Origin of the sequence: Faecalispora sporosphaeroides DSM 1294 (assembly GCA_000383295.1) — a bacterium.
Lineage (GTDB): Bacteria > Bacillota > Clostridia > Oscillospirales > Acutalibacteraceae > Faecalispora > Faecalispora sporosphaeroides.
The window spans coordinates 1-57,671 of record KB911068.1 but is presented as its reverse complement, the minus strand read 5'-3'; the positions used below and the strand labels follow the sequence as shown (position 1 = coordinate 57,671).

Here is a 57,671-nt window from a genome sequence, read left to right as displayed (position 1 = left end):
AGGTGGGCGCGGCGATTAAGGGCGGTTCCACCGGCTACCAAAAGGGCATTAAAACGGCAAACAATATTTACCTGACGCTTGACGATATTACGCGCGTGATTCCGGAAACGGACTCTCCCGTGACCGTTTGCTACCTGTATGACGCAAAGGGCAAGGCGGCCACCGGGGACATGCTCGCCGGCAAGCTGATTGAAAGCGCCGGCCTGGTCAACGCGTTTGCGGGCAGCAACGGCGGACAGGCCTCCACCGAGGCGCTGACCATCTCGAACCCGCAGTACATCTTCTGCGCCGAGGGTGTGAAAAAACAGCTGCAGGAGTCCGACAAGTACAAAAAGCTGGAAGCGGTTCAGAAAAACCGCGTATATGAAATGAACCCGACGTACATGGAGCGTCAGGGTCGCGGGATGATTCAGGCCGTCAGCTTTATGGCAGGCACCGTTTACCCGGAACTGCTCGAAGGGACTCTCCCCTCCTCGAAGCCGTCCGAACCCGCCTCGTCGGCTCCCGCTTCTTCCGGCGGCAGTTCCTCCTCTTCCAGCAGTTCCGCCACGTCGGGCAAGACTCCGGCTTCGTCCGGACAATCGGCAGGCGCTGTTCCTTCCGGTACCTACAAGCGCGGAGATAAGAGCGACGCGGTTAAGGCCCTGCAAACCCGTTTGGATCAGCTGGGGTACATGTTTACCGCCATCAGCGGCGAATACACCGCCGGCACGGAGCAGGCCGTTAAGGACTTTCAGTACCTGAACGGAATGGAAGTTACCGGCATTGCCGACCCGAACACGGTCGCCAAGCTGAATTCTTCGGAGGCGAAGAAAAGAGAAAGCTAAGCCGGCAAACAAGAACAGCGTTTTCCAAGTAAAGCGATACAAAAAGCCGGACAACATTTTACGAACAACCAAAAAGGCTTGCTGCCTGTGTGATTCACAGACTGCAAGCCTTTTTATTTTGCCGCGACAGCTTTTTTGTATCCCGCCTGACCATTGAGGCGCAATCCATTCCCACCGTCATCCCTGCTTTTATTGCCTTCATGCTAATTCTGCAAACAGATGCCTCATTCGCCAGCTAATTCAACATGGCTCGGAGCTGGGACGGCGTTTTCGCATTGCGATTACTTTGCAACAAAATCCATTACGTCCCGCCGCATACTCAGCGGCACTCCCTTCGTCGGGTATCCCATACGAAACAGCATCTGCACTGTGCCGCCGCTCGGCGCGTAGATCTGCTTGAACTCTGTGTAGGGGCCGTTCATTTCGGGGTATTCCTCCAGAACCTGACTGAGCGGCTGCATAACAAGGCCCAGCGTATGCCCTGTCAGCACCAGCCTGCTGTATAGCATTCCGCTTTCCACCTGAGTCGCTCTGCTGTTGTTCCGCGTGACGATCATTGCGTAAGCCGGTGTGCTTTGAACCGACGCGCGGGCATAGCTGATCACATTGCGGGCGGCAGCTTCACCGGAATTCAAAGACGGAAAAACGGTGAGCATTCCCTGCAAAATATGCATCCTGAGCCCGGACGCGCCCTGACCTTCTACGGAAAAGCCGTAACGGTATTGATTTTTCCGGTACTCGTTGGCGCGGAAAATCGCACCGGATTCCTCCATGACACGGGAAACGCCAGCCTCTGTTTCCGCGCTTTTCAGAGCATACCGACCGATTTTGGAAAGCTCGGCCTGCTCCTGATATACCCGAACAGAGATTCCGGCAGCACCCGAAAGCGATTCCAGGGCGGAGACCTGCGAAGCAGAAAGCCCCTCGGCCCGGTACGGCTCCCGGTTGGTGTCGGGCAGGTACATGGCGCCGTAGAGCGGAATCTCCTGCGGCTGTGCTTTTGCCAATGTGATCTTTGCCACCGGCAGAGTGTCCATGCTGTGGGCAAGGTCATTCTCGTCGTACTCCCCCTCCGGGAAAAGCTCGATTTTGGTATTCCATCCTTCTTTTTCACCGGTCACGGCGACATATTCCAGAAACGTGCCCTGCGAAATCATCATCTGGCGCGCATCGGGGTCCACTTCCTTCGTCATGCGCCTGCTGTCGGCATAAAGATGAAATACCATAGGATCGGAAGGGTCGAGCCGAAGGATCCACGGCTGCATGTTGTGTCCGCTGGCGGCAAGGATTCCGCCGGCCGCAAGGCGTATTCTCGCGTCGCCGTATTGCGCAGCGTACTCCTTTGACCAGGGTTCCAGATAATGCTGTTTCATAAAACCTCCGCTAATGATAAAAAGAGTGGTTAATAAAAAGAGAAACACCCCGGCGATGCCGACCAGCCCTCCGACGAGGTGCTTACGAGTTTTTTTCCTTACCATTTTCGGCTTCTCCCTTGTCTGCAATCAAATGCATCATCATGTCGAAGGCCTCCGTTACAAACTCCTCGGGATCAATGCCGTGGCAGCTTTTTAAATACTCTTTTTTCTTCTCTCTGGTATTAAAAACGCCAACGGTATACGCCCACAAGATCAGCGCGACCTTTTCGCTGTCGAGCCCTTTGCGCAGGCTACCCTCCTGAATGCCCTTTTGTAGCGCCCGCGAAAGAGAACCGAAAATCTGCTCGCCCAACTGGTAGCATTCCTCTACAAGCGCGTCCTTCAGACCGGCGCATTGGGAAAAGTCCCTGGTCTCATATTCCATGATTGCCCTAAAATACGGGGCATGCTCCTGGCTGAACCGGAAGAAGGAAAAGAAGATGCAGCGCAGCTCTTCGACCGCATTTTGAGGATTTTTCTCCCGGAAGCCCGCTTCCAGCATATCGATCAGCAGCCGGTAGCCCCGAATCATGATTTCGTAATAAATCTGCTCCTTGCTGCTGAAATACATATAAACGGTTCGCTTGCTGAATTCCGCCTCCTTTGCAACCTGATCCATCGAGGCATTCTCATAGCCCCTGGAAAAGATAACCCGTTCGGCCGCGTCGATGATATCGCCGCGCCTGAGCTCTTTTTCCTTTTGGCTGCGCTCCTTTCGTCCCATGTTTGCTTTCCCCATTTCACTATAATGCATTTAAATAAACTGTCAGTTTACTTAAATTATAAATCCTCCCCGCCGGTTTGTCAATCGCCTGCATCTAATCATTCGCGATTGCCATGCAGGACTCTGAAAATCCGTCTGAATCAACTGTAGGTATCTGTTTACCGCAATCAGCGGCGAATTCAGCGCAGACATAGAGCGGGCCATAAGGACTTCCAGTATTAGAACACAATAAAGTCACTGGCAGTACTAACCCGAACAGGATTACCAAGCCGGACGTTTCGGGTGCGCAAAAAAGAGAAACAAATTTGGAGCGAATTTTCCATTTTTCTTATTCTTAAACAAACCGGTACGAAAAGGAGCGCTTTGTAGGCGCAGCTATTTTATATAAAAAATATTTACTATTGACTTTAATAAAATTAAAGTATATGCTAAATATAGTTAAAGAAAGGTAGGCGCTTTATGGCAATAGACATTGTTCCTGAATGGATGGTCGGTCTTGATCAAGAGGATGTGTCTTTTATGAAGAACTTTTTGCTGGCTTCGGGATCACTGAAAGAAATCGCCAATCAATACGGTGTCACTTATCCAACCGTAAGACTCCGGCTGGACAAATTAATCCAGAAGATTCAAATAAACGAAGATATTTCTAATGACCCATACATTTCTCTGATCAAGCGGCTGGCCGTTAATGATAAGATCGATTTTGACACAGCTAAGGTTTTGATTTCGGAATATAAAAAACGGAAGGGAGGCGAATAACGTGATCCTTACAACAGTCACATTTTTTCTGGTATTGGTTGTATTGGTGGGAGGCATTTTTCTTCAGATATTCTTATCAAAGAAGAACAGCAAGTGGTTTGGGCTGATCCTGCCGGCAATTGCGTTTCTGAATTCTTTACTGATCATTTTAGGATTGGCTGTATATGATGGAATGAAGGCCGGGGAAATATTTATTCTGGTTGCATCTGCCTTCCTGCTCAGCAATATTCCGACGATTGTTTTGCTTGGCATTTATTTTGGCTGCCGTGAAAAAATGAAGCTTCGTGCGGAGCTTGAAAAAATGAGTATACAGGATCTGAAGTAGCTTGGTGTGAAAGGCAGAATAAAAAATTCGGACATTCACAGAATCCCATGGATTCACCTTCTGAGAAGCTGTACCATATTGAAGCAGTTTGCCATGAAACTGCGGATCCAAGCAGCAGAAAAAAGGACACACCGATCGACTCGATGTGTCCCTCGGATTGTCGAAAGACCCATCCAACGCGTTAAGCGAAGGATGGGTTTTTTGTGTATAAAAAAATAGCGGTGCCACACATGCCGCGTCACCGTTTTCGTAAAGTTCTGTCTTTCGGTGTACTGAGAACGAGAGAGGCATTTCTCACAGATGTAACTTCGGCTTTTGTATTCTCGGTATCCCTCCTATCGTAGTTTCGATTCTACGACAGGAGGTCCTTTTTGTCATTGTCCGTATTAGGCGGTTCGCTTCACCATGCCCTTTGTCGTCTGCCTTTAATAAAATGTTTTTTGACAGTTTTCCGTGCAAAACCGATATTGGCGCACCGGCCTGCCCCGTCCTTCCTTTTTGGCGGAATCGATCTCCTCAATCAGGCCGGAATCCAAAAGCTGTGAAAGAATCCGGTTGCAGCTGCGGACCGTAATATTCAGCCAGCTGGACAGATTGGAGGATGTGATAACGGAATCGGGATCCATCTCAAAAATCCCCATAATGCGCAGCAGGTTCCGTTCGTCGATTCCACTTTGCTGGGAATAACTCTGCACCCTGTAATTGGAATAGCTGTAGCTCAGAGTTGTGGGAGAAGAAAGAGGGCCCGTCAAAATCGGATCCTCGCCATCCTCCACCAGAAAGCCGTCGTTTTTCCCGAACTTGACCGCTTCGTGCAGCGCGACTTCCGCCGAATATCTGGCGGAATCCATCGAATCCCCAATCCCGACCCCCAACCGAAAATGAAATGTGCTGTTGTGAATCAGATAAGTGACCAGGTCTTTCGACAAATGCAGCTTATCCCTCTCCAGCGTTCTCTGTGTGTGAAGCTTAAACCGCTCCTGGCTCGACTCAATGGAAAAATCGAATTCATTGCAGCGCCGAAAATCCACGAGCTGCTTGTACAGGGTGACATTATAATACTCTTTGTCGTGCTCCGTAGCCCCTTCCGGCAAAATCACCTTAATCAAAATGATGATCTGGTAAGTCTCCTCCCCCAAAGACAGCTTCTGCTGATTGATCGCGTCTCGGATCGCATCCGAGATCATCTCCTCCGTAGGGAGAAAATGCTGGTACGGGATCCCGAGCGCCCGGATGGCGTCCAGATTATTCGTGCATCGGGTCAGAATGTAATCGATCTTTCCCTGCTCATAAAGCTCCTTTGGCTGCTGGAGCATTCTGGCGTAGTTATACTCGATCTGATCGTAGCAATAAGGCATTTGCTCCGCCGGAAGATGCTTTCTGAGATTCATGTATTGATTGCCGGGAGTCAAAAAATCAATATAGACCCGATTGAGCGGAATGTTCGGATGCTGTATTAAGAAATTCAGCAAAAGAGAAAGAATATGCGTTTCATTATAAAAAACAAACGTGCAGGGAATCGTCAGATCACTGATGTGATTAATGGCATAATGGTACCCGATTTCACCGCTGAAACAGATGGCGTCGCACTTATCCTTGCAATGAAGATAGATCTCCTGAATATCCTCCTGCCGGTCATAAACATATTTGAGAAAGATACACCCAAAATCCTGTTTTTCAATAACGTCATCAATCGCCGCCATCGATACCCGTGGGCTGATAATGCTGACCGTAATCAATGAAAGCACCCCTTTCCTTGCCTCAAAATTATGCTGCAACCCGAAATTTAAGTCTTTATTTCAAACCACAAATCAATTACAGTGATTATATTATCAAAACGCATTGACTAAGTCAATCAAAAATAGTAATATTTACATTAATTAAAAGACATAATTATTTAAATCTTTAATTAAAAGACACAAATGTCGTAAAAACGATCAAAGGCCGTTCATCCGTTCCTGTCTTATGAGAAGATCTTAAGGCCGAAGGTTAGAAATAATCATACATTCTTGTCTGCTTGACCGTATTCCAAACAAATTTCTTGCTGGCGGCGGCAAAGTTAAATCTACGGTGGAGACAAACAGGATTCAGAGACGGCGCACAAGCATTTTCATTTTTTCAAAGGGAATGGTGGCTGCCGGCTGCGGATTGTACAGGATTCAGATTGCCGTTATGATGGCAATTGCAATCAATCATCTATTTTTTATGAGGAGGAACCACTATGACAAATGCACTTTTTACCGATCTGCTGCAATGTTTGGGGCCTTTAGGAATCTTCTTACTGATTGGAGTATTTCTGCGAGCCAAAATAAAAATATTCCAGCAAACTTTTATTCCCGCTTCCGTTATCGGCGGCTTTCTGTTGATACCCTTGCTTTCCACGCGGCACTGATCTTTATGGCCTGTCTTCTCTCTTACCTGTTTCTGTCTTGGGCAAAGGCCCTCAAAATTCCCGTGCTAGGGAGCATTTCCGTCTGGGCCTACGGTATGATCATCATGTTTGCAATCTGGGGCCTGATGTGTAAATTGAAGATAGATTACATGGTAGACAGTAAAATTAAAAGTAAAATCTCCGGGGCCTTCACAGATTTTGCCGTGATTGCCGCGATCGCCAGCCTGCCGCTGAAAGCAGTTGCCGCTTATATTGTTCCGATTCTGGTAATGGTCGTGCTCGGCTTTATTGTGACAACCGGAATCCTGTTTTTCTTCTGCAAGCGCTTTTTAAAGGGATACTGGTTCGAGCAGATGATCGGTACCTTAGGTATGGCTACAGGTGTTTTCCTTACCGGAGTGCTGTTGCTCCGCATCTGCGATCCCGAACTGGAAAGCCCGGCCCTGGCAAACTATTCACTCTCTTACACAGTTACCAGTATTATTTATTTCGCGATGCTAAATCTGTTTATCGTACTCCCAATTGCCCACGGCGCGTTGGTTACCATGATGGTAGCTTTGGGAATCACAATAGCCGCCCTGCTGTTTGCAACCATTACCAGCCGCATATCCTTCGGGAAGGAATTTAAGGGTAACTAAGGTAGTTTTTAGATCATTACATAAAAAGGGGATTCATTGAATGAATAAAACGCAAATGTACGAATACCTGGAAGAAAAGAAACCGGTTTTAACGAATCTTTCCGATCGGATTTGGGAATACGCCGAAACCGCATTTGAGGAATTCCAATCTGCCGCTCTGATTCAGGATGTTCTGAGAAATCACGATTTTACTGTGGAAGCACCGATTGGAAAAATCAAAACCGCGTTCTGCGGCACTTACGGCAGCGGCCGCCCGGTCATTGGAATACTGGCGGAATTCGACGCGCTGAACGGCCTGAGCCAGAAAGCGCACAGCGCCGTTCAGCAGCCGCTGGTGCACAGCGGGAACGGCCACGGCTGCGGGCACAACCTGTTTGCGGGCGGCTCGGTGGGTGCGGCTCTGGCGGTAAAGGAATATCTGGAGACGAACCATCTGCCCGGAACCATCAAACTATTCGGCTGCCCCGGCGAGGAAGGCGGCTCCGGAAAAGCCTTTATGGCCCGGGAAGGAGTGTTTCAGGGCCTTGACGCCGCCCTTGCCTGGCACCCAATGGAGGTCAACGCCATCTTCGACATCGAATTCCTGGCCAACTACCAGGTGCTGTACACCTTTAAAGGCAAGGCTGCCCATGCGGCGGCGGCTCCGCATTTGGGGCGCAGTGCTCTGGATGCCGTGGAACTGATGGACGTGGGCGCGAACTACCTGCGGGAGCACATTATTTCGGACGCCCGCATCCATTATGCCATCACCAATTCCGGCGGGTACTCCCCCAATGTGGTTCAGTCCTCCGCATCCGTTCTGTATTTGATTCGGGCGCCGAAAACCTTTCAGGTAGAAGAAATCTACCAAAGGATTAATCAGATTGCACAGGGCGCGGCAATGATGACGGGAACCGACGTGCAGATTGATTTTATCAAGGCCTGCGCCGAAGTGGTGCCCAACCGCTTTTTGTCCAATATATTGTACGAGAACCTCAAGCAGCAAAAGCTGCCGGAATACACACCGGAGGAACTGAGCTTTGCGCAGGAAATTGCCAAAACCACGCCGTCTTCGGAGGATCGCGCGCTGGACTCCCTGAACCGATTCAGAGGTTCGCTTTCAGACGAGGAAATCCATCGGTGCGCCGGGCAGCTGCACGGGAAAGATTTGTGCGACATCATCCTGCCGTTCCACAAGGAAGGCCAATGCGCGCGCCTCACCATGTCGTCCGATGTGGGCGACGTCAGCTGGAATGTACCCACCGCGCAAATCGTGACCGCCTGCTACGCGCTGGGTACGCCGGAGCATTCCTGGCAGCTGGTGTCTCAGGATAAGACCTCGATCGGGCATAAAGGGATGCTTCTCGCGGCAAAGACGCTCGCCGGGGCCGCTGTGGATCTGCTGGAAAAACCGGAGCTGGTGGAAAAAGCCCGGCAGGAATTTGAAAAACGCCTGGATGGCCAAACCTACCGCTGCGCGATCCCCAATGACGTCGTTCCAAAGCCAATTCGCCTGCTGGTATGACGCGCTCCCTTTTGATCGTTTCCGCCTGTTTTTCTATCGATTGTACCGAATGCCCAACATAAACTATTCTCTAAACAAAATGCGCCGCGCTCTCCCAAACGGAGGCGCGGCGCATTTTGTTATGGGGGACGCGGCTTTTCTTTTCTTAAAAGCTCTGCATGAATTTGCGCAGAAAGCAACGAAACGCCTTGCACCTGCCTTTCCTCCCATTACAGTTATCATCATAACCCGCCGTTTTAAAACTGCTGTTTTCAAAAAGGTTTCCAACGGGGCAAGCTAAAATGCGGCCCCCTCGAACAGATTGCCGTGAGGAAAAGCGAGTTTATTCCCCTCTCTGTTTCCAAGTTCACATTGATCCAATACAATAACACCAAAGATTTCTCTATGGGAAACCGCCCCGCTCCCTGATTCACCTGCGAAACAGAAAACAACCATGTCCGCAAGGGTGTGCTTGCCCCTGGCCTGTAAAAAGACAAGCACCCGCCCGCCGGCGCAATTTAAGATTGCGTGCCGGTGTTTTATCGAACCTGACGCAACCCTGACACATCCAACCGATGCGCAAAATAAAAGCAGGGCCGCGGCGTTTTTATGACGCTGCGGCCCTGCTTTTATCCGAACGAAACCCCGTGCTGATCCAGAAACTTTTCAAATTTTGCGGCGCTGAAAATTTCATTGGTCACGAATTCACCGTCATAAAAAAAGCCATAGGTGGTAAACGGCGTGGGCGCGGACTGCGCCTGCCCGGTCGTCTCCAGTTTGTGAACACTGATTTCTGCGCCGCGCTCCCTGGCAAGATTCACGATAACCGGAACATACTTGTCAGTGTGAGGGCACTGGTTGGTGTAATACAGCACCATGCCCTTTTCCCCGATTTTCCCCTGCCTTGCGCAGTCCTTGAACCGTGGGAGCGGCGCATCCCCGCTAAACGGCAGATAGTAGAGCACAAAAAAGGGCGCTGCGGTATCTGCCGCCAAAAAGCCTTTGTATTTCAGATAATTCGGGTCGGACAGAAACGGGCGCTTTTTCTCCGAAGCGATCACCGTAATCCCGCGGCAGCCCTTGGACTCGGCGTCCCGAATGCACTCCCGCAGCAATTGATCGGCGTAGCCCTTTCCCTTATACTGCCCCGAAACCCAAAAGCAGTTGACGTGCATATACCCCGGGGCCTCGATGGGGCACCACGCCCGCTCTGCGGGAATGTACTCAATGAACACCTTGCCTCGCGCGTCCAGCTTGCGGAACACAAGGCCATCCGCAAAGCGGTCCTTCATCCACGCTTTTTTGGAGGACACGCAGGTTTCGCCCTTTTTATCGGAGATAGCGCAGCAGATATGCTCGCGCTCGATATTGTCTGCCGTTACCTCAATGATGCGTTCCATCCCTACACCTTCTTTTTGATATTTCTTCGGATATGGATCAGGCGCTTAACGTCCTCCAAAACCGCCGCGTTGGTCACGCCGATCATCAGCCATCTGCCGCCCGCGCTGAAAGCCGTGTTTGAAAACAGCTCCCGCGTATCCCTGCCGCGCAGCGGTATGGTGAGCGCGGCTTCCTCCTTCTTTGCGCGATCACGACCAGCGCGATGAAGAACCCCTGCATCGGGAAGAGGGGGCAAAGGGAGTGCCCGGCTTTTTTGACATTTCACGTTCCAGCCCGGCTGCCTGCCCGGCCCATAAAGCATTTCCCATTCCACAGTAAAACGCCACCCTTATGTCAGCCTGTCGCAGACACGAGGATCCAGACGGGTTCAACCCACTGAGCCGCCTTGCAATCTTTTTCAGGCTCCGCCGATCCATTCCTCGATATGGTTCGCGGCATACTGCTGGGCCTGCCGATGATAAAAATTCTGCCTGTAAGTATTTCCGGCGGAATTGGTTTTTTCCACAGTGACGATGCCATGCTCTTTTCCGAGTGCCGTCGCAACCCGGTTGTTTCTTCCCTCCGCCGTTTCCATTTGCAACAAGCCCTTTTCCATAAAGAAGTTTGCCAGCTTAATTGCAGTGATCTTGTAATCTCCCTTTTGCAGCAGCAAAGAATTGAGCATATCGGCCAGAATCGAAACCGGAACAGCTTTTTCAGACGGAACAAACGACCGCCTGACAGATTCGCATATCTCCTCAACGGACGGCGCGGAATCCGCTGAAGCAGGCAGCGCCGCACCGGCTGCCGCGGCACCATGCTCCGATATGATTTTCAAAAACCGTTCGCCGTAGCGCTGGAACTTTACTTCACCCACGCCGGAAACCGCCAACAGCCCGTCTTTCTCCGTCGGCTTTTTTCTGCACATGTCGAGCAGTGTCGCATCCGAAAAAACAACGAACGACGGCACCCTGCTTTCTTCCGCAATCTGGAACCGCAGCGCTTTCAGCTTTGTGAACAGCTGCTGGTCGATCTCCCCGTAGTACTGCTTGGCTTTCAAATTCCCGGATTTTGCTTCCTTCTGTTCGCGCTCCAATTTGGTCATCACTTTCATCAGGATCGGCTGGTCGGAATTGAGAAGCTCCTTGTATTTCGCTCCCAGCTTTGCGACCGGGAATTCGGTATTCGTAAGGAGAATGTATTCGTTGAGAACCAGATATTGGATGATTTCCCGAATCCGGCTCTGCGGAACCTCTTTCATAATGCCGTAGGTCGACAATTGATCCAAATGAAGCGTTTGTATCCTCTCGCTGCGGCTGCCCCGCAAGGTGTCGATCAGCATCTGGATGCCGTATCTTTCACGCATCCGGCAGATGCACGAGAGGATCTTTTTGCTGTCATCCAATATGTCCACCGTTTCAAAATTCTGCCTGCAGTTACTGCAATTCCCGCAGTAATTGCTCGATTGATCGCCGAAATACCGCAAAATATACGACCGCAGACAATCCATGGTATGGCAATAATAGGTCATTTGCTTGAGCCGCTCCCGCTCTTTTTCTTTAATGAGCTCCAGGGTTTCGGAATCCAGATCATTTTGTTCGCTGGTGTGATCGATTAAAAATTGATTCGTGATCACATCCTGCCCACCATAGAGCAAAACGCAGTCCGCATTTGTGCCGTCGCGCCCCGCTCTGCCCGCCTCCTGGTAGTAACTCTCAATATTTTTCGGCATGTTATAATGGATCACAAAATTCACGTTGCTCTTATCAATCCCCATGCCGAACGCGTTTGTCGCCACCATAATGGTTTTTCTGTCGTACAAAAAATCATCCTGATTGGCCGCGCGTTCGGACTCCGATAACCCGGCGTGGTAGCGTGTGGCGTTATAACGATCGTTCTGCAAATCCTCGCATACCTGCTCCACTGCTTTTCTGGTAGCGCAGTAGATGATGCCGCTTTTATCCGGGTTCCTTTTCAGATAATCGATCACGGCCCGGTATTTGTCCTTTGGCTTCTGCACTTCAAAATACAGGTTTTCTCTGTCAAACCCGGTTGCCGCAATAAAAGGCCGGTTCAGCCTTAATATTTTGACGATATCCTCTTTTACCTCGCGGGTGGCCGTCGCCGTGAATGCGGATATCACCGGCCTTTTCGGCAGCTTATCAATGAACTCGGTAATCTTTAAGTAGCTGGGCCGGAAATCCTGTCCCCATTGAGACACACAGTGCGCCTCATCCACCGTAACCATCGTGATGCCCGCCGATCTTGCAAATGAGACAAAGTCGTCCACATCCAACCGTTCGGGCGCGACATAGATGATTTTATATCTCCCGTTCCGTGCATTCTCAATGGCCTTATGCGTCTGATTCACGCTTAGGGAGGAGTTGATGTAGGCGGCCGGAATTCCATTCGCGACCAGAGACTGCACCTGGTCTTTCATCAGTGAGATCAAAGGGGAAACCACAATCGTAATGCCGTCAGAAAGCATGGCCGGGACTTGAAAGCAGAGGGACTTGCCGGCGCCGGTCGGCATAATCCCTAAAACGTCATCCCCGTGAACGATGTGGTCAATTAAGGCCTCCTGCCCCTCCCGAAAGCCAGTGTACCCAAAATACTGCTTTAATATTTGTTCCTTGGAAAACATAGTTTAAGATCCTTTTTGATTATTTTTGCGTACAATCGAGCTGAAAGAAAAGCGGGCCGCTGTTTCTATCCTCCGCCATTCCCGTCCGAAACTGAAGGGGCAGGCGGAGGAAGGAGCCGAATCCGCCATCACACGGCGGCCAGAAAGCTAGGCTTTGACGGCCCACCTCAATTTTGCTGAGCGGGCGCGGCTGTTTCTATTGCATTCCTCTGCCGACGGCCGGATTACCTCAGTTGAAATCTCACGGTAGACGCCTTCCCGCAGAAAGGCTTTAAAGGATTTTTTGACAAGCCTGTCCTCTCCCGAATGGAATGACAATATGGCGACACGCCCGCCTTTCGCGAGAACGTTCGGGAGCTTTTCCAAAAACTCATACAACACTTCAAATTCGCTGTTCACATCAATGCGCAGAGCCTGAAAGGTTCTTTGGCAGGATTTTTGAACCGCTTCTTTGCGCTGATCCTTTGGAAGAAACCGAAGAGCGTCTTCCACCACCTGCCGGAGCTGAGTCGTTGTGGAGATATCGACTCCTCGCTTCTGTTGGGAGGCGATCGCGCCCGAGATCTGCGCGGCGTAGGGTTCATCCGCATTCTCGACGAGCATCCCCTCTATTTCTTCCCGCGTCATCTCTTTTAAGCGCTGCGCGCCGGATATCCCCTTTTCGGGATTCAGCCGCAAATCCAACGGCCCCTCTTTTTTATAGGTGAACCCTCTGTCGGGATTATCGATCTGCATGGAAGACAAACCCAAATCCGCCAATACAAAATCAAACGGGCCCGCCTCGGCAGCAACCTGATCCACATCGGCAAAATTCATCAGCTTTACCGTTAGCAGGTCCGGGCCGTACCCCAAACGCTGTAAGCGCTCTTTGGTCTTCTCCGATTCAATCGGATCCGCATCCAGGGCGTACAGGTGGCCCTTTGATTCCAGGCGCTTGAGCATTTCCAGTGTGTGGCCCCCATACCCCAGGGTTGCGTCCAAACCGGTTTGCCCCGGTTTGATTTGCAGGAATTCCAGTATTTCTTTCACACAAATAGAAATATGCATTCCCGCGGGGGTATGGCCTTTTTGAATGATCTTCTCTACGGTATCCGCATATTTTTCCGGTTGAAGTTCCTTGTATTTTTCGTTAAAGTTTCTCGGGTGGGTTCCTTTGTACCGAACACGCCGTTGGTGCTTCTGCTCTGGCTGCTCCATTGGATGCTTCTCTGCCTTTCTGTTATTCTTAGCTTCATTCCTACACTGCGTCGAATTTTCATGGGATAACCTTCTGAAAAGCCGCGCAGGGGTGTTCCTGCACGGCTTACAAGCGACAGCTGAATCATTTTTGTGGGAAAGGCACTTGGCCGACCGCTGTCTTATTATACTAAATATCATCCTTTTATTCAACCGAGCGCCCCGAAGAATCCCTCTGATCTTTGTTTTTGTTTCACACATGCGCCAATTTTCACAATGGATAAAAGTGGGGTTTGTGTGCTTGTTCGGGAATCCATATTCTGTATTGCGCCGTACCTGGATCTCATGGACTTTTCTGTATTTGCGCAGTCCTTTTTTAAAAATCAGGCTATTTGTGTGAAACCATTGTTCTTTCCAAAGAATGTACGATTGGTGAAAATTTCTTTGGGCATCTTTTATTTTTTAATTTCACCGTCTGGATGATATCGTTATAAGTTAAGAACAAAAGTAAAAACTTGTAGGAATCATTTTACATTGCCTGATATTTTATTGTAAAAGGGCACAGCCGTTTATTTGACACCCCCTACGCGTTTTGCTATCATTCTAAAGGTCTGGATTGACATGATCAGCTTAAGAAAGAGGGAGTCAATTGGTTCACTTGGTAACGGATTACGCGGCAGATTTAAAAAGAGAGTTTAACGGATATGGGCCCACAGCGCTGCGCAAGGATTTCCTTTCGGGGATTACCGTTGCGGCTGTTGCTTTGCCGCTGGCATTGGCCTTCGGTGTGGGCAGTGGCGCAGATGCCGCGGCCGGCCTGATTACGGCTATTATTTCTGCCTTTCTTATTTCCGCTCTTTCCGGAGCATCCTTTCAAATCTCTGGCCCCACCGGCGCCATGACAGCCATTTTGGTTCCTTTGGCGTCCCGCTACGGATTAGACACCTTATTTGCTGCGTCTTTATTGGCAGGCATTATGCTGATACTGGCAGGGCTTTTCCATTTGGGGAACCTGGTGTATTTTTTACCCTCCCCTGTTATTTCGGGCTTTACCTCCGGTATTGCCATCATCATTGCGCTGGGACAGGTGGGCAATTTATTGGGAGTCACCCTGACAGGGAACAACGCGCTGGAGCGTGTGGCCTCTATGGTGCACAGGGGAGTAACCCCCAACTGGTACTCACTGGCAATTGGACTGTTTGTAATTGTTCTGATGATCCTCTGGCCTGCCAAACTGGGTGCCAAAGTACCGGGCTCTTTGGCGGCGGTGATTACCGCCACGGTGCTTTCTGCGGTATTTGAACTGCCCGTGCAGGCCGTAGGCGCGATTCCCCAAACACTGATACACGCCAGCCGCCTGACCCTTACCTCCTTGTCGCGGATGGAACCCGAGGTTATTTTACTGCCCGCCGTCAGCATTGCGGTACTTTGTATGATTGAAAGCCTGTTATGCGGCGCGGCAGCAGGGCGTATGAAGGGAGAGCGGATGAATGCCGACCGGGAGCTGGTGGCCCAGGGCGTGGGCAATCTGTTCCTTCCCTTCTTTGGCGGTGTTCCTTCCACGGCAGCCATTGCCCGAACCAGCGTGGCCATTAAATCGGGCTGTCAGAGCAGATTAACCGGCATTATACAGGGTGCGGTTCTGTTGTTGTCCATGTTTTTACTCAGTCCCCTCATGTCCCGAATCCCCATGGCGGCGCTTGCGGGTGTGTTAATGGTCACTGCGTGGCGCATGAATGAATGGGAAAGCATACGGTATTTATGTATTCACAAATTCAAAGGCGGCATTTCAAAATTTGTGATTACCATGCTAACCACTGTGCTGTTCGACCTGACCATTGCCATTGTGGTGGGAGTGCTGTTCTCCATTGCCATCTTTGTGATTCATATTTCCAATCTGCAAATTTCTGTCAGTGAGCTGGATTCCAAACGGTTAGAGCTGCCCACAGAGGCCAGCCGCCATATTCAGGTAGTATATATTACCGGCGCCGTCTTTTTCGGCTCACTGGAGCAGTTGGAAACCGGGCTGGCTCAGGCAGATGCAGATGTGCTGATTTTGTCTATGCGCGGCGTACCTTTTATTGACACCTCCGCCGTTGCGTTTCTGCTGGATTATTGCCGGGAACAGCAAAACAAGGGGGTTACCGTCTTGTTTTCCAGTATTCAGCCAACAGTAAAAGAGATGCTGGACCGTGCCGGGATTACAGATGTGGTGGGCTCTGATTCCTATTACTTCAACGCAAAGGACGCTATTTTATCTCATTTTCAAGAATAAAAGAATGCCGCGCAGCAGAGCTTTTTCTATGGTAGCCGATGGCGAAAGCCAAGCGGGATTTGTTGGCGGAAACGGCAAACAAAGGATCGCTTTTTACGGCCATCCCTCGTTTCATTTTAGCTCAATAAAAACATAAACCCGAACGCTTCACCGATAAAGTGAATGTTCGGGTTTTGTGCGTTTGGTGCGAGTGTTCATAACGACAAACTCGGGAACCCACATAAAATAAGGCTTTCGGCATCATGCAAACGAATATTAGAAAAATTTATTACCGAAATCTTTGAAAGCTTGACAACGGGAAAAAAGCAGCTATAATAATGACAACAAGTTGTCTTTTTGGGAGTCTAATATGAAACAATACTATTTGCAGCAAATTTTTTCCACAATATTTTATCTGTCCAATAAAATCCAGACTGAAGGGGATAAGCTAGACGACAACATTACGGTTCGGCAGTGGATGACGTTATTGGCTATCCTACATTTACCGGAGGGCAGAGCAAATTATAACCAACTTGCCGACATGATGGGGTACTCGAAACAAAACGCCAAAAAGCTTGTTACAGTCCTTGAAAGAAAAGGATTTGTCAAAATCGGAAAAAGCGACACCGATCATCGTGCGGTTCAAATTCAGGTTTCGGAAAGTTGCAAAACCTTTTTGCGTAATTATTACGAAAGAGGCAATTCATATATAGATGGCATATTTAAAGATTTTGATGAGAATGAGTTGCAAGCATTATGGAAGCTCTTGAGGAAGCTTGCAAGTTATGACGGAAGTGATTGGCTTGGCTATGACAAGCAGGTTCCAATCGATTAATGAAAGAGGTATGAAGATGAGTAGAAATTGTGTCATAAAGATCGTTCCGGAGAAATCCTTTATCGACGAACGGGTTGATATTACAATCAGCGGGCTGCGGAAAAATCAACAGATTATTCTGCGCGCTGTGAGCGAGGATTATTATTGCATCAACGCCGGTATGATGGAGCAGGGTCATAATACAGTTTGGGAGTCTTATGGAGTTTTTACCGCTGATGACAACGGCTTTCTTTCTTTAGGAAATGTGGCGCCAAGCGATGGGACATATCAATCCTGCGATGCAATGGGACTTTTCTATTCGATGAAAATCAAAAAGCTGTGTAAAGCAAAGCCGCCCAAAAGATTATCAGAAGTGAGTGAAAACCGAAGTTATCATATCCTCTTTACCGTAGAAGCTGATGGTAAAGTTCTGGCCTCTGAAAAGCATATCAGGCAGTTCTGTGATAAAACGGTAAAGAGCGAAACCATTGTGCAAAAAGGCCTGGTTGCACGCTATTTTACACCTGGCGTCATCGAGAAAAGACCTGCCGTAATTGTTGTAAGCGGCAGTGAGGGGCGAATTGAAAAAGCTCAGGCCATTGCTGAGGTTTTAGCTAGACGGGGATACTCTGCGCTGGCGGTTTGTTATTTCGGAATGGAAGAGACTTTACCGAATCTGAATCGCATTCCGCTTGAAATAATAGAGAAAGCCATCGGCTGGCTGAAAAGTCAAGATACCGTCGACGAAAAGCGCATTGGAATCTATGGGCGATCCAAGGGTGGAGAGCTTGCTCTCGCAGCAGCCTCAATTTTTCATGATCTTACCTGTGTGGTTGCGAACACGCCGAGCTGTTATGTTTATGAAGGGCTAAAAAACGGAATGCCCTCTCAGCAATCATCGTGGACTTATCGCGGAGATGAATTTCCGTTCCTGAAATTTTCCTTTATAATTTTGCTTCGGATGATCATTAAAAAAATGTTGGGAAAAAAAGACCTTGTACGGTGGATGTATCAGCAGGTAATCGCGGGTGCCCAGACGGATAAAGCCGACATCGCTGTAGAAAAGATCAACGGCCCGATTTTGTTTCTTTCCTCGCAAGCTGACGCAATATGGCCGTCTCTACTACATTGTCAAACAGCTGTAAATAGATTGCATAATAAAAATTTTCAGAACCTTTACAAGCATTGTACATATGAAAAAGCTGGGCATATGCTCACTTTACCATATCAATCAATCTCAAGTTTGAAGAAATGCAATGGCTATCTAGAAGAATGGAAAAAAGCATGTCTTGAGAGTTGGAAACAGACAACAGTTTTTTTGGACAAATGGGGTCATAATGCATAACAGCCTTATGCGCTCAAGTTGCAAAACAAAACAGGCTGATATCATCAGCCTGTTTTGTCGTTATGAACACTCGAAGTTCATCTGTAGTGATATTCACATACTCCTGTTGCTACTCCTGCCCTGTGTTAGTATTTTTATCAACTTGCTGATGATTAAAAAGTACACACAGACTGCAACCAGAACACCTGTAATCAACAGTTTAATGCCTGTTTCGGAACGTCCCGATTGAAAGGCATCAAAAGCTGCCAAACCACAAACAACCACTAATCCTAAATAGATAAGTACAAAAATAATCATCAGAACTCGGCTCGCAATTCTAATGTGCTTACTGACTTCAGGTGCATCGGAAAAACCCACTACGCAAAGCAAACCAAATTCCAATAACATTGTCACCCAAATCAATATGCTGCTACGATCACCCATAAAAATTAGAAGGGCAGCAATTACGATCAGACTAATCATTACGATGATACTCAGTTTTCTATTGCTTTTCACAGTATTTGTACATTTATCAAGATGATTTATTATTTCATCATCGCCCTTAAGCAGTTCATCAAGGCTAATTTCGTAAAGGTCGCTTAGTTTAATGATACTGATGATATCGGGGTATGATTTTTCATTCTCCCAATTTGAAATTGTCTGTCTGGATACTTGAATTTCATCAGAAATTCTTTCTTGTGTAAAGCCATGCTGCATTCGGGCCTCCTTGAGTTTTTTTCCTATGTTCATAGAACCACCTCCTGTCAAAATGATGCCAAAAAAAGACTCACTTGTCCATCAATATGCTTTTACAGTAGCAAAATGGGTTGTCAAAATTCTTTTACATAACCGTTCAAACCGTTTTATATTCCAAAATCATCAAATTCAAAGGTCAGAGTCTGATCAGATAAAAAGGCATTGGTTATCCTGCAATCGTGCATATGAAATCCCCTTTGGGATAATCCCATTTGGGTTAAAGAAACATCAAATAATTGCAACATTGCTGAACCTCCGAATATTTAATATTTAAAAAAATAAAATTCTATATAATTTGATTATTTAAAGATATTATATCACTCCATCCTAAAGAAATCATTAAGTTACACAGACGAGCAAGCGGAGCTGGATGCGAAAGCTGCGGCATTGCAAAAGGTGGTGGATAGCGACAATGCGCACCAAATGGACGTAAACAGATTTCTAAAAATGGTTCGCAAGTACACCGCCATCAACGAGCTTACGCCAGAAGTCTTGCGGCACTATATTGACAAAATCGTGGTGCACCACCGCGAGGAAACGGCAGAAGGCAAAACACAGAAGGTTGATTTTTATTTTAATTTTATTAGAACGGTCGAAATGCCAATGTTGTATGAACTGGCACCATACAAAAACAGCTTTGGCAGACAAAAAGAAAACCACACCGCCAAAGCCGTGTGATTTTCTCTCTCTCAAATGCACATCGTTTTCGTAAGAAGTAGCGGTAACTACTTTCTTATATAGGACAGTCTATGCCCGTTATGTGCATTCATACTGGTGCGGGCGACAGGACTTGAACCTGCACATCGAAGATACCAGAACCTAAATCTGGCGCGTCTGCCAATTTCGCCACGCCCGCGTACGATGAAAAGCGAATCGATCATTCTGCCCAAAGAACTTATATATTATAACCAAAGCACGAATTCTTTGCAAGAGAAACTTTCATACGCGCCTGAAAATAGTCCAAACGCGTATGAAATTGTTGCTTTCTCTCTCAAAATCAGAGAGGCAGGATGCCCTGTTCCAGCATAGACTGCGCCGCCAGCATGGCGCCCAGCCTGCCGCTGTGGAAGTTCAGCCCGCCCTGCATCCAAACTGCAAACGGTTCGCGCAGGGGCGCATCCGCTGAAAGCTCGATGGAAGCGCCGAGCGTAAACGCGCCAGCGGCCATGATGACCTCGCAGTCATAGCCGGGCATATCCCACGGTTCGGGCGTCACGAAGGAATCGACAGGGGCTCCCTTCTGAATCCCGCGGCAGAACGCGATTAGCGCCTCCTTCTCCCGCAGCAGCACCGCCTGAATAATATCTGCTCTCGCTTCGTCCCAACTCGGAGTCACATCATACCCCAGGCTGGAAAAGAGCGCCGACGCAAAGGCTGCGGTTTTCAGCGCCTCCCCCGTCACATTCGGTGCGTGGAACGCACCGAGGAATAATTCGCGGTTATTGCCGAGAGTACAGCCGATCTCGCGGCCAGTGCCGGGCGTCGTCAGGCGGTAGGAGCAGCTTTCCACCAAATCGCGCCGGCCTGCGATATAGCCGCCGGTAGGCGCGATGCCTCCGCCGGGGTTTTTGATCAGGGAGCCCGCCATCAAATCCGCGCCGCGCTGGGTGGGCTCTTCCATCTGGACAAACTCGCCGTAGCAGTTGTCCACCATCACAATGCACCCGGGGGCGCGGCGCTTGGCGATTTTAGCAATGCGCTCAATATCCTCTATGAACAGCGACGGGCGCAGGCTGTACCCACGCGAACGCTGAATATACACCATTTTAAGGCCGGGACGAATCCGACGCTCCATTTCTTCATAGTCCGGCGTGCCGTCCTCCTTTAGGTCGAGCTGCTCGTACTTTACGCCGAATTCCTTGAGAGAGCCGTTGCCGTTGCCGGTGATTCCCAGCACGCCGCGCAGGGTATCGTAGGGAATCCCCGTTACACTGAGCATCGTATCGCCAGGGCGCAGCACACCGAACAGCGCGACCGTAAGCGCATGCGTACCACTGACGAAGTTGGCGCGCACCAGAGCATCCTCCGCTCCAAGCGCATAGGCGTACACCTCATCGAGCACGTCGCGGCCGCGGTCGCCATAGCCGTAGCCGGTCGTGCCGACAAAATGGCTTTCGCTCACCCGCGCGCGGTTAAACGCCGCGAGCATTTTCTGCTGGTTGTAGCCGGCAACCTCGTCGATCCGGCGAATTACCGGCTCAAGCCGCTGCATCGCCTGCTCAGACGCGGAGAGGATTCTATCGTCCAACTGAAAAAACGGATGGTTTATCATACTGTTTGCTCCCTTATGTTTCTGAATGACGGGTCGCCCTGCGGACGATCCCGCGATTGACCGGTTTTCGCATCCGGCCGCCGCCTGCCCGGATCGGCGGCGGATACTAAAAATCCAGCTCGGCCCACCGGCCCGCCGGAGAAAAGGACAGCGACCGGTAAAACAGCGCGGCCCGCTCATTTTCGCACAGCACATACACCGCTCTGGGCGACAGACGCAAAAGCAGCGCCCGGACGACCGCGCCGCCAAGTCCCCTTCGGCGAAAATCGGGATGTACCGCTACCGCCGACAAAACGGCATCTGTTTTTGTAATGCTGCCGGCCATGGCGCAGGCGACCGGCCTGTCCGAAAAATATGCCCCTTGCGTCAAGCACGCCCCGTGGCGCACGCGATGGGAAACATCCAGATAAAACGGTTCAAACTGCCCGGCCCTCTGCTCCCCGCACTCGCACAGCAGGGAAAACAGCGCGCGAACCGGCACTTCCTCCAGCAGTTTTGCGCCGCCCGCCGTCACGGATTCTTCCAGGTCCGCGGAGCAAACGAACACTTCTCCCGCTCTGTTTGGCGCTCCATACAGAGCATGTGCCGCGCTCTCCCCGCAGAGAAGAGTACGGCACCCGGCGGCGGACAGGAATTCTTTCAGCTCGTCCCCATCCGCCGTGCTTTTCAAATGCAGAACCGAGGCGCCGTCCAGCGAGGATACGGCGGCGGTGATTTTTCCGTGCTCGTCTGTTTGTACCCAGAAGCGGGCAAACGGCAGCAAAAGGCCATACGCCCGCTGCAAGCCCGCAATTTTGCACCCAAACGGGCTGCCCTCACAAAAGCGCTCCAGCAGAGGAAGCTCTTTTTCCGTGACCAGACGAATCACTGCGCGCCCTCTCCAGCTGCGATGCGCGCCGCCAGTCCGCGTACCAGACGCTCGGTGTCGTGGTAATCCTGCTCGGCGATCAGGCTCGCGGGGCCGTGCAAATACCGGCACGCGATCGAGACCGCGATGGTTCTCACGCCGCCGCGCACCGTGTGAATCGCGCCCGCGTCGTTGCCCCCCGCTACCGCCTGCTTTGTCTGGCAGGGAATCTCCTGTTCTTCGGCAAGCCTCATGGCCAAATCAAAATAGGGCTTGTCATAAATCGTGCGGCGGTCCATAAAGGAAAGCACCGGCCCCTGCCCCACATGGCACACCTGCCGCTCCGGCTCCACACCGGCAATGTCGCCCGCGGTGGTGGTCTCCACCACAATCGCCGCCTGCGGATCGACCGTATAGGCCGCGACTGCCGAGCCGCGCAGACCGACCTCCTCCTGCACGCAGAACACGAAGGTCATGTCATACGGAAGCTCTTCCCTGATCATATCGATCAAAATGGCGCAGCCCGCGCGGTCATCCAGCGCACGGGAAAGGATCGTACCGCACCCGCGGTGGAATCCCGCGTCGAATACAACAAAATCCCCGGGCGAGACATAGCGTTCCGCGTCGGCCTTGTCCTTGGCACCGATATCAATGTACAGATCTGAAACAGGCACTGATTTGCCCTTCTCTTCCCCTTCGAGCAGATGAATCGGCTTTGCGCCGATGACCCCCGGAACCGTTCCGCCCACCAGAACCGGCTTGGCGCACAGAACCCGGCGATCGATCCCGCCGACCTCCGCAAATTTGAGCAGGCCGCTTTCGCCGATGTGCGTCACGATCAGGCCCACCTCGTCCATATGGGCACTGAGCATCAGCCGAACGGCCGGCTCCTTCGCCCCCTTTTTAAACGCGATGATGTTTCCCAGCGCATCCTTGCGCACCGTGGTCGCAAACGGGGAAATCTCTTCTAAAACAGCGTCGGCCACCTGCCGCTCACGGCCTGAAATGCCGTGAAGCTCGCAAAGCCGCTGCAAAAGCGTTACATCTGCCATACGTTCCCCTCCCCGATATACGCGGCCAAAAGCCTCGCCGTATTCTCAATGTCCACGGTATCGATCACCTCTACCGGCGTGTGCATGTAGCGCAGCGGCACCGAGGCCAGCGCGCACCGCACGCCGGAGCGCGCCGTTGCGATGGAATCCGCGTTCGTGCCGGTCGTGCCGCCCATCACTTCGTACTGGAACGGTATTTCGCGCTTTTTTGCCAGACGAACCAGTTCGTCGGTCATTTGCTGATCGAGCGTGGGAGCGATGCCGATCATCGGCCCGGCGGACAGCTTTCCGCTTTTCCGCTCCGGCACACCGGGCTGCCGGGCAAAGCTGACGTCCACCGTGATCGCCTCGGTGGGGTCATGCGCAAACGCGCCCGTTTTGGCCCCCTGGCCACCCACCTCCTCGCGCGTGCTGAGCAGGATGGTCACGGAGCAGTTCAGCTCTTTTTTCGCCAGCAGCTCCGCACAGCGGATCATCGTACACACACCCGCGCGGTTGTCAAGCCCGGCAGCGGTAAACCTGCCATTCAAAAGAGCGCGGGGCGTGATCTCCCACAAAATCCGATCGCCCGGAGTGACCAGGCGTTCCGCTTCTTCCCTGCTCAAGCCGACATCCACGTACATTTTGTCAACCGGCTCCACCTTTTCCTCGCCGCCCTCCACCAGATGCGGCGGCAGGCAGCACACCACGCCGCGCAAAAGCTCGCGGCCGAATACCGTCACCGAGGTGCCGGGCAGGGCGCGGCGATCCACGCCGCCGCAGGCGGCCAGGCGCAGAAAGCCCCTCTCGGTGATGCCTGCCACCAGAAGGCCGATCTGGTCGATGTGCGCGTCCAGCAGAATCCGCCGCTTTGCCCCCGCATTGCCCATTTGGCAGACAAGGTTCCCCAGCGGATCGTAAGAAATGGCCCCGTATTGTTTCAGCTCCCGTTCCGCCGCCTTCACGGCGGCTGCCTCCGCACCGGACATCCCGGGCGCGGAGCAAAGGCGAAACAGGAGCTCCTGCAAATGTTCCATGCTGATTCCTCTTTCTCTCGTAAACTTCCTGTAAAAGATCAAAACCCGGCTTTCCCCCGCCTTTGGCGGGGGAAAGCCGCAATCTCATTTTGTTCCCGGCAGCGCGTTCACCAGCTGTTTAAAGTGGTAGCCACGCACCTCAAAGCTTGTATATTGGTCAAAGCTTGCGCAGGCCGGCGAAAGCGACACGATGTCGCCGCTCTTTGCCGCCTTGTAAGCGGCCAGCACAGCCTCCTCCATTCCGCCCACCCGCAGAATCTCTGGCCGGCCGGGCTGGTACTCGGGCGCCGCTTTCACGCTCTCTTCAATCTTATCCGCCGTCTGGCCCATCAGGATGAGCAGCTTTACCTTTTCCACGATCGCCTTGCCCAGCTCTTCAAACGGAAGATGCTTGTCGTACCCGCCCGCAAGCAGGATGATCTTATCCGGATAGACGGACAGAGTTCCGCTGATGGTTCGGGTGGGGCTGGTGCCGATGGAATCGTTGTAATATTTGACGCCGCCGAGCTCGCGCACCAGCTCCATGCGGTGCTGAACGCCGGAAAATTCCCTCGCGACCTTGCGGATAGACTCGGCGTCCACCTCTCCCCAAACGGCGGAAATCGCCGCCAGGTAATTTTCCACATTGTGCATTCCGGGGAGCAGAATGTCGGAGGCGGGCATGATTTCGGTATCGCCCGCCAAAATCATCCCGTCCTCTCGCAGCCAGGCCCCATAGACACTGGCCCGACGGCGGCTGAACAGGCGCACCTGCCCGCGCACGGATTCCGCAAAGCCGGCGGCAATGGCGTTGTCCGCGTTGATGACCGCGCTGCTGAACGCGTTCTGGTGCCGCACGATGTTCTTTTTAGCCTCCACGTACTCCGTCATGTCCTTATGGATATCCAGATGATTCGGCGAAACGTTCGTCACCACCGCCACATCGGGGCTTTTGCGCATCGAAATCAGCTGAAAGCTGGAAAGCTCCACCACCGCCACGTCCCCCGGTTCAATGGAAGTGATTTCGGGCAGCAGGGGCTTGCCAATGTTCCCGCCAAGATGCACTTTCTTCCCCGCAGACTCAAGCAGCTTTGAAATGATGGTAGTGGTGGTGGTTTTGCCGTCGCTGCCGGTCACCGCATAGATTTTGCACGGGCAGAGGTCGAAGAACACTTCCATCTCCGACGTGACGGCCCGCCCCTCTTTTCTGGCCTGATCCAGCTCCGGCAGAAAAAACTTCATCCCCGGCGTGCGGAAAATCACATCCGCATCCAGGTTCTTTAAATAGTCCTCACCCAGGCAAAGCTCCGCGCCCAGTTCCTCGAGCTGCCGTGCCGTATCGCCCAGCTGCTCCCTTTGCCGCCGGTCGCGCGCCTGCACCGTGGCGCCATGCTCCAAAAAAATCCGGATCAGCGGCAGATTGCTCCCGCCGATCCCGCAGAAGGCCACTTTTTTTCCTTGCAATCCCTCAAAAAAGGTTCGTACCCTGCTGTCCATTCCCATACGCCCCCGCTTCTCTCACTCGGTTTTCGCTTCCGCCTCACTTTTATTTGAAACGATAGTATGCGCTGCTCGCCCCGGCAAAAGCGGGGAAAGCAGCCGCTGTTTTTTTATCATAAAGTAGACTGCTTCTACCATATTATACTAACCAGATTTTTAAATATCAACCGAAATCCAATCTTTCAGCATGTCCGCGTAAGATTTAAAGGCGGAGGGCAGCGCGTATTCCTCCAAAAGCTCCCGATACGTCGCCCAGACAAACTCCCCGAACGGGCGCGAAACGCGGACGGCATACGCCGTCATGTGCCATTCGCGGTGCGTAAAGATGTGCTTTGCCTTGGGCAGAGGCTGCAAGATAAATTCCGAAAGGCCCCATTCACGCAGCTGATCCTCGGCCCCCTCGGGGGAAAATACCCCCGGCACGCCGGGAAGCTCCCACAGCCCGGCCAAAAGCCCCTTCGCCGGCCGTCGGCGCAGCGCCACCCGATCCTCCGTACACAGGAGGAACACCGTGCGCTCCTCTATTGCTCGGGGGCGCTTCGCTGTTTTCACCGGCAGCTCGGCGGCTATCCCTTGCCGGTAAGCGGCACACAGGCCGTTTAAGGGACACAGCAGGCACAGCGGCGCGCCGTTCGGCAGGCAGACGGTAGCGCCGAGCTCCATCAGCGACTGATTGAAATCCCCCGCCCGTTCGGGCAGTATTTCGCGCACTGCCCCGGTGATCTGACGCTTTACCGCGGCGTCTTTCATATCGCGGCGGTCGGCCGTCAGGCGCGAGATCACGCGCAGCACGTTGCCGTCCACCGCGGGAACGCGAATCCCGAATGCGATGGAGGCCACCGCGCCCGCCGTATATTCGCCAAAGCCCGGCAGAGCCAGAAGCGCTTCAAACGATGCGGGAACCTGCCCGCCGTACCGCTCTTTCATTACGAGCGCGGCGCGCTGCAGATTGCGCACGCGGTTGTAATACCCAAGGCCCTCCCAGAGCTTGAGCAGCAGCTCCTCCGGCGCGCCGGCAAGCGCTTCCACCGTGGGCAGGGCCGACAAAAAGCGCTCGTAATAGGGCTTTACCGCTTCCACCCGCGTTTGCTGCAGCATGATTTCAGATACCCACACGCGGTACGGCTGCGGATTTTCCCGCCACGGCAGCACGCGGGCCGCCCGGCCGTACCAGGAAAGAAGCGGCTGAACAATTCTATTTAGATCGGGCGATGCGTTCAATGTGGTACCCCTTTCTGCCAAAACAGCCGGCAGAAGCTGTGTTCTGCCGGCTGATGATCTCCGTTTTATATTTTCCGCAGAAAAACGACTTATCCCTTCCGGAAATACGGTTTGTCGGACAAAAACTGGTCCGCAGGCTTTTTCGACGTGTGTTCCCTGGTCAGCAGGGGGCGCGGCGGCTCGCCCTTTTTGCGCGGGCCCAGAGAGGTGAGGTAATCCTCTTTCTTTTCCGGGGCAGGTGCGCTACGGCGTTCTTGCTCCGGCTGACGCTCCAGCTGTTCCCTAGGGGCGCGGCGGGCCGCGTCTTTTGCCGCGGCTTCACGCTTTTCGGGGGGCTTCGCTGCGCTTTGCTCCCTGGCTGCGCGCGGCTCCGTTTTTACGGCGGCAGGCTCCTGCTGCGCTCGTCTGGCCGCAGGTTCGGGTTTGGGCGTACGCGGCGCTTTGACCGCCTGCCTTTTGGGCTCGGCAGCCTGCTTTTGCGCAGGTTTTTCGGCGGATTCCGTCCGCCCCGCCTGCGCCGGGCGGACCGCGGCATCCTTACGCACCTTTCGCTGCTTTGTTTTTGCAGCCGACTTCGGCTGCGCCTGCCGCTTCGGCGCATCGTTCGCCTTCTCCGCCTGGCGCGGACGCTCCTGCCGCTGGGTGCCCTCGCTCCGCTGCTTTTCGCGGTGCTGTGGCTGCTGTGCACGCTGCGGGCGCGGCGTTGGCTGCTTCGGCGGCGTCAGCGTGAATACCTGCATCGGGTAAGGGTGATCCTCCACAACGGGAACCGGCTTGCCGATCAGCGCTTCGATGTCTTTCAGATACGGCTTTTCATCGATGTTGCAGAACGAGATCGCCGTTCCGTCGAGCCCCGCGCGGCCGGTACGGCCAATGCGGTGCACATATGTTTCGGGCACGTTCGGCAGATCGTAGTTGATAACATGGGACAGCTCGTCGATGTCGATGCCGCGGGCGGCGATATCAGTCGCCACCAGAACGCGAATCTGGCGGGCTTTAAAGCTGGAAAGAGCCTGCTGGCGCGCCGTCTGCGACTTGTTGCCGTGAATGGCCTGCGCCTGAATCTTCGCGCGGACAAGCTCGCGAGCCACACGGTCGGCTCCGTGCTTGGTGCGCGTAAACACCAATGCCGACTCGATTTCGGCGTGCTTGAGCAGCTCGATGAGCAGCTTCGGCTTATTGCCCTTGTCCACAAAATACACGGACTGCTCGATCGCCTCCGCTGTGGAGGAAACCGGCGCGACCGCCACCTTAAAGGGGTCTACAAGCAGAGAATCCACCAGCTCGGTAATTTCGGGCGGCATGGTTGCAGAGAAAAACAGCGTTTGCTTTTGCCGGGGCAGATGGGTGATCACGCGCTTTACGTCGTGAATAAAGCCCATGTCGAGCATTCTGTCGGCCTCGTCCAGAACAAAGATCTGAACCGCGCCCAAATCGATAAAGCCCTGCTGAATCAAATCATTCAGGCGGCCGGGCGTCGCAACAAGGATGTCCACTCCTCTGTTCAGGCTGTTTACCTGCGGCACCTGCGAAACGCCGCCGAAAATCACCTCGCTGCGCAGAGGCAAATATCTGCCGTAGGCGTGCAGGCTTTCGCCGATTTGAATGGCAAGCTCGCGCGTCGGGGTGAGAATCAGCGAGCGAATGGCGCGCTTTTGCCCCTTGGGCACGGGCGGCTGCGCGTTCAGCCTTTGCAGAATCGGCACGGCAAACGCGGCCGTTTTACCGGTTCCCGTTTGTGCGCAGCCCAATACATCCCGGCCTAAAAGGGCGGGCGGAATCGCTTTTTCCTGAATGGGAGACGGCGCCTCGTACTGCTCCTCCTGCAGTGCTTTCAAAATAGGCGCAATCAAATTGAGTTCCTGAAAATTCATAATACTGTTTAATTCCTTCCTAAAAAGCCGCTGACCCGCCCATGAGGCGTTGGCCCGGCCCTTCCTCTTCTGAATCTATAAATGGGAATCAGATGCCCCTCGCTTTTACGGGCGGCGGGAACCAAATGATTCATCCTCAAGCGGCAGGCATATTCCCCCGCTTCAAGTTTCAAAGCTCTTTCAGCCGCTGCGAACGGCGTGAGGTTCTAATAGACAGAGAAAGCGGCCGCAAGCGGCACGCGGTTTACCGCTTTAAAACACCGGCTCTCTCCGGCTGTTATTTTGCCGGATAATAGATTATTATACCGCTCTTTGGGGTGGAAAGCAAGACCAACCGCCCCGGCGATCTCTCTGCCCCGTGCTTTCTCCCCCTTTCGGCTTCGGCCGAATACAGAAAAGAGGCCACCGGAGCCACCCGATTCTCCGCACAAAAACAGCCGGCGTCTGGCCGGCCGCTTCTCTGTGTGGCGGTGATCCGATTATAAAAACGGAATTGCCAAATAAGGGTTTGTGATCTCCTGAATCGGTACGCCGTAATATTCTTTGCGATACTGCGCGATGGAATACGAAAGATTCGCGGCGATCCGCTGTGTGTTGTGCATAATCCAGTCCGCATCGCGCGGGTAATCGTGGAACGCCGTCTGTACCAGCAGCGCAGGCATTTCGGGGTAAGCCATCTCCGTTAAGGTCTGGTTGTTCGCCAGCTTGATCTTATCTTTCTCGGGGTAAATGAAATTATCTTTTACAATCTGGGCCCAGAGCCCGCTCATGGGCAAATTGGTCTGATAGTAAATGAAACAGCCGTTATACTGCCCGGAGAGCGCCTCCGGCGCGGCGTTGGAGTGGATGGAAAGATACAGGGTACAGTTGTTCTGCGCGGCCTGTTCCGCGCGCGCCTGCAGCATCGTGCCCCACTCGCTTGCGGGAACCTGTGCGCTCGACGGCGCAATGATGGTTTCAATGCCATATTCGTGCAGATACTGGGCCATCCAGTTGGCGATCTGCCGCATATAATCCTCTTCGGTTTTCCCATCGGGATACAGATTATAATACTGCGGCGACGGGCTGAGATACACCCGGAACGCGGGCTGCTCCACTCTGGTGCGCGACTTCATAAACGCTTCGCTGCCGACTGTCTGCGGCGCTTCGGCGGCAAACGCCTGCGCGCTCCCCATACAGAACAGCATTCCCGCAGTGAGCAGAAGGCTTATCATTCGTTTCAGCATGGTCACTTCCCCCTGTAAACACAACAAGATACACTTCATTTTATTATATCGGCTCGTTCGCGTAATATAATTATTTGAAAGAATTATATTACGCGCGTTTTTAGGAATTTACAGAAAATGCGGGGAGCGCCCGCGGCAGCCGTTGCTTTTCGGGAACAAATCTTTTATAATCAAAAGAAAACGACGGATTCTCATCCGGTGAAGGAGAACGCAAATGATCGGAATTATCGGCGCGATGCCCATTGAAGTTGAGGGACTGAAAAGCAGGCTGCAAAATTCGCAGACGGAAAACCTGGCGGGTTTGCAGTTCAGCAGGGGAATGCTGTCCGGCGTGGAATGCGTCGTCGCGCACTGCAATCCCGGCAAGGTGAACGCCGCACTGTGCACCCAGCTGATGATCACCCACTACCAGCCCCGTCTGGTGATTAACAGCGGAGTGGCGGGCGGAATCGGCGCGGGTATTCACATCGGCGATCTGGTGATTTCCACCGCCGTGGTACAGCACGATATGGACACCTCCCCACTGGGAGATAAGCGCGGCTATTTATCCGGCATCGGGCTGATCGAGATTCCCGCTTCAGAAAAGCTGGTTCAGCTGCTCGGGCGAACGGCCCCGGAGGTTTACAAGGGCGCGGTACATACGGGCGTGATCGCCACGGGCGACCAGTTTATCTGCGATTCGGCAAAGCTGCACGAGCTGGGCCGCGACTTCGGCGCGCTGGCCTGCGAAATGGAGGGCGCCGCCGTGGGGCAGGTATGCCATGTAAACAACGTGGACTTTGTCGTGCTGCGCACGATTTCAGACAACGCGGACGACGACGCGAAAATGGACTACACCACGTTCGCCCCAATCGCGGCCCAGCGCGGGATCGACCTGCTGTGCCGCATTCTTCCCGAGCTATCCTGATTCTTTTGCGCCGGCGCAAATCCCGCGGTTATAAAAAACGGGCCCTGCGTCCCCGGCGGGGGCGCACGAACCGCGGCCTGCCGTTTGTGCAAAGGATTCTGCATGATCTCTCCCGTTCCCGGTTCGGAACCGCCAAACAGAAACGGAGGGTGCATATGAAGTTCTATGACATCTCCCGCGAATTGTTTTCTGCCGATGTATACCCGGGCGACCCCGTTCCCTGGTCGGAGCGGATTCGCCGTATGGACACCGGCGACGACTATAATCTCTCCGCCTTTTTCACCGGCTCCCACAGCGGTACCCACCTGGATGCGCCGCGGCACTTTCTGGAGGACGGGGACACGATCGACCGGATTCCGCTGGAATTCCTGATCGGGCCATGCACGGTGGTTACGGTGGAAGGGATTGTGACAGGAGCGCAGATCGAAGCACTTTTGCCCCGCTGCCAGAAGCGGATTCTGTTCCACGGCGACGGCCAGGCGTTTTTGGACCGCAGCGCCGCGTTTGTCCTGGCGGACAGCGGCGCCCTGCTGGTGGGAACGGACGCGATCTCGATCGGCAGCGAGGCCGAGGAGCGGTCGGTTCACCTGGAGCTTTTGGGCGCGAATATTCCGATTCTGGAGGGAGCCGTTCTCGACGGCGTTCCGGACGGGGACTACCTGCTGCTTGCGCTGCCCTTAAAGCTCCGCGGTCTGGAGGCTTCTCCCTGCCGCGCGATGCTGTTGCAGGGCTCTCTGCCAAGGGACGAACGCTTTTCGTAATATGGCAGGCCAGCAATTATAACAAAGTAAAACGGCCGCGTGACTTTTCAACGGCCAAAAGGGCTTCCGCGCTCATTGCGCGGAAGCCCTACTTAATTTATATTTGAGAAAAGGCAGAGATCAAAATCATTCCTGCTGCGCGTGCCGCAGGGCCGCTTCGTATGCGGCTTTTGTTCTCTCGTCAAAGCAGACCATCGTAACCGACTGCACGGTTTTGGCTATTGGGGAAAACGCGAGGATTTCCCGCACGGCAATGTAGGCGGCGCATTCCAGCGGAAAACGGTACACGCCCGTGCTGATGGAAGGGAACGCCACAGTACGGCAGCCGTTTTCTTCCGCCAGGTGCAGGCAGCTCCGGTAGCAGGAGGCAAGGAGGCCCTCCTCCCCGGCTCCACCGCCGTGCCAGACGGGGCCGGGCGTATGAATGACATAGTTTGCGGGCAGCCGATAGCCCGACGTGATCTTGGCCTTGCCGGTTTCGCAGCCGTGCAGGCGCCTGCATTCCTCCAGCAGCTCAGGGCCCGCCGCCCGATGAATGGCCCCGTCCACTCCTCCTCCGCCCAGCAGAGAGGTGTTGGCGGCATTGACAATCGCATCCGCCGTAAAAGCCGTAATATCTCCCTGAATAATGGAAAACTCCATAACGTTCCTCCTTTGAGCCGCTCCCTTTGACCCAGCCGGTTCCCTATCGATTTTCACAACGATTTCCTTTAAGAAAGCGATCCTTTCTTTCACCCGCCGTGCATGGCGGAGGGAATCGTTCTGCCGGGCACAAAGCCATTGGAAAGTAAACGGACTATAAAAACAGAATACTCCGCGCGGAACCAAAATGCAATTAAATGGAGGTAAAAAAACAGCTCCTCAACTGGCGGTCTTCCGAGCACCGGTGAGAAGCTGGTCTTTCATTTTCAGAGATTATACGGAAATCTGGTCGGCGATGCTGCGCGCATAGCACTTCATTCTGTCCAAATCCTCTGCCGTGGGGGTGAAATTGGAACGGATTCCCTCCCCCTCAAAGCGGTACTTCAAGTGCTCCAAACGGGAGCGCATCATACCAACGGCCTCGCCGCTCCAGCCAAACGAGCCAAAGGCACCGGCCGGCTTGGAACGAACATTGATCGCGTCAATGCTCGACAGCACATCCCAAACAATCTTGGGCGCGTCGCGGTTAATGGTGCAGGAGCCCATCAGAAGGGCATCCGCTTCATTGGCGGCGACTACAGACTCTTCAAACGGAGTAAAGACCACGTCGATCAGGCGCACATCCAGCTCAGAATCGGCAGAAAGCTCTTCATAGGCGGCTTCCGCCAGCTGCCTGGTGCAGCCGTACGCAGAAGCGTACAGAATCGCAATCTTTCTGCGGTCACACTTTTCGGGCAGGCTCCATTTGCGGTAAAGCTCCGTGATCTCCTGAATTCCCTGAACCAGGCAGGGGCCATGGCTCGTGCAGATCATACGAACCGGCAGGTCCTTGATTTTATCCAGACCGCTGAGAACGTAAGGCTTGAACGGGCCGAAAATACAATCGTAATAGTGGCGCACCTGCTCCAGGTATTTCTCCCGGTAGTGCATGTCGGTGTCCACCAAAGTGGGTTCGCAGAAATGCGTCCCCAGAAAATCGCAGGTAAACAGCAAGCCGCTCGTTTCATCCCATGTAAACATGGAATCCGGCCAGTGCAGAAGGGGCGCCACAATGAATTGCAAAGACCGGTCGCCCAACTCCAAAATCTCTCCCGATTTTACCACATGGAACCGGAACTCCTGATTCGCAATGGCTGTAATGTACTTCTTTGCCGCCATTGTGGAGTAGATTTCAATATTGGGATTCAGCGCCAGCAGCCTTGCCACACTACCGGAATGATCCGGTTCCGTATGGTTCATGATCAGGTAATCGATTTCTGAAACGTCGATCAAACTCTGAATATTTTCGAGATACTCTTCAAAGAAATCTGCATGAACCGTATCGATCAGCACATTTTTTTGGCCGGTGATCAGGTATGCGTTGTAGCTGCTCCCATAAGGGGACTCCATAATAATGTCAAACACACGCAAACCGGGATTCAGTACTCCGACCGAATAAATGTGGTCCGCCAATTTCTTTGTTGCCATGACTGAAACATCCTTCCCGCTGACTGGGCGTAAATTTGCCCTTTACTGGGGGCTGAACATATCCTTGGAAACCCCACATTCCGGACAGGTCCAATCTTCGGGAAGATCTGCAAAACTGGTTCCGGGAGCGATACCGTTATCAGGATCCCCTACCGCCGGATCGTATACATAGCCACAAGCATCACATACATATTTTGCCATAACTTTTAACACTCCTTTTAATTGACAATCTTTTATCACTTAAGGGTTGATGCATTTAGTATACTCTATTCTTTTTAAAATTGTCAATCAAAAGAGGTGTCTTTCATGTGTGTTTCCGCATTAAATACTGCCGTCGTCCAGAATATTGCACAAATGCGCGGGACATACCGTGCCCGTGGCCAGGGTACGGGCCAAAGCCATTGCGCGGGCTTTGCTGCTGCTGACGTTCTCGTATTCAGCTTGAGCACTCACAGCACCTCGTTGTACAATGCGAATCCCATAGCCGGTTTGCTCGTCACCAAACACATAATACTCCAGGACTCTGTTCTGCCGCGAAATGATGATCTTCCCTACATTTTTGACCATGAACGGCCTCTCCCCCTTCTAAAATGTAATCTCCGCAACATTATTTTCGTGAATTTAATTCACATACTTTTTCATTCATCATACGGGATTTCTGAAACGTTTTCAATATGGCATCCCATTGTCACATCTACTTTTTAATTTTTCCTCAATATCTTTCGCTTCTCATTTTCTTTCTTACCAGATGTAGCTCCAAGCAGAGCTTTCTCCGCCTCCACTATGACAAACGGAACCAGCGAAATCAGTGCGACCGCCGCCCACTGGGCGCCGCTTAACACCGCTGTTTTGAAAATCTGTGCCACTGGCGCCACCGCGATCACCGAAACCTGCATGAGCGTGCAGATGGCGGAGGCCGCCACGAGCTGCGGATTGCTGAGAAATCCGATGCGGAACAGAGAATGGGACGAACGCATGTTATAGCTATGTACGATCTGAGAAAGGCTCAGTGTTGCGAACGCCATGGTTCGGCCGACGATCGGATAAGAGGGGTCTATGTCGAAAAACGCGCGGCCCACACTGTAGGCCAGCAGAGCCAAAGCGCCGATCAAGCAGCCCTCCACCAAAATATTGTATCCCATACCGCCCGCGAAAATGCTCTCATTTTGCCGATGCGGGGGCTGTTCCATCACATCATTTTCAATCGGCTCGACCCCGAGCGCCAAGGCGGGAAGAGAATCCGTCACCAGATTGATCCACAGCAGCTGAATGGCCAGAAGCGGCAGGGGCAGATGCAGCAAAAACGCCAGGAACACGGTGAGAATCTCGCCGATATTGCAGGAAATCAAGAAATGGATCGTTTTGCGGATATTTGCGTAGATGCCGCGACCCTCTCGCACCGCCTCGACGATCGTCGCAAAGTTGTCGTCGGTCAGCACCATATCCGCCGCGCCCTTTGCCACGTCTGTACCGGAGATTCCCATGGCGCAGCCGATGTCCGCCGCCTTGAGCGCGGGGGCGTCGTTCACGCCGTCGCCCGTCATCGCCACCACCTCGCCGCGCTTCTGGTAGGCCTTGACGATGCGTACCTTATGCTCCGGCGATACCCGGGCAAATACCGAATACTGGTAGATATTCCGTTCCAGGTCGCGCTGTTGCATCTGGTCCAGCTGCTGGCCGGTGAGCGCTTTGTCCTCGGGGCCCATCATACCCAGCTTGCCGGCGATTGCGACCGCCGTCGCCACATGGTCCCCGGTAATCATCACGGCGCGGATGCCCGCCTTCTTGCACAGGCGCACCGCCCGTTCCGCTTCCGGACGCGGGGGATCGATCATGCCGATAAAGCCGCAGAATACCAAATCCTTCTCCCACTCATTTTCCGGCGGGAGCTGCTTCACATCGCGGTAGGCCACGCCGAGCACGCGCAGCGCACGCGACGCCATCTGCTCGTTTCTGCGCTGCAGCTCGCGCCGCACCTGCTGATCCATGGGGGCGGTGAAGCTGCCGCCCTGGCAGGTGGTGCAACGCTCCATCAGAAGATCCGGCGCGCCCTTCGTGATGATGCGGTACTGCTGATTGTCGAGCCGGTGCACCGTCGTCATCATCTTGCGGGCGGACTGGAAGGGAATTTCTCGCACTCTGGGCATGCGGCGCTCCAATTGATCCTTTGGAACGGGAGAAGCCGCCAGAAGCGCGGCCTCGGTTGGGTCGCCCTGTATTTTACCGCCCGAAACGGTGCAGTTGTTGCACAGCGCCGCCAGCTCCAGAATGCGTCTGGCCTGGGTGTCCTGCTTTGTCAGCAAGCCGTCGTAGCCGGCTACCTCTACCACGGTCATCTTGTTCTGCGTGAGCGTTCCGGTTTTATCTGAGCAGATGACGCTTGCGCTGCCGAGCGTTTCCACGGCGGGCATGCGGCGCACAATGGCCCGGCAGCTGGCCATGCGGCGCACGCCCATGGCCAGAACAATCGTGACGACCGCCGGCAGCCCTTCGGGAATCGCGGCTACCGCCAGACTGATGGAAATCATAAACATATCCAGCGGCTCTACGCTCTGGATGAGCCCCATGAGAAAGATCGCCGCGCAGATTGCCAGCGCGCCGATGCCCAGCACCTTGCCCGTGTGGGCCAGCCGCTTTTGCAGCGGGGTCTGGGGCGCTTCCTCCGAATGGAGCATGTGGGCGATTTTGCCTACCTGTGTTTCCATTCCGGTGGCAACCGCCACGCCCACACCGCGCCCGGCCGCAACGCTGCTGCCGGAATACAGCATGTTCCGGCGGTCGCCAAGCGGCGTTTTATCCCCGCAGACAAGCTCCGCCGATTTTTCCACCGGCAGGGATTCGCCGGTGAGCGCGGACTCCTCCGCGCGCAGGTTGTGCGCCTCCAGAATGCGCAGGTCGGCCGGTACAAAATCGCCCTCCGTGAGGAACACGATATCGCCGGGAACGATCTCTTTCGAGGCGATTTTAACCCGTTTGCCGTCGCGCATCACCACCGATTCGGGCGAAGTGAGCTTCTTCAGCGCGTCGATCGCCTTTTCAGCGCGGCTCTCCTGTAAAACGCCGATCACCGCGTTGACGATGACGATGAGCAGAATGATAATAGGGTCTATGTAATCACCGTCATGCCGGAACAGGGAGGTAAAAAATGAAACCGCCGCGGCAATCAGCAGAATAATGACCATAAAGTCTTTGAACTGCTCCAAAAACTTTGCGATGAGGCCGGGCCGTTTGCCCTCCCGCAGTTCGTTGTGCCCGTATTCCCTTTTCCTCTGTTCCGCCTGCGGTACCGTAAGCCCCCGCTTGGGATCTGTTTTCAACTGCCGGATGCATTCCTCTCTGGACAAGCTTTGCCACTCCAAAACAAATCAACTCCCGCTCTGATTTTCAGGCTTTCGCCCGCACCTGCCTTTGCATTGGTTATATATATTAACCCAGGTGGACGAAATAGAACTCTGCGCGGAGATTTGTCGGAATTCACCGGAAAACAGAATAAAACCTTGCAGCTCACCGTAAAATGCGTTTGACCACATTTGAAAAACCGGAATTTCCTTGACAAACAACCGAAAAGACCGATATGATGAATTAGAATAAAACAAATTGAACGAAGAGGGATGACCCCTTCAGAAAAGGTGGTACAGCATGAACAAAAAACAGATTGCGGGGCTGATTGCAGCCGCGCTCGTATTTGTGTTTGTCTGCGGCTCCAGCATGGTGATTCGCAGCTTTGCGGCACAGCAGGAAAACAACTATTTGGATAAACTGCTGAAGGCGTCTGAGGACGTTTCCAAGGATTTTCCGGCCAGCCCGTTCGTGGGGGTTGTTTCCGTGGAGGGCACCATTCAGGCCTCTTCCTCTGCATCCTCCCTGTTCCCGACGGAGGGCTACGACCATAACAGAACCCTGAAGCTGATCGACAGCCTGGAGGCCGACCCGAACAACAAGGGAATCCTTCTCTACGTCAACTCGCCGGGCGGCAGCGTATACGAGAGCGACGAGCTGTACCAGCGCCTGCTCAAATACAAAGAAAACACCGAACGCCCGATTTGGACCTATATGGCGAACATGGCGGCCTCCGGCGGGTATTACGTTTCCATGGCGTCCGACAAGATCATCGCCAACAGCCAAACCTGGACCGGCTCAATCGGCGTCATTATCTCCTTGACGAATTACAAAGAGCTCATGGATAAAATCGGCGTTAAGAGCATTCTGTTTACCAGCGGAAGAAACAAGGCCATGGGCAGCTCCGAAATTGACATAACCGACGAGCAGCGACAGATTTTTCAATCCCTTGTGGATGAACCGTACAACGCCTTTGTGAGCATTGTGGCAAAGGGCCGCCATATGAACGAGGCCAAGGTGCGCGAGCTGGCGGACGGCAGAATCTACACCGCCCGGCAGGCGAAAGAAAACAAGCTGATCGACCAGATTGCCGGCTACGAGGACGCACAGGCGGAATTCCAGAAAGCGCTGGGCGGCGACGTGGAGTTTTATACTCCCACTGATTCTGCTTCGCCGTTTGCCTCCCTTTTTGCCATGGCGAAGGACTACACCCGCAGCGACGCAGACAAGCTGGCCGACCTGATGGAAATCAAAGAGAGCGGGGTGCCGATGTATTATGCAGCCATTGGAGAATAACGCAGCCACCCCCGGCGGATTTTTCGTGCGTCTGGCGGCGTACCTGATCGATCTTCTGCTGATCGGCGCGATTCTGACGCTGACGGTTCGCCTGCCGCTGTTGCTGGTGCAGATGCTGAACCCCGCCTCGTGGTTTTTGAGCCCCATCCTCTTCCGCTTCAGCCCCTACGATATTTTTCTGTATCTGGCCGGATCAGCCTATTTTATCGTGATGACCTACCTGACCGGCGCAACCGTGGGCAAGCGCCTGATGAACCTGCGCGTCGTCGCCTGCGACGACAGCAAGCTGACCTTTGTCAACGTTCTTTACCGCGAAACCATCGGGCGTTACCTTTCCTCCCTGCTGTTCGTCGGGTACCTGATGATCGGCGTCAGCGAAACAAAGCAGGGACTTCACGACCGCCTGTGCGACACCCAGGTGATTTACACCTGCAAATGCCGGCCCGTCGTCTATGGAAAAGCCTCCCCGGTTTATGGATACGGCGCGGCCCCGGCCGCCGCTGTTCCCTCCGCTCCGGTTTCGTACCGCCCCTACGGGCAGGCAAAGCCCGAAGTCGCCCCCGAGCTGCCGGAACAGACACAGCCCGATGCGCCAGAGCCGCCAACCGACACACAGGAGCGGGAACCGAAATAACGCGAAGCAACGCATCGCAGGCAAAAATGCCCCCATTCGTCAGACAGGGAATCCCTGTCTCTGACGAATGGGGGCATTTTGCCGTATGCCGAAGCATTCTTTCCATTATTTCCGACCGCCAAAGGAGAATGAACCGGGGGATGCCGGGCTGTTCCCTGCGGCAAGCTGCATGTTCCGGCATGGCTGCAAGGCAGCGTATTTTGCCCGCGCCGGGCAGGGAAAGGCAATCGAACTGTATGCTCGGCTATGGATGCAGACAGCCGGCTTAAAAGGTCAGCTTTCTGTTTCTGGCAGTCACTTCCCACTCCTCGGTAATATTGCCGTTTTGCGCCACCGAAACAGCGGGATACAATGCAGAAGTGGGGCAGATATGGGTTGGAATCACGTAGAAAACGGTGCCGATGGCGGGAACTTCCTTTGTGTGCTCGGGATTCATTTCAAATACCCAATGCTCCTCACTCTGGAACAGCGCATGTGCGCGATCGAACCCCGCAATGACGCCGCGCACCCCCGCCGGATCGGCGGCAATCCCTTTATACCCCAAATCCAAGGTGAAGAGTCCGGGAGCCGGGTGACTGATCACCCGTGTCAGAATGGCCGCGGCGGGCTCAAAGGAGAGATCGGGCAAATTCTTTTGGTAGCCCGCATCGTCGATGAACGCGGTTCCGGGCGAAAGAAACCATTGGGTAACCAGCGCATGGCATGGGAACGACGGGGTTCCGCCCATAATCATGGTGCCGCATTCGATCCCTTTTTTCATTAACTCGCCCTGAATCTCTTTCACCCGCAAATCAGCTTCGCGCACCTGCTTCAAACGGGCTTGGAGATCGCTGTTATTGTGGTTTCCATCATAGCAGTGCATCCCCTTCAGAGAAAGGCCGGGCAGCCGCGCGGCTTTTTCATAGAGCTGCTCCGCTTGCTGCAAAGGGACGCCGGTACGGTTCATCCCCATATTGACATCGAGCAGCACGTTTATTTTCATATGTCTTTGCACGGCATATCCGCTGAGAATAGAGAGCTGCTCCAGATCATCGCCGATAGCCCAGAACCGGGTTTTGGGAAAGGCATTGATCAGCTCGAGATACCGTTTTCTATTGGGGCCGATCAGAGGGTAAGCCAGAAGGACATGATCCGCGCCGGCCGCGGCCGTCATCTCGGCCTCCGCAATCGTCGCGCATTTAAACCGCCGGATTCCCATCCCGAGCTGGAGTCTCACCATTTTCTCCATCTTATGAGATTTAACATGGGGCCACAGCCTTTGGGCTCCACCGGCCATTTCAATGGCCAGCCGGGTGTTTTGAACGATGGTGTCCTTATAATAAATCAGAGCCGGACTGATCATTTCGGAAGGATCGTTCAGTTCAAATACTGTACTCATAAAACCAGTCCTTTAAATTTCAAATATGAATTCAATCTCTACGGGAATGTTTCCGGGCAGTTCATTTACCCCAATCGCGGAGCGGGCGCCCACGCCGTTTTCACCGTAAAGGTCTTTGAAAAGCTGAGAGGCACCGTTGGCTACGATGGGCTGCTGATTAAAATCGTCGGCACTGGCTATAAAGGCCAGCATTTTGACAAGACTCCTTACCTGATTCAAATCGCCCAAATAATCGTGCAGAACGCTCAGTGCATTCAGGGCACAGATTCTTGCGGCCTCCTGCCCCTGCTCCACAGAGCATTCTTTCCCCAGCTTGCCCTCCAGCACAGGGATTCCCCCGCGAGTGGCCCCCTGGCCTGAAATATACAGCAAATTTCCCACCTGCTTCACCGGTTGATAGATTCCGCCTTTCGGAGGCAGCGGAGGGAGCTCCAGACCGAGCTGTTTCAAAGTATCGTACACATTCATGCAACTCACATTCCTTTCGGTTTATCGGATGATGTTTCCCCGGCACATCACATGCCGAACATTGCGAAACGCAGTGATGTCCGTTAAGGGGTCACTTTCCATGGCGATCAGGTCGGCGCTAAGTCCCGGGCGGATCGCCCCGGTTTCTTCCGAGAGCCCCAACGCTGCGGCCCCGTTCGCCGTTGCCGCCGCGATTAGCTCCGGTATGGTGATCCGGCAGCGATGCTGCAGGATTTCCAGCTCCAGCCATGTCTCATCAAAATACGTCAGCCCACATCCCGCATCCGTACCGATCACGGGAAGCATGCCGAGCTGAATCAGGCGCTCAAAAATACGGCATTCGCGCTCCTCCTGCTCCAGCAGAAAGGCTTCGCGTTCGGTGCGCTCCGCCTCGCTTTCTCTGCAGTGATCAAATATATGATAATTGTTTGAAATCCCGATCATAAAGTAGCGGCTGTCATTTTGGAACTGCTCCATTACTTTCGGTTCATAAACTCTTTCGAGCAATCCGTTCCCGCGGTTGCGGACAAAGCAGGCGCAGTGCTCGATACATTGCACCCCGCCGCACATCGCGTTCACAAAGCCCTCCGTCGTAAGGCAATGGGCAAAGGTCGGCAGGCTCCAGTGATGCGCTTCGTCGGTCATCGCCCGAATCTGCCCGGCGGTATAGCTGGTCTGCTCCGGCGTTGAGCCGGGAGTCATCTGGCCGCCGCTCACAATGATCTTGATTGCGGTACATCCGGCCTTTTTTCTGCTGCGCACAGCCCAGATCATATCGTCCAGCGAATCTGCTTCCGAACCCGGGATAAAATGTAGATGCCCGCCCGTGATCGTAATGGGAGGGCCGGCGAGCTGCAGGCGGGGCAAATTCGCCAGCCGGCGAGCACTGTCCTGATACAGTTCCAGCGTGCGGTAGCTTCCCCCCGCGTCGCGCGCCGTGGTTACGCCGGAATATAGGAGGGTTTCGGCATTTTTTGCCGCGCGCAGAAAGCTGATTTCCGGGCTTTCGCTCAAATACCGCTCACGGGTATTTTCAGCCGGCTCAAACTCCAGGTGCACGTGAGTATTAATCAGCCCGGGGAGCACATAGCACTCGCCGTAATCCAGCAGTTCCGCCTGCGGAGCTGCTCCCTGCAGATGAAGCCAGTCCCCCGTTTCCAGGATTCTTCCCGCCCGAATCAAAACACCGGTTCCCTCATAGCTCTGTTTGTCCGTGCTGTATACGGCCTTTGCCTTTACCAGCAAAAGGTCATCCTTCGTTTCTTTCATCATTGCACCGTCCTTTGTGGCATTTACCCTTTGACTGCTCCCGCAGTCATTCCCTTAATGATATATTTTTGCAACGCCATTGTCAGAATGATCGCAGGGACGATCACGACAATCGTCGCGGCCAGCATTCTGCCCCAGCGGATATCCGCTCCCGAAACAAAGTACTGCAGTGATACCGGCAGCGTTCTCGTCTTTTCTCCGCTCAAAATCAAAGCGAACTGGAAATTGTTCCATGAACCCAGAAAGGAAAGCGTTGCGCATGTGACAAGGCCCGGCAGGCTGACCGGCAAAATCACGTTCCAAAAGCATCTCTGCCGGGTGCAGCCGTCTACAATGGCGGCTTCGTCCAGCTCCTTGGGGATGTCGGCAATAAAGCTCGACATAATCCACACGATCAGGGGCAGAGAAAGCACAATGTGGCTTAAAATCAGCACGGAGTAGGTGTCGATCATTTTGAGCTTGGAAAAAAGAAAGTAATAGGGCAGCAAAAACGAAATGCTGGGCAAAAGCCTGGCCACAAGAATAGAGGTAGAGGTTTTGCGCATGTGAAACCGCGCGATGGAATATGAGGCCGGCACCCCGAGAATCAGAGAAATGGCCGTGGAAGCAAACGCAACGACGGCACTGTTCACCATGTAGGCATCGTAGTGCTGCGTTTCAAAAATGTATTTGTAATGATCCCAGATCGGAGTGAAGCCAAACAACTGCGGCGGCATGATATATACCTGCGACATGTTTTTCAGGGAAGAAATAAAAACGAAATACAGCGGAAATAAAACCGGCAGTACAACAACGAGCACCAGAACGTATAATCCGATTTTACCTGCTGCTTTTTTTGCCTTGTACACGGTCACACCTTCTCCTCCCATCTTTTTTTCATATTAATAATCACAATACTGATCACCAGTACGATCAGGAACACCAAAGTCAGTATTGCGGAGGATTCTCCAAATTTATAATAAGAGAATGCGGTTTCGTAAGCATAGAGATTTAATGTGCGCGAAGCATTGGCCGGCCCGCCCTTTGTCATGGCATAAATCAAATCGAAGGATTTGAAAATATCGATGAAGCGCAGAAGAGCGATGGAAAAAAGCGTCGGCATCATCATTGGCAGAATCACCCGGAAAAAGACCTGAATTGAATTGGCCCCATCTACATGGGCGGCTTCGATCGGGTCATTCGGCAGGGAACTGAGCCCCGCAAGACACACGATCACCACCATGGGAGTCATCTGCCAGACTTCTACCGTTGCAATCGCCGGAATCACCGTATCCTGCGCAGAGGTAAAGGTTGACGGGGGCAGCCCGACGGATTTGAATATAAAGTTCATAATGCCGCTGGAAGGCTCGTAAAAAAGCATCCACATCAGGCCAACCGCCACGGGGGCCATCATGTAGGGCAGAAGAATGGCCGTTTTGGCAAGCTGCTTGCCGCGGAATTCACAGTTTAAAATCAGCGCGATGGCAAGGCCCAGAACGGTTTCCAGAATCGTTGCCAAAAAAGTATACCAAAAGGTGATTCCGCACGACGCCCAGAACTCGGAGCTGGCGAGGATCTTTGCGTAGTTCTGCCCAAAGTTAAAGCGGGGGCCCGCTCCGCTGAGCAGGTTCCATTCGGTCAGGCTGAACGCAAAGGTTGCTCCGATCGGCAGTACGATCATCGCCATCATAAAGACAAGTGCGGGTGCGGCAAAAACCCATTTGATGTGCCTGTCGATAAATTTGCTCATGATTCCACCTCAAATAGTATTCGGGATGGGAAAGACTCTCGCCTTTCCCTCCCGGGTTCAGCCGTCAATAGGTATATTTGTCGCCGTATTCATTCGAGTTTTTCAGCAGCTGGTCAACTTTTTCAGCAGCCGTTTTGGCTTTGGCCTCAATATCCTTTCCCTCTCCCTTGGTTTCAATGGAATACACCACGGCTTCGCCGATGGCATCCCTTGCCTCTGTGACAGAGGTCAAACGCGGAAGTCCGTAAGGATTGGTGGTATCGCTTTCGTTAATCACGGAATAGGCCTTCACCATATCGGCAGACATCACATCTTTTACTCTCGGATCATTCCAAACAGAGGAACGGAAGCTGGGCATGCCCTTGGGGGTGATATATGCCGCCACATCCGGTCCGGCGACAAACTTCATGAACTCCCAGGCGGCGTCCTTGTTTTTGGAGCCGGAATAGATCGCCGAGCCCCACACAACCTGCTTGTAAGACTGGCGCCCGGTGGGGCCCTCGGGAATGGGCGCAACGCCGACTTTATCGTAATAGGCCGATTCCGCTTTGTCTGTCAGGGTTGCATACAGTGCGTTGGCGTCGATGGCCATAGCGACTGTGCCGGAATTAAACAGCTGGGTCATCTGAGAATAGCCGGTGGTCAAAATGCCGGGAGGGCCGTATTTTCCCAGCAGCTTGCCATAGAATTTGATGGCGTCGACAGATTCAGCGCTGCCGATATTGCATTTTCCGTCTTTGATATAGCTCCCGCCGTAGCCGAACAGGAAGGGAGAAAACTGAGAGGTCAGGGCAATTTTCTCACCTCTGCAGGCAATGGCATAAAGGTTGTTGGAGGGATCATTCAGCTTTTCGCAAGCCTGCACAAGCTCCTCGTAATTGGCAGGCGGGGTGAGTCCCTTCTTCTCAAACAGGTCGGTACGGTAATACATGAGCTGAACAGAGGAATACAGCGGCAGGCAGCCGATGGAATCTGTGCCGGACAGGGTGATTTGCTCTTTTGGTGCGGTAAAGTCGGACCAGTTTAATTCCGGGTCATCCAGATACGTGTCCAGTGGCTCGATCCATCCGTTTTTGCTGTAGGGAGCCATATCCTGCAGGGGGCTCAGCAGAAACACGTCGATGGTGGAAGAGCCGGACAAAAACTCCGTAGTCGTCTTCTGGCGGAGCTCCGATTCTCCGTAAAGCTCCAGGTTGACTTTGATTCCCGTTTTGTCTTCAAAATCGGAAAGGTACTCCTGAATACCGTCGGAAACCTGCGCGGTCATACTCACCACGCGGAGCGTTGTGCCTGCGTACGGCTTTTCCGCCTGACTGCCGGCAACGGATGACGCCCCGCCCGACGGGGAAGTCTGTCCACAGGCGGCCAGTCCCAGCACCATGGAGCCGGCACACAGCAGCGATATCACTTTTTTCATAACAATCCTCCTTCAAATTCGGCGAACCCACTTTTTCGCTTTTATTTAGATTATACCAATAAAAAATCACAATAAAATAAAATGTATTTTGTTATTTTGTTCAAATATTCAGAAGTATTTATAAAAAATCACACAGTGTCTCTCTCAAAAGAGATACTGTGTGATTAAATCCACAAACCCTATTCATATATTTGGAAAGACAGCACAATATTCAGATTCTCAGTTCCCTGTTCTGGCGCATCTGCCCGGGGCTGATTCCAAAATACTTTTTGAATCTGCGGCTAAAGTAGGATTCGTTCGGGATTCCCACCCTCAGCCCGACCTCGTACACCTTACAATTATTGGATAAAAGCAGAACCCTGGCCCGTTCCATCTTGATCCGTTCGCAGTATTCATTATAGGTTTCTCCCACCTCTTTTTTGAACAACGAACAGAAATACGTTTTGTTCAGGCAGCAGCGGTTCGCCGCTTCCGCCAAAGAGATTTCTTCCTCCGCATGCTCCGCAATATACCTTTTCAGCGTCGCGATTTCCGGGTGGGTCGTTTGACCGCACGCCGCTATTTCAATCAGCGAATCGACGGCCTGTAATAGGATCTGAGCCAGCTGCTCCAGATCTTCCGCATGAAAAAAGCTGAAGAAATAATCGTTTTCACCGAGCAGCTCGGGCTTTGATTCTTCCTCACTGAGTGGGCCGTAGCCCGAAATAAGCGCCCACACCCCCGACACGGCCGCCTTGATCGAATACTGCGAATACATCTGCGATTCCTTTCCGACTTTTTGGAACCATTCGCGAACCGCAGCCGCCGCCCCCTCCCGATTGCGGTTGTCGATCATGGACTGCAAAGAAATGACCAGAGAAGAAACCACAACCTTTTTCTTAGGCACAGATTCGACGGGGCAAAGCAATATACTTTCCTTCCCCGTGAAAAAACAGTCCGACAGCCGTTCCCTGGCCAGCGCATAGACCTTTGGCAGCTGCCTGAAATGCTCGAAGGGCTGCGATACTGCGCAGGAGCATGTGATATTCAGGTGCGTTTTCAGCACAGAATTGATTTTATGCCAATACTGCAGAATCGTTTCGAGATTTGCGCAGCGGCAGTCCGGGAATCCCAGCAAAATCATCCGCTCGGGCGGAACCGGCTGCCGGTTTTCGTAAAACGGCAGTTCCTGAAAGAACTCCTCCAGAATATTATCGATGGCGCAGGGCGTAAGATCTTTGCCCTCCGGCTCCGGCACTGAGGCGGCATCCATCACGCAGCAGCAGACGATAAACTGGCTGCAGACTCGCGCTCTGGGACTGTACTGCAAAAACAGCTTCTCCTCCTGCTGGGATCGGATTCCATTTTGCAGTATTCGAGAATAAAACTGCCGTATTTTCTCCGGGGATTTCTCACTTGATTCCGCCTCGCTTCCGGTTTGGCTTTTATCCTGAGCAATTGTCTCCTTCAGCTGACCCAGCAGCTTCTTGAGGCCGTCGGCCGAAAGCGAAAGCTTCAGAATGTAATCGTCCGCTCCCATTTTCATGGCGTTTTTTACCGCTTCCACTTCATCCAGACAGCTTAACACAATGATCTTCGTGGCAAAATGATTCTCCCGGATATAGCGGATCAGCTCGAAGCCGTCCATGTCCGGCATCTTGAGGTCGGTGAAGATCACATCCGGCAGGCAGCGATCGATTTCAGAGATCGCCTGTCTGCCGTTTTCGCAGGCGCCAATGACCTGAAACCCGTATTCCTCCCATCGAATGGTTGCGCTAAGTCCAACCCGTACCATCAGCTCGTCGTCAACGATCAGAACCTTTAAAAGTTCCCTCATCCGTATCCTCCCCTTTGCCCTTCCCCGGATATGGCAGACAAATGGAAACCGTGGTTCCCCGCCCCGGAGCGGAAATCATTGAAATTCCATATTTTTTGCCATACCTTAATTTCACCATTCCATCGATGCTGCTCAGCCCCACACCGGTTAATGTCTTTCGGGAATCTGCGGAGCTCCGCACATGCTCCAGCACGCTTTTGATCTGCTCCGGAGCCATTTCCGTACCGTTATTGTGCACATCCAAAAACAGGAGGCACCGCTCCTGTCTGGCCCGGATGGTGATTGCTCCGTTGTGCATTCCCTCGATCCCGTGAATCACCGCATTTTCCACAATGGGCTGCAGGCAATACTTAAAAACCGGATATTTGTAAAATTGCTCCGAAACCTCTATTTTCAGCTCGTATCGATGCTTTAGCGTCCAGTTTTTGATTTGAATATAAGACCGCACGAGTTCCAGCTCTTTGGAAAGCGGAATCTCCTCTTCCCCGCGGCGGATCGCATTTTCCAGCACACCGCCCAAGCAGGCGATCATATCGGCGATGTTACCGGCATTCGAGGCCATCGCCGACCACTTGATGGTGTTCAACGTGTTAAAGAGAAAATGCGGGTCGAGCTGGGCACGCAGGGTTTCGTACCGCATTTTTTCTTCCAGCGCCTGTTTTTCCAGCGCAGCGGCGGTCATTTCTTCGATTCTCGCCGTCATCTGGTTGAACTTTCGCTCGGCATCCGGGATGCTGATTATTTTTTCGGTCTGCCGCCCTACCGGAACATTTCCGATTTGCATGAGCGTCATCTTTTTGAGGATTCTGTTGTAGGGCCGCATGATATAAATCAGCATCAACGCACAAATAACCAGTGCCGCCAGCAAAACCAGCACGCAGATGGTATAGGTATTGTTGCGCATCAGTTCGATCTCCCGCGTGACGCTGGACCGGGGAATCAGATTCAGCAAAAGCCAGTTGTCAAACGGGAGAGGGGTGGAGGTCAGCACATAGCTTTCTCCGCTTTCGGAACGCACCACCGTATATTCCGAACGGTTGGCCGAAAGCGAGCGAATGTTCCAGGAGGAAGTCAGGTGAAAATACGCCGCATCAAAATAGGGCCCGTTGCTGTAAATAATGTTGCCGTCCGAATTGACCAGGCCGGTGGAGGTCGCTTCATTTCCGACCCAGTTTTGTCTTAGATTGTCACTCAGCAGCGATACTACTGCAACTCCCAGCTCCTGCTGCGAATAATAATCGTATATTTTACGGCAGAACAGGATGTGGCTGCTGCTGTTGCCGGATCTTGCGACCAGCGCGCCGGTCGAATCGTCGTAAAAATAGGGCGCCCTCCACAACGCCTTCTGATCCGAGGCCAAAAATTTGGTAAACCAGGGCTGCCGTCTCAGGCCGTCAATCAAAGCCGAAGAAAACTGATACCGGTTTCCCACCCCGTCCAGCACGCTGTACAAGCTGCCGTCGTTCCCCAAAATAATCATGTGCATTTGGTAATCAAACAGCGTGTTGCGGTAATTGGTTATGATCGCTTCCAATTGAGTGATGCGGTTCAAATCTTCGATCGAATAATCCAGAAAACTGCTTTTGGGGTTTCCTCTCGCACCGGCCGCAAGCATTTGCGTGATGCTTTTGTTCGTGCTGGTGATGGCCGAAATCTTCTGCACATCATACAGCATGTTGGAAATGGAAGCCTTGTCCTTGGAAAGGTTGGCTGAAATCAAGGTCGTCGTCTTTTCGATCAAAAGTTTTTCACTGTTTTGAAAAGTGAGGCGCACAACAGAAATAGCGACAATGCAGATCGCCAGAGACGAAATCAGGATGATGCTCCACCAGCTGTGCAATATTTTATGCAACACCTTTTACTCCCCTTCCCCACGGGTGACTGATCGAATCCGCTTTATAGACAATATTATAGAATAAAACTCATAAAAGTTCTACAATTTTTCCGTTTTGTGTAGAAAAGTGTCTGTTTTTCCCCATTTTGCAGCCGCTATATTCCCCGCGCAAAAAATGGGACGCAAATACGAATCCCCCATAAGGGGCGTCAGGTAAGATTCTGTCGCCGGGCGATAAAAACCGCTCCCTTTGTGACTGTGCCCGCAACGGAATAAGCCGGCGCCTCACCAAGCGCAAAGCCCCCCCTTCTTAACACAAGGCACCATCACGCCTGCCATACGGCGGGTATTCCTGTGCCCCTTCTGTTTATTTCAGGAAAATCTGGAAAAAATAGCTTCCGGTGATTGGAAATGAATTTATGGAAAAAACGAAAAGCACAGGAAGAAGGTTGCCCGGCAGGCCGGGAAAAAAAATCGGACGGCAGGGAGCTGACTTTCTCTTTGGAAGAAAATCTGGCGGCTCTCCGCTCCGTTTTTGAATCGGACGATATGATCCGGTTCCGAATGCTGGAAAACAAATCGCAAAGGGCCATACAGGGCTGCGTGATTTACGCGGAGGGAATGATCGACCATCAAATTCTGGACGAGTACGTCATCGAGCAGGTGATCAGCAGCGATGTTCCCCGCTACACGCGCAGCGACTACTTGGAGGAACTGCAAAAAAAGGCGCTCATCGCCAGCAATTTGTGCCTTGCGCAGAAGCTTGAAAAAATCACGGACGCGGTGCTGGTGGGAAACGCGGTGCTGCTGCTGGACGGCTCCCCGAAAGCAATCATTATTCACTGCAAAAATCTGAAGAGCCGCGCCGTGGAAGAGGCCAGCTCGGAACAGGCGGTGCGGGGGCCCCGCGACGGCTTTACCGAGCAGCTTTTGGTCAACCTGTCCCTAATCCGCAGGAGAGTAACCTCCGCCGATCTAAAATTCCAATACAGATATATCGGCAGGGTCACGAAAACAAAGGTGTGCATCTGCTATTTGAAAAACATTGCCTCCGATCAAATCGTGAAAGAGCTGGAGCATCGTCTGAACGAACTGGATATCGACGGAATTGTGGATTCCGGGTATATTCAGGAGATGATCAAGGATTCCCCCTTCTCCCCCTTTGACACAATCGGGTATTCCGAACGCCCGGATTCCATTGTGGGCAAGCTTCTGGAGGGCCGGGTTGCGCTCGTCGTGGACGGCAGCCCGTTTGTCCTGACGGTTCCCTTTGTTTTTCCGGAACTGTTTCAAACCCCGGAGGACTACTACAACAATTTTATTTTTGCTTCCTTTAACCGGCTTCTGCGTATTTTCGGCGCGGTTTTGGCGCTGTTTGTGCCGGCTATTTATGTGAGCCTGACAAATTTTCATCAGGAGCTGCTGCCCACCCCCTTGCTGCTCAGCATTGCGGCGGGGCGCTACGACGTTCCCTTCCCCACCGTGATCGAGGCCTTTCTGATGCTGATTGTTTTTGAAATCCTGCGCGAGGCGGGCGCCAGAATGCCCACCGCAATCGGGCAGACGGTCAGCATTGTCGGCGCTCTTGTACTGGGGGAGGCCGCGGTGGACGCGAAATTCATCGCCCCCTCTATGATCATCATTGTTGCCCTGACGGGCATCTCCGCTCTGATGAACGCCAAAGTGCAGGGCGCTATTTTGGTGCTGCGCTTCGTCTTTTTGATTCTGGCCGCCTTTATGGGGATTTACGGCGTTATTTTCGGCGCGCTGTGTCTTGTTACCCACCTGATGAGCATTCGCTCCTTCGGCGTTCCTTATATGCTGACGGAAGGCTCCATCCGATATGAGGACATCAAAGATACCCTCATCCGCGCGCCGTGGTGGTATATGCGCCTGCGGCCCCAACTGATCGCGTCCAAAAACAGAACGCGGATGGGACGGCATGCAAAGAAAGGAACGTAGGATGGCCTGCAAACGGAAAATTATTGCTCTGCTTCTCATTGTTCCGCTGCTTACCAGCCTGTGCGGGTGCTGGAACTACCGGCTGCTCGAGGACATGGGAATCGTGGCGGGAATCGCGATCGACAAGGGAACAGACGATACATTCGAGCTCACCATGGAAATTGCGGAGGCCAAAAGCGGCAAGGAGCGGATGGTGGATTCCCACATCATTCACTCGTTCGGAAACACCATTTTCGACGCCGTCCGGGACGGCATCTCCATCATCGGGAAAAAGCTGTACTTCAGCCATACGCAGGTCGTGATCGTGAGTGAAGAGATTGCCCGGAACGAAATGATCGACGTGATGGATTGGATGAACCGAGACTCGGAAACCCGCACCGACATTGAGTTGTTTGTGGCAAAAGGAATGCCTGCAAAGGATATTTTGATGGTAGAAAACCCCAGTGACAATATTTTATCCTTTACTCTGGAGTCCATGATCGAAAATGAGACAAACTTATCGAAGTCCAGAAAAACACAAACCTGGAGATTCGCGAACGATCTGGTCTCCCCGGGTATTTCCCCGCAAATCCCCGCTGTAATGCTTTGGGATGACAGCGAAGGGCAAACCCCCATGACGGAGGGAACCGCGCTGTTTCACAATTCTGCCTTTGTCGGCTTTTTGGATGGAGCCGATACCAAGAATCTTCTTTTTGTTCAGGACAATATCGATGGGGGACTTTTGACGTTTCCGCTAAATTATCAAGGGGAGAAGATATCCGTTTCGCTGGAGATTTTTGAAAATCAGACAAAGCTTGAAACCGTCTGGGCCGACTCGGTTCCGGAAATCAACATCACAATCAAAACAGTCGTGGCTCTTGACGAACTGCAGGGCACGCCCGGCGAAATTGACGGGAAACTGATTGCCGCGCTGGAGCAGGCCGCAGAGGTATATTTGAAACAGCAAATCGAAGCGACGATTCGTCTGGTTCAGAACCGTTATGCCTGCGATACGTTCGGATTCGGAAACCATATTTATCGCACCGAACCTCGAAAGTGGAAAAAAATCGAGGCTGACTGGGATACGATCTTCCCAAAGCTGAAAGTAACCGTGTCCCCGAAGGTCGCTCTGAAAAACAGCGCGACTCATGAAGGAACGATCTCCGGAGGTGGCAGTTAATGTTTGCTCTGGTTTTGCTCGGGTATGCATTCATTGTGCTGATCGATACCGTTCCGATTTATAAGGACGGAACCCGCAGGGAATTCTGGGTTTCGGCGGGCCTGTTATCGGTTTCTTTGATTCTGGCGCTTTTGCTGTCTCTGGGAATTGACCTCCCCAGCCCGGCGGATCCCCTGAAAGAGGTCATTACAAAAATTTATGGCTTGTAGCGCGAGGACGGTATATGAATCAAGAACGCATCGCAAACCATCACCTTTTCAGTATGGTCGTACTGTTCGTCATCGGCAGCTCACTGATCGTGGGCGTGGCGGCGCAGGTGGAAATCGACAAATGGATTTCCATTCTGATTGCTTTGGCCGCGGCCGTGCCTACGGTAACGGTATATATGAAGCTGCTTTCCCTGTTCCCGGGGAAAAATCTGTTCGATATTCTGATCATTGTTTTCGGTAAATGGGTAGGACAGCTCTTCGTTTTGCTGTACACGTGGTACGCCTTTCACCTGGGCGCCATGGTATTGTGCAATTTTGGCGAATTCGTAAATATGATGGCAATGCCGGAAACCCCAAAGATCATGCCGATCCTGCTGATGGGTATTTCGTGCATTTGGGTTGCAAAGGAAGAAATTGAGGTTTTGGGCCGCAGCGCTTTCTTCCTGCTGCCCATTCTCATTGCCATCATTTTGATTGTTCAGCTGCTGTGTATCCCCCAGCTCAACCCGGAATTTTTAACCCCGATTCTGGCGGATGGATGGAAGCCCGTATGGAACGGCGCCTTCTCCACCTTTGCGTTCCCCTTTGCCGAAACAATTTTGATCACCGCAGTTTTATATTGCCCGGTCAATAAAAAAGCTCCCTACAGGCCCTTTTTAGGTGGGCTGCTCTCAGGGGCGGCCATTATTCTGGCCGTCACCCTCCGCAATCTTCTGGTTCTGGGAGCCACCTTAAAGCAGCACCCCTACTTTCCTTCGTATATAGCGGTGGGCAGAATCCGCATCGGCGACTTTTTACAGCGCATGGAAATAACGGTATCGATCGTTTTCGTGGTTGGGGCGTTTGTCAAAGTCAGCGTGTGTCTGCTTGCCGCCGCCATCGGAGTCAAAAAACTGGCCGGCCTGAATCATTACCGCCCCGTCGTTGTGCCCATCGGCATACTGATGATTCTGATGGCTCACGGAATTTATAAAAACACCATGGAAATGGTGGAATGGGCTTTCGAGATTTATTCTTACTACGCGCTGCCCTTCCAGGTATTCCTCCCATTATTATTGTTGGCAATCGCACTGATTTCCAGACACAGGGGTAAAATGACGAATGCACAGCCTACCTCTTCATAATATGGAAAACCGCTGACACTGCCGCAATTTGCATTTCTCCGCGCGGCGGGCCGGTACTGCCAAAAGAGACATGCTTTTGCACGGTTCGGTCTTTCCTTTCAGGAAAGGGTATGTGGAGGAAAGGGAGAAGCCTTCGTCCCTTCTCCCCGACCGGCAGCCGTTCATTTTCTGCCGCTCTTTTCCACGCGTCTGCTGTCCTCCGTTTGTTTTGTCTTCCTATCCTCATTTGAATCGAATGTGGCACACTTTCCTAAAATGCAAAAGCAAATTATTCTGCGAATTATATAATTTGTTTGAGTTTTTTTGACTTTATTTGTAGCTCTTATCTTATTATAAAATTTACATAGGAATATCGTTTTTACCCCGCTGTATGATTTGACCTGATCTTTATCAAGCTATATAAAATTCCGTCACTTGCCATAGAAAAAGCCATATGCAAATATCAGGTTATTTGTATTAGACAAACAGATCTTTTCCTGTTACAATGAACGAGATTGTTTAAAATGCTGCCTTGTTTTTTCGCGGCTTTTGATCCTCAGGCTTGTGAGCCCGGCTGTTCGGTATTGCTGAGGAAGCCCTGAAATTGATTTTTCTGTTTTCTCAAAGGCCGAACCCGATGATACCGCGGCAAGACCGGTTGTTCCCTCCTGTGCCTCTCTTTTTGGCACTGTTATTTTGCCGATTGATTGAATTACTCATAAAAACGCGGCGTTGTTTTCGTGGACTGACGACGGAACGCGCCGTAAAAATTGTGATACAAATGAAAGGAAGATTCTTATGAAATGTCTCATTATTGATGTTGTCCATAGCTCGATTGCGGAAGAACTCGGCAAGTACATGCAGGTTGACACCCACATGCTCCCCTCCCAGCAGGAGCTGGCCAAACTGATTCCCGATTACGATGTGCTGGTCATGCGCGTTGACCCCGCCATCAACAAGGAGATTCTGGACGCAGCCAAGAACCTGAAGGTTATCGGCGTTTGCTCCGTCGGTCTGAACCACGTTGACCTGGAGACCGCCAAGGCAAAGGGCATTCAGGTATTCAACGCCCCCGGCATGAACGCAAACGCCGTGGCAGAGCTGACCCTCTCCAAGATGCTGGATATCGCCCGCCACACCATTCCCGCGGACGCGGACGTTAAGGTAAACAAAAACTGGGATAAGTACAAATTCGTCGGCAGCGAGCTGAGAGGCAAAACGCTGGGCATTCTGGGCTTTGGCCGCATCGGGCGCCGCGTAGGCGAGCTGGGCCGCGCTTTCCTGATGAACGTAGTGGCTTACGATCCCTTCCTGAAGCCGGAGGATTTTGAGAAAGAGAACGCCAAGGGCATGGATATTGATGAACTGCTGAAGGTTTCCGACTATGTCTCCATCCATATTCCGCTGACCCCGGACACCAAAAATCTGTTCAACGCCGAGTCGATTGCCAAAATGAAGCCGAATGCTGTGGTGCTGAACATGAGCCGCGGCGGCATTGTCAACGAACAGGATATGTATGAGGCCCTGAAAGCCAATAAAATCGGCGGCTATGCCACCGACGTAATGGAAAACGAGCTGGCAGCCGGTGGGCTGGGCGAGGGCGCTTCCTTTGATTCTCCCCTGTTCGGGTGCGACAACTTTATCGTCACTCCTCATCTGGGCGCTCAGAGCGTGGATGCTTCCCGCGACATCGGCGTATTCATTACCGCGAAGCTGAAGGAAGCTTTGAACCTGAAATAAGCTTGCGAAATCATTGGCGGCAGAGTCTGCCGCCAATTCGTAAAACCCATTCGATAGCATAGCAAAAACGGCCGCCCACGAAGGGCGGCCGTTTTTCTTGATGAAGAGTCTTGGCAGCTGCCGGCCTACGGAAATACGAAAATTCCTGAAGGCCGGCAGCCGCCGCTTTTTTCACGCAAAGCACAAAGCACGGCAAAGAGGCTACCGCAGCAGCGGGCCCGCTTCTACCAGACCGATTCCCGCGGCTCCGGGGCCGGAGTGCGCCCCCACGACAACCCCCAGATCGCTTCTGTAGATTTTCCCGGAATAAGACGCCGCTTTCCTCAGATAATCGACGGCGTAATCGGCGTCCTCAGAAAATTCCGCGTTCTGTACGGTAACGATCAGCCGGCTCCAGTCCGAAACACGCGAAATCGCAAGATCCATCATGGTTTTGAGCGAGTTTTTTCTGCCGATTACCGCCTTCACCGGGCGGACAGCGCCGTCGATAAACTCGCACACCGGCTTAATTTGGGCCAGCTTGCCCAAAAAGGCGGTCGCTCCCCCGATTCTTCCCCCGGCTTCCATATATTTTAAATTATTCACGACAAACAGTGTAGTGACGCTGCCAACCGCCTGATTGACTCTGTCGACAATCTCGCGAAACGCTTTGCCGCTCTCAATCATTTGGGCAATTGCGATTTCCAGAGAGGCCTGTCCGCAGGCGCAGGTATTGGAATCAATCACCTCGACCTGCACGTCGTCGTGCTGCTCGGCGAAAACGTCTTTCGCCAGAGAAGCCGTTTGAAAGCTGGAGGAAAGCCTGGAGGATATGGTCGTCACGATAAAATTTTTAGCTCCCCGAACATACCGTTCCTCCAGAGCGCCCAGCCAGTCGTTCACATTGGGCGCAGCGGTCTGCGGTACATCCTCGGGGTTCTTTTCCATATGCCGGTAAAACTCGCTCCCGGTATAATCGACATTCTCGCAGTAGTAATCCGTGTTTTGAAATTTGAAGTAGAACGGCACCTCCTTTATTTGATGCCGCTCCAGAATCTCCCGCGGAAGCCCGCCGGAGGAATCCGCAATGAAACATATTTCTTTACTCATGCTGTTCTTCCCACCCATTCATCCGGTTTTGATTTGCCGGGCCGCACCCGCTCAGCATAATACCCTCTCCCTTTTGGATAATAGCCCGAAGTAGCGTCAGGTAATATGTACCGGAACACCGTTGACCTCCACGCCGTCTTCCGCACGGATCATAATGTATTTTACGCCGTTGATGACACGTGTTTCCACCAGATGATCACCGTCCCCGCCGACCTGAATCTTGACGTTCGGCGCAGTTACCACCAGCTGGTTAGTTTCCACCAGATTTTTGGGGCTCAGATTGGTTTCGGGGCCAAACTGCTCGTCAAACTGCTTTTCAAAGCGTTCAATATGCTCCTTCGAAACCCCCTGCGTCTCAAGAATCCGCGCAACATGGCCTTTGGAAACCGTCAGCGGGATTTCTTCCCGATTGGCCTTGTGCTCTTCAATCAGATTTTTCAGCTGTTCCTGTACGGCGCATACGGTGTCGAAATCGCATTCGCGCTCAAGCGATTCACACAAAATGCTCTGAAACGCCTCCTTTTGTTCCGCCGCGGGCATGGGCACATCGCAGTGAAACATGGTGTCGACAAACTGGGCGTAGGTTTCGGAGCTGTCCTGAACATAATAGAGAACGCTGTAAATATTGGCACTGCGGTCGTCGAACGCCGGGAATAAAAATCCAAGCTTCGGCGGGGAGACAGCCCAATCCGTGGTACAGTTGCGGAATGTGTTTTCGCTGACGTAATAACCAAGCACCGGTTTCGTCGGCTTCACGGGGCATATGCTGCACAAAATATAAGAATACACCTCGGTCGAATTGTCGTCCTGCGTTTGTCCGTCTTTCGAGCGAAACGGAACATCATAAGTATCATGGGTCAAAAGAATGAGATAATTCTCATCCAACGTGATAGAACGAATTACATTTTGAAAAAACCGGTGGATGGTATCTTCTTCCTTCAGAGAAGAATCCTTCAACGCCATCAACAGCCGGTGTTCTTCGCTGTCGACTACCTGCTGCGTGGAAAACTCCAAATTAATCAGGTTCTTGTTCAGCGTGCCCGAAAGCGTTTTTTTCAGGATGGAGAGAAAATTTTCCGCCTCCTCCTGCGGCATCAGCGCTACAGACTGATTGAATTCAGAAATGATTTCGCCCTGTCCGTTCACATAGCATCCGCGTATGCTCCGAATATTGTTTTTCTCCACCCGAAAGCGGCGGCGAATCTCTGAAACTTCTTTTTCATTCATGACAAACCTCACAAATTCTTTTGCTGAATTTTGCAATCGAATCCTGCGAAACCTCTACGGCTTTGCGTTAAACGAAAGCCGCATGGTTATAACAGTTTTTACTTTTTCTCGTAATCCATACCATACCATATTTTTTTCCAATTTTGCAACCTTTTTACTGGATTATAAATCTATTTTCTGCTCAGATTTCTTTTAGAAGCAGAAAGCTGCGTTTTCGCGGGCGATATTCTTTTTCGCCCGCTGGTGGGAAACGTTCGCACTGAATATGGGAAGCTGGGTATGACTGTATTTGAATCCACGCCCCTCGCGGGAGGGGCGACCACAGCA

At 52.6% G+C, this 57,671-nt stretch carries 52 protein-coding genes and 1 tRNA gene (1 of these 53 running past the window's edge); 20 read left to right on the top strand and 33 right to left on the bottom strand.

Features of this window, described 5'->3' with window-relative positions; genetic code table 11:
- Together G340_RS0106440 and G340_RS17840 are read left to right on the top strand one after the other, a co-directional pair.
- On the top strand, nucleotides 1-827 hold the 3' portion of the coding sequence (locus G340_RS0106440) for a peptidoglycan-binding protein (RefSeq protein WP_020072838.1). Its footprint begins 442 nt before the window's first position; 827 of the gene's 1,269 nt are visible here — the last part of the coding sequence; its start codon lies off the left edge, out of view; the stop codon is at nucleotides 825-827.
- An 89-nt stretch (nucleotides 828-916) separates the two neighbouring features.
- Nucleotides 917-1,066, top strand: coding sequence for a hypothetical protein (locus tag G340_RS17840; protein ID WP_154653121.1), 150 nt, complete (start codon nucleotides 917-919; stop codon nucleotides 1,064-1,066).
- Between the two features lie 42 nt (nucleotides 1,067-1,108).
- Here the strand turns inward: G340_RS17840 and G340_RS0106435 are convergent, their stop codons facing one another.
- Both G340_RS0106435 and G340_RS0106430 read right to left on the bottom strand, forming a co-directional pair.
- Nucleotides 1,109-2,200, bottom strand: a complete 1,092-nt coding sequence (locus G340_RS0106435) for an Acg family FMN-binding oxidoreductase (RefSeq protein WP_326522340.1) — start codon at nucleotides 2,198-2,200, stop codon at nucleotides 1,109-1,111.
- An 82-nt stretch (nucleotides 2,201-2,282) separates the two neighbouring features.
- Entirely contained in the window at nucleotides 2,283-2,966 is a 684-nt protein-coding gene (locus G340_RS0106430; RefSeq protein WP_020072836.1) for a TetR/AcrR family transcriptional regulator, read from the bottom strand.
- A gap of 459 nt (nucleotides 2,967-3,425) precedes the next feature.
- On the opposite strand from G340_RS0106430, the gene G340_RS0106425 reads away from it, so the two are divergent.
- Nucleotides 3,426-3,725: a DUF2089 family protein gene (locus G340_RS0106425; RefSeq protein ID WP_020072835.1), complete on the top strand. Its 300-nt coding sequence runs from the start codon at nucleotides 3,426-3,428 to the stop codon at nucleotides 3,723-3,725.
- A 46-nt stretch (nucleotides 3,726-3,771) separates the two neighbouring features.
- Nucleotides 3,772-4,050 carry a hypothetical protein gene (locus tag G340_RS0106420; RefSeq protein ID WP_326522339.1) on the top strand — a complete coding sequence of 93 codons (279 nt, stop codon included), beginning with the start codon at nucleotides 3,772-3,774 and terminating at the stop codon, nucleotides 4,048-4,050.
- 425 nt (nucleotides 4,051-4,475) lie between these two features.
- Here G340_RS0106420 and G340_RS0106415 read toward each other — a convergent pair whose 3' ends face one another.
- The gene (locus G340_RS0106415) at nucleotides 4,476-5,798 is read right to left on the bottom strand and encodes a hypothetical protein (protein WP_154653120.1); all 1,323 of its coding nucleotides are present in this window, start codon (nucleotides 5,796-5,798) and stop codon (nucleotides 4,476-4,478) included.
- Nucleotides 5,799-6,225: 427 nt separating this feature from the next.
- Between G340_RS0106415 and G340_RS16485 the strand changes: the two genes are divergently transcribed.
- The 3 genes from G340_RS16485 to G340_RS17835 are packed head-to-tail and all read left to right on the top strand — an operon-like array spanning nucleotide 6,226 to nucleotide 8,864.
- Nucleotides 6,226-7,080, top strand: a complete 855-nt coding sequence (locus G340_RS16485) for a sodium/glutamate symporter family protein (protein WP_326522338.1) — start codon at nucleotides 6,226-6,228, stop codon at nucleotides 7,078-7,080.
- 40 nt (nucleotides 7,081-7,120) lie between these two features.
- Nucleotides 7,121-8,584, top strand: a complete 1,464-nt coding sequence (locus G340_RS0106405) for a M20 family metallopeptidase (protein WP_020072830.1) — start codon at nucleotides 7,121-7,123, stop codon at nucleotides 8,582-8,584.
- Nucleotides 8,502-8,864 carry a hypothetical protein gene (locus G340_RS17835; protein ID WP_154653119.1) on the top strand — a complete coding sequence of 121 codons (363 nt, stop codon included), beginning with the start codon at nucleotides 8,502-8,504 and terminating at the stop codon, nucleotides 8,862-8,864. The genes G340_RS0106405 and G340_RS17835 overlap by 83 nt, the downstream gene beginning before the upstream one ends.
- A gap of 328 nt (nucleotides 8,865-9,192) precedes the next feature.
- Here G340_RS17835 and G340_RS0106395 read toward each other — a convergent pair whose 3' ends face one another.
- From G340_RS0106395 to rsmH, 4 genes are all read right to left on the bottom strand, one after another.
- Nucleotides 9,193-9,963, bottom strand: coding sequence for a GNAT family N-acetyltransferase (locus G340_RS0106395; RefSeq protein WP_020072828.1), 771 nt, complete (start codon nucleotides 9,961-9,963; stop codon nucleotides 9,193-9,195).
- A 2-nt stretch (nucleotides 9,964-9,965) separates the two neighbouring features.
- Nucleotides 9,966-10,265, bottom strand: a complete 300-nt coding sequence (locus tag G340_RS17070; RefSeq protein WP_326522353.1) for a DUF3788 family protein — start codon at nucleotides 10,263-10,265, stop codon at nucleotides 9,966-9,968.
- A gap of 96 nt (nucleotides 10,266-10,361) precedes the next feature.
- On the bottom strand, nucleotides 10,362-12,587 hold the full coding sequence (gene recQ / locus G340_RS0106385) for a DNA helicase RecQ (protein WP_020072827.1): 2,226 nt from the start codon (nucleotides 12,585-12,587) through the stop codon (nucleotides 10,362-10,364).
- Nucleotides 12,588-12,734: 147 nt separating this feature from the next.
- Nucleotides 12,735-13,784 (bottom strand): 16S rRNA (cytosine(1402)-N(4))-methyltransferase RsmH, encoded by a 1,050-nt coding sequence (gene rsmH / locus G340_RS0106375; protein ID WP_020072825.1) that lies wholly within the window; start codon nucleotides 13,782-13,784, stop codon nucleotides 12,735-12,737.
- Between the two features lie 628 nt (nucleotides 13,785-14,412).
- On the opposite strand from rsmH, the gene G340_RS0106370 reads away from it, so the two are divergent.
- The 3 genes from G340_RS0106370 to G340_RS0106360 all read left to right on the top strand — a co-directional run bounded on the left by G340_RS0106370 (nucleotide 14,413) and on the right by G340_RS0106360 (nucleotide 18,176).
- Complete coding sequence (locus tag G340_RS0106370; RefSeq protein WP_020072824.1) at nucleotides 14,413-16,038, top strand: SulP family inorganic anion transporter; 1,626 nt, start codon at nucleotides 14,413-14,415, stop codon at nucleotides 16,036-16,038.
- Between the two features lie 349 nt (nucleotides 16,039-16,387).
- Nucleotides 16,388-16,852 carry a MarR family winged helix-turn-helix transcriptional regulator gene (locus tag G340_RS0106365; protein ID WP_020072823.1) on the top strand — a complete coding sequence of 155 codons (465 nt, stop codon included), beginning with the start codon at nucleotides 16,388-16,390 and terminating at the stop codon, nucleotides 16,850-16,852.
- Nucleotides 16,803-18,176 (top strand): acyl-CoA thioester hydrolase/BAAT C-terminal domain-containing protein, encoded by a 1,374-nt coding sequence (locus G340_RS0106360; RefSeq protein ID WP_326522337.1) that lies wholly within the window; start codon nucleotides 16,803-16,805, stop codon nucleotides 18,174-18,176. The genes G340_RS0106365 and G340_RS0106360 overlap by 50 nt, the downstream gene beginning before the upstream one ends.
- Nucleotides 18,177-18,269: 93 nt before the next feature.
- Here the strand turns inward: G340_RS0106360 and G340_RS17455 are convergent, their stop codons facing one another.
- Nucleotides 18,270-18,905 (bottom strand): helix-turn-helix domain-containing protein, encoded by a 636-nt coding sequence (locus G340_RS17455; RefSeq protein WP_020072821.1) that lies wholly within the window; start codon nucleotides 18,903-18,905, stop codon nucleotides 18,270-18,272.
- A 113-nt stretch (nucleotides 18,906-19,018) separates the two neighbouring features.
- Entirely contained in the window at nucleotides 19,019-19,156 is a 138-nt protein-coding gene (locus G340_RS17830) for a hypothetical protein (protein WP_020072820.1), read from the bottom strand.
- A gap of 151 nt (nucleotides 19,157-19,307) precedes the next feature.
- On the opposite strand from G340_RS17830, the gene G340_RS0106345 reads away from it, so the two are divergent.
- Complete coding sequence (locus G340_RS0106345) at nucleotides 19,308-19,589, top strand: DUF4368 domain-containing protein (protein WP_326522352.1); 282 nt, start codon at nucleotides 19,308-19,310, stop codon at nucleotides 19,587-19,589.
- A gap of 94 nt (nucleotides 19,590-19,683) precedes the next feature.
- Here the strand turns inward: G340_RS0106345 and G340_RS0106340 are convergent.
- The 9 genes from G340_RS0106340 to G340_RS0106300 all read right to left on the bottom strand — a co-directional run bounded on the left by G340_RS0106340 (nucleotide 19,684) and on the right by G340_RS0106300 (nucleotide 29,898).
- Nucleotides 19,684-19,767 (bottom strand) — tRNA-Leu (locus G340_RS0106340).
- 141 nt (nucleotides 19,768-19,908) lie between these two features.
- Nucleotides 19,909-21,183 carry a methionine gamma-lyase family protein gene (locus G340_RS0106335; protein WP_020072818.1) on the bottom strand — a complete coding sequence of 425 codons (1,275 nt, stop codon included), beginning with the start codon at nucleotides 21,181-21,183 and terminating at the stop codon, nucleotides 19,909-19,911.
- A gap of 106 nt (nucleotides 21,184-21,289) precedes the next feature.
- Entirely contained in the window at nucleotides 21,290-22,051 is a 762-nt protein-coding gene (locus G340_RS0106330; RefSeq protein ID WP_020072817.1) for a GNAT family N-acetyltransferase, read from the bottom strand.
- Nucleotides 22,048-23,082, bottom strand: a complete 1,035-nt coding sequence (locus tag G340_RS0106325; RefSeq protein ID WP_020072816.1) for a M42 family metallopeptidase — start codon at nucleotides 23,080-23,082, stop codon at nucleotides 22,048-22,050. Before G340_RS0106325 ends, G340_RS0106330 begins: the two co-directional genes overlap by 4 nt.
- The gene (locus G340_RS0106320; RefSeq protein WP_020072815.1) at nucleotides 23,070-24,098 is read right to left on the bottom strand and encodes a zinc-binding metallopeptidase family protein; all 1,029 of its coding nucleotides are present in this window, start codon (nucleotides 24,096-24,098) and stop codon (nucleotides 23,070-23,072) included. Before G340_RS0106320 ends, G340_RS0106325 begins: the two co-directional genes overlap by 13 nt.
- Nucleotides 24,099-24,182: 84 nt before the next feature.
- The gene (gene murD / locus G340_RS0106315; protein ID WP_020072814.1) at nucleotides 24,183-25,574 is read right to left on the bottom strand and encodes a UDP-N-acetylmuramoyl-L-alanine--D-glutamate ligase; all 1,392 of its coding nucleotides are present in this window, start codon (nucleotides 25,572-25,574) and stop codon (nucleotides 24,183-24,185) included.
- A gap of 159 nt (nucleotides 25,575-25,733) precedes the next feature.
- Nucleotides 25,734-26,819: an A/G-specific adenine glycosylase gene (gene mutY, locus G340_RS0106310; protein ID WP_027103890.1), complete on the bottom strand. Its 1,086-nt coding sequence runs from the start codon at nucleotides 26,817-26,819 to the stop codon at nucleotides 25,734-25,736.
- Nucleotides 26,820-26,887: 68 nt separating this feature from the next.
- Nucleotides 26,888-28,672, bottom strand: coding sequence for a DEAD/DEAH box helicase (locus G340_RS16465; protein WP_020072812.1), 1,785 nt, complete (start codon nucleotides 28,670-28,672; stop codon nucleotides 26,888-26,890).
- Nucleotides 28,673-29,151: 479 nt separating this feature from the next.
- Nucleotides 29,152-29,898, bottom strand: coding sequence for an N-acetylmuramoyl-L-alanine amidase family protein (locus tag G340_RS0106300; protein WP_020072811.1), 747 nt, complete (start codon nucleotides 29,896-29,898; stop codon nucleotides 29,152-29,154).
- 214 nt (nucleotides 29,899-30,112) lie between these two features.
- On the opposite strand from G340_RS0106300, the gene G340_RS0106295 reads away from it, so the two are divergent.
- A complete protein-coding gene (locus tag G340_RS0106295) occupies nucleotides 30,113-30,805 on the top strand; it encodes a 5'-methylthioadenosine/adenosylhomocysteine nucleosidase (protein WP_020072810.1) in 693 nt (230 codons plus the stop codon).
- 155 nt (nucleotides 30,806-30,960) lie between these two features.
- Complete coding sequence (locus G340_RS0106290; RefSeq protein ID WP_020072809.1) at nucleotides 30,961-31,566, top strand: cyclase family protein; 606 nt, start codon at nucleotides 30,961-30,963, stop codon at nucleotides 31,564-31,566.
- A 126-nt stretch (nucleotides 31,567-31,692) separates the two neighbouring features.
- Here the strand turns inward: G340_RS0106290 and G340_RS0106285 are convergent, their stop codons facing one another.
- The 5 genes from G340_RS0106285 to G340_RS0106270 form a co-directional block, all read right to left on the bottom strand.
- On the bottom strand, nucleotides 31,693-32,208 hold the full coding sequence (locus G340_RS0106285) for an O-acetyl-ADP-ribose deacetylase (protein WP_020072808.1): 516 nt from the start codon (nucleotides 32,206-32,208) through the stop codon (nucleotides 31,693-31,695).
- A 273-nt stretch (nucleotides 32,209-32,481) separates the two neighbouring features.
- The gene (locus G340_RS0106280) at nucleotides 32,482-33,675 is read right to left on the bottom strand and encodes an FprA family A-type flavoprotein (protein WP_020072807.1); all 1,194 of its coding nucleotides are present in this window, start codon (nucleotides 33,673-33,675) and stop codon (nucleotides 32,482-32,484) included.
- A gap of 42 nt (nucleotides 33,676-33,717) precedes the next feature.
- Nucleotides 33,718-33,876, bottom strand: coding sequence for a rubredoxin (rd, locus tag G340_RS17450; protein WP_081626938.1), 159 nt, complete (start codon nucleotides 33,874-33,876; stop codon nucleotides 33,718-33,720).
- A 120-nt stretch (nucleotides 33,877-33,996) separates the two neighbouring features.
- On the bottom strand, nucleotides 33,997-34,242 hold the full coding sequence (locus tag G340_RS0106275) for a DUF6514 family protein (protein WP_020072806.1): 246 nt from the start codon (nucleotides 34,240-34,242) through the stop codon (nucleotides 33,997-33,999).
- 134 nt (nucleotides 34,243-34,376) lie between these two features.
- Entirely contained in the window at nucleotides 34,377-37,019 is a 2,643-nt protein-coding gene (locus tag G340_RS0106270) for a calcium-translocating P-type ATPase, PMCA-type (RefSeq protein WP_020072805.1), read from the bottom strand.
- 295 nt (nucleotides 37,020-37,314) lie between these two features.
- Between G340_RS0106270 and sppA the strand changes: the two genes are divergently transcribed.
- Together sppA and G340_RS0106260 are read left to right on the top strand one after the other, a co-directional pair.
- Nucleotides 37,315-38,310: a signal peptide peptidase SppA gene (gene sppA, locus G340_RS0106265; RefSeq protein WP_020072804.1), complete on the top strand. Its 996-nt coding sequence runs from the start codon at nucleotides 37,315-37,317 to the stop codon at nucleotides 38,308-38,310.
- A complete protein-coding gene (locus G340_RS0106260) occupies nucleotides 38,291-38,944 on the top strand; it encodes an RDD family protein (RefSeq protein ID WP_027103889.1) in 654 nt (217 codons plus the stop codon). Before sppA ends, G340_RS0106260 begins: the two co-directional genes overlap by 20 nt.
- A 265-nt stretch (nucleotides 38,945-39,209) precedes the next feature.
- On the opposite strand, the gene G340_RS0106255 is transcribed toward G340_RS0106260, so the two are convergent.
- The 8 genes from G340_RS0106255 to G340_RS0106220 form a co-directional block, all read right to left on the bottom strand.
- The gene (locus G340_RS0106255; protein ID WP_020072802.1) at nucleotides 39,210-40,322 is read right to left on the bottom strand and encodes a D-TA family PLP-dependent enzyme; all 1,113 of its coding nucleotides are present in this window, start codon (nucleotides 40,320-40,322) and stop codon (nucleotides 39,210-39,212) included.
- A gap of 12 nt (nucleotides 40,323-40,334) precedes the next feature.
- Nucleotides 40,335-40,790: a RidA family protein gene (locus G340_RS0106250; RefSeq protein ID WP_020072801.1), complete on the bottom strand. Its 456-nt coding sequence runs from the start codon at nucleotides 40,788-40,790 to the stop codon at nucleotides 40,335-40,337.
- Nucleotides 40,791-40,811: 21 nt separating this feature from the next.
- Nucleotides 40,812-42,059: an amidohydrolase family protein gene (locus tag G340_RS0106245; protein WP_020072800.1), complete on the bottom strand. Its 1,248-nt coding sequence runs from the start codon at nucleotides 42,057-42,059 to the stop codon at nucleotides 40,812-40,814.
- A gap of 23 nt (nucleotides 42,060-42,082) precedes the next feature.
- A complete protein-coding gene (locus G340_RS0106240) occupies nucleotides 42,083-42,928 on the bottom strand; it encodes a carbohydrate ABC transporter permease (protein ID WP_177309654.1) in 846 nt (281 codons plus the stop codon).
- On the bottom strand, nucleotides 42,910-43,788 hold the full coding sequence (locus tag G340_RS0106235) for a carbohydrate ABC transporter permease (protein ID WP_020072798.1): 879 nt from the start codon (nucleotides 43,786-43,788) through the stop codon (nucleotides 42,910-42,912). The genes G340_RS0106240 and G340_RS0106235 overlap by 19 nt, the downstream gene beginning before the upstream one ends.
- A gap of 64 nt (nucleotides 43,789-43,852) precedes the next feature.
- Nucleotides 43,853-45,205: an ABC transporter substrate-binding protein gene (locus tag G340_RS0106230; RefSeq protein WP_020072797.1), complete on the bottom strand. Its 1,353-nt coding sequence runs from the start codon at nucleotides 45,203-45,205 to the stop codon at nucleotides 43,853-43,855.
- Between the two features lie 211 nt (nucleotides 45,206-45,416).
- Nucleotides 45,417-47,021, bottom strand: a complete 1,605-nt coding sequence (locus G340_RS0106225) for a response regulator transcription factor (protein ID WP_020072796.1) — start codon at nucleotides 47,019-47,021, stop codon at nucleotides 45,417-45,419.
- Nucleotides 46,990-48,876, bottom strand: a complete 1,887-nt coding sequence (locus G340_RS0106220) for a cache domain-containing sensor histidine kinase (RefSeq protein ID WP_407635356.1) — start codon at nucleotides 48,874-48,876, stop codon at nucleotides 46,990-46,992. Before G340_RS0106220 ends, G340_RS0106225 begins: the two co-directional genes overlap by 32 nt.
- Nucleotides 48,877-49,266: 390 nt before the next feature.
- Between G340_RS0106220 and G340_RS0106215 the strand changes: the two genes are divergently transcribed.
- The 5 genes from G340_RS0106215 (at nucleotide 49,267) to G340_RS0106190 (ending at nucleotide 55,028) form a co-directional block, all read left to right on the top strand.
- Nucleotides 49,267-50,817 (top strand): spore germination protein, encoded by a 1,551-nt coding sequence (locus tag G340_RS0106215; protein WP_020072794.1) that lies wholly within the window; start codon nucleotides 49,267-49,269, stop codon nucleotides 50,815-50,817.
- A 1-nt stretch (nucleotide 50,818) separates the two neighbouring features.
- Entirely contained in the window at nucleotides 50,819-51,976 is a 1,158-nt protein-coding gene (locus tag G340_RS0106210) for a Ger(x)C family spore germination protein (protein WP_020072793.1), read from the top strand.
- Nucleotides 51,976-52,185 carry a hypothetical protein gene (locus G340_RS0106205; RefSeq protein ID WP_020072792.1) on the top strand — a complete coding sequence of 70 codons (210 nt, stop codon included), beginning with the start codon at nucleotides 51,976-51,978 and terminating at the stop codon, nucleotides 52,183-52,185. The genes G340_RS0106210 and G340_RS0106205 overlap by 1 nt, the downstream gene beginning before the upstream one ends.
- Before the next feature lie 14 nt (nucleotides 52,186-52,199).
- A complete protein-coding gene (locus tag G340_RS0106200; RefSeq protein WP_020072791.1) occupies nucleotides 52,200-53,309 on the top strand; it encodes a GerAB/ArcD/ProY family transporter in 1,110 nt (369 codons plus the stop codon).
- Between the two features lie 777 nt (nucleotides 53,310-54,086).
- Entirely contained in the window at nucleotides 54,087-55,028 is a 942-nt protein-coding gene (locus G340_RS0106190; protein ID WP_020072790.1) for a D-2-hydroxyacid dehydrogenase, read from the top strand.
- Nucleotides 55,029-55,229: 201 nt separating this feature from the next.
- On the opposite strand, the gene G340_RS0106185 is transcribed toward G340_RS0106190, so the two are convergent.
- Nucleotides 55,230-56,117: a DegV family protein gene (locus G340_RS0106185; RefSeq protein ID WP_020072789.1), complete on the bottom strand. Its 888-nt coding sequence runs from the start codon at nucleotides 56,115-56,117 to the stop codon at nucleotides 55,230-55,232.
- 96 nt (nucleotides 56,118-56,213) lie between these two features.
- A complete protein-coding gene (locus G340_RS0106180) occupies nucleotides 56,214-57,344 on the bottom strand; it encodes a DUF4317 domain-containing protein (RefSeq protein ID WP_020072788.1) in 1,131 nt (376 codons plus the stop codon).
- Between the last annotated feature and the right edge of the window lie 327 nt (nucleotides 57,345-57,671).

Bases quoted from the DNA above. Each gene is read 5' to 3' on its own strand.
- G340_RS0106435 (WP_326522340.1), bottom strand. From the start codon at position 2,200: ATGAAACAGCATTATCTGGAACCCTGGTCAAAGGAGTACGCTGCGCAA.
- G340_RS0106430 (WP_020072836.1), bottom strand. From the start codon at position 2,966: ATGGGACGAAAGGAGCGCAGCCAAAAGGAAAAAGAGCTCAGGCGCGGC.
- G340_RS0106425 (WP_020072835.1), top strand. From the start codon at position 3,426: ATGGCAATAGACATTGTTCCTGAATGGATGGTCGGTCTTGATCAAGAG.
- G340_RS16485 (WP_326522338.1), top strand. From the start codon at position 6,226: ATGGCAATTGCAATCAATCATCTATTTTTTATGAGGAGGAACCACTAT.
- G340_RS0106405 (WP_020072830.1), top strand. From the start codon at position 7,121: ATGAATAAAACGCAAATGTACGAATACCTGGAAGAAAAGAAACCGGTT.
- G340_RS0106395 (WP_020072828.1), bottom strand. From the start codon at position 9,963: ATGGAACGCATCATTGAGGTAACGGCAGACAATATCGAGCGCGAGCAT.
- G340_RS17070 (WP_326522353.1), bottom strand. From the start codon at position 10,265: ATGCTTTATGGGCCGGGCAGGCAGCCGGGCTGGAACGTGAAATGTCAA.
- recQ (WP_020072827.1), bottom strand. From the start codon at position 12,587: ATGTTTTCCAAGGAACAAATATTAAAGCAGTATTTTGGGTACACTGGC.
- rsmH (WP_020072825.1), bottom strand. From the start codon at position 13,784: ATGGAGCAGCCAGAGCAGAAGCACCAACGGCGTGTTCGGTACAAAGGA.
- G340_RS0106365 (WP_020072823.1), top strand. From the start codon at position 16,388: ATGAAACAATACTATTTGCAGCAAATTTTTTCCACAATATTTTATCTG.
- G340_RS0106360 (WP_326522337.1), top strand. From the start codon at position 16,803: ATGACGGAAGTGATTGGCTTGGCTATGACAAGCAGGTTCCAATCGATT.
- G340_RS17455 (WP_020072821.1), bottom strand. From the start codon at position 18,905: ATGAACATAGGAAAAAAACTCAAGGAGGCCCGAATGCAGCATGGCTTT.
- G340_RS17830 (WP_020072820.1), bottom strand. From the start codon at position 19,156: ATGTTGCAATTATTTGATGTTTCTTTAACCCAAATGGGATTATCCCAA.
- G340_RS0106335 (WP_020072818.1), bottom strand. From the start codon at position 21,183: ATGATAAACCATCCGTTTTTTCAGTTGGACGATAGAATCCTCTCCGCG.
- G340_RS0106325 (WP_020072816.1), bottom strand. From the start codon at position 23,082: ATGGCAGATGTAACGCTTTTGCAGCGGCTTTGCGAGCTTCACGGCATT.
- G340_RS0106320 (WP_020072815.1), bottom strand. From the start codon at position 24,098: ATGGAACATTTGCAGGAGCTCCTGTTTCGCCTTTGCTCCGCGCCCGGG.
- murD (WP_020072814.1), bottom strand. From the start codon at position 25,574: ATGGACAGCAGGGTACGAACCTTTTTTGAGGGATTGCAAGGAAAAAAA.
- G340_RS16465 (WP_020072812.1), bottom strand. From the start codon at position 28,672: ATGAATTTTCAGGAACTCAATTTGATTGCGCCTATTTTGAAAGCACTG.
- G340_RS0106300 (WP_020072811.1), bottom strand. From the start codon at position 29,898: ATGCTGAAACGAATGATAAGCCTTCTGCTCACTGCGGGAATGCTGTTC.
- G340_RS0106295 (WP_020072810.1), top strand. From the start codon at position 30,113: ATGATCGGAATTATCGGCGCGATGCCCATTGAAGTTGAGGGACTGAAA.
- G340_RS0106290 (WP_020072809.1), top strand. From the start codon at position 30,961: ATGAAGTTCTATGACATCTCCCGCGAATTGTTTTCTGCCGATGTATAC.
- G340_RS0106285 (WP_020072808.1), bottom strand. From the start codon at position 32,208: ATGGAGTTTTCCATTATTCAGGGAGATATTACGGCTTTTACGGCGGAT.
- G340_RS0106280 (WP_020072807.1), bottom strand. From the start codon at position 33,675: ATGGCAACAAAGAAATTGGCGGACCACATTTATTCGGTCGGAGTACTG.
- rd (WP_081626938.1), bottom strand. From the start codon at position 33,876: ATGGCAAAATATGTATGTGATGCTTGTGGCTATGTATACGATCCGGCG.
- G340_RS0106275 (WP_020072806.1), bottom strand. From the start codon at position 34,242: ATGGTCAAAAATGTAGGGAAGATCATCATTTCGCGGCAGAACAGAGTC.
- sppA (WP_020072804.1), top strand. From the start codon at position 37,315: ATGAACAAAAAACAGATTGCGGGGCTGATTGCAGCCGCGCTCGTATTT.
- G340_RS0106260 (WP_027103889.1), top strand. From the start codon at position 38,291: ATGCAGCCATTGGAGAATAACGCAGCCACCCCCGGCGGATTTTTCGTG.
- G340_RS0106255 (WP_020072802.1), bottom strand. From the start codon at position 40,322: ATGAGTACAGTATTTGAACTGAACGATCCTTCCGAAATGATCAGTCCG.
- G340_RS0106250 (WP_020072801.1), bottom strand. From the start codon at position 40,790: ATGAATGTGTACGATACTTTGAAACAGCTCGGTCTGGAGCTCCCTCCG.
- G340_RS0106245 (WP_020072800.1), bottom strand. From the start codon at position 42,059: ATGAAAGAAACGAAGGATGACCTTTTGCTGGTAAAGGCAAAGGCCGTA.
- G340_RS0106240 (WP_177309654.1), bottom strand. From the start codon at position 42,928: ATGGGAGGAGAAGGTGTGACCGTGTACAAGGCAAAAAAAGCAGCAGGT.
- G340_RS0106235 (WP_020072798.1), bottom strand. From the start codon at position 43,788: ATGAGCAAATTTATCGACAGGCACATCAAATGGGTTTTTGCCGCACCC.
- G340_RS0106230 (WP_020072797.1), bottom strand. From the start codon at position 45,205: ATGAAAAAAGTGATATCGCTGCTGTGTGCCGGCTCCATGGTGCTGGGA.
- G340_RS0106225 (WP_020072796.1), bottom strand. From the start codon at position 47,021: ATGAGGGAACTTTTAAAGGTTCTGATCGTTGACGACGAGCTGATGGTA.
- G340_RS0106215 (WP_020072794.1), top strand. From the start codon at position 49,267: ATGAATTTATGGAAAAAACGAAAAGCACAGGAAGAAGGTTGCCCGGCA.
- G340_RS0106210 (WP_020072793.1), top strand. From the start codon at position 50,819: ATGGCCTGCAAACGGAAAATTATTGCTCTGCTTCTCATTGTTCCGCTG.
- G340_RS0106205 (WP_020072792.1), top strand. From the start codon at position 51,976: ATGTTTGCTCTGGTTTTGCTCGGGTATGCATTCATTGTGCTGATCGAT.
- G340_RS0106200 (WP_020072791.1), top strand. From the start codon at position 52,200: ATGAATCAAGAACGCATCGCAAACCATCACCTTTTCAGTATGGTCGTA.
- G340_RS0106190 (WP_020072790.1), top strand. From the start codon at position 54,087: ATGAAATGTCTCATTATTGATGTTGTCCATAGCTCGATTGCGGAAGAA.
- G340_RS0106185 (WP_020072789.1), bottom strand. From the start codon at position 56,117: ATGAGTAAAGAAATATGTTTCATTGCGGATTCCTCCGGCGGGCTTCCG.
- G340_RS0106180 (WP_020072788.1), bottom strand. From the start codon at position 57,344: ATGAATGAAAAAGAAGTTTCAGAGATTCGCCGCCGCTTTCGGGTGGAG.